This window comes from Actinokineospora sp. NPDC004072 (assembly GCF_053604195.1).
The window spans coordinates 1-55,723 of the sequence record NZ_JBSGHB010000013.1 but is presented as its reverse complement, the minus strand read 5'-3'; the positions used below and the strand labels follow the sequence as shown (position 1 = coordinate 55,723).

Here is a 55,723-nt window from a genome sequence, read left to right as displayed (position 1 = left end):
CTTCCGCAGGAAGCGCACCGACCGCATCGAGGAGATGTCGGGCTCGGAGTTCGCCCCGGTCACCGCGCTGTGCAGCATCTTCACGGCGGAGGCGAGCAGGATCAGGCCGAAGACCAGGAACGCCCAGGTGCCCGCGGCCAGCAGCGCCGCGCCCGCGGCGATGAAGATGCCCCGCAGGACCAGCGCGCCGACGATGCCGTAAAGCAGGACGCGCTGCTGCACCGCGGGCGGCACGGCGAAGGCGGCCAGCAGGAGCATGAACACGAAGAGGTTGTCCACCGACAAGGACTTCTCGACCACGAAGCCGGTCAGGAACTCCACCGCCTGGCTGCTGCCGAAGGCCAGCCAGAGCCAGACGCCGAACACCAGCGGGAGGGCCAGGTAGAACACCGACCAGCCGACGGCCTCGCGCACCGACACCTCGTGCGGGCGGCGGGTCACCACGAAGTCGGCGACCAGCAGCGCCGCCAGAACCACGATGCTGACCAGCCACAGCGCGGGCGAGCCGACGGAATCGGGCATCAGGACCTCCTCAAACGACGAAGCGCTTGAGGTCTCCTTCACCCCGGGGTGCGGGGCGGTCTCCCGAGGACAGGCCGTGGCTGTCCGTACTGACCGGGTAGACCCAGGCGGAAGTACTCCCCTCGCGCCCAGTATCACCCACGCGCCCGGAATCGTAAACTCGGGGTAAAGGGTCAGCGGGTCAGGTGCGCCTGGAAGCCCGCCGCCGAGCGGTCCGGGCCGAAGAACGGTCCGGTGCCCACGTCGGCGCCCGCCTCCTGCCACCACCGCGCCTGCTCGGCGGTGGTGATGCCGTCCACCCCGACCACCACGCCGGTGTCCCGCAGGGCGGGCAGCAGCGCGCCCACGTAGCCCACGTAGTCGGCCTTCGTCCGGCTCCGCAGGTCGGCCAGCCGGGCCGCCACCCGCACGGCGCGCACACCGAGGTCGTGCGCGGCGGCGAGGTCGTCGGGGCCGAGGCCGAAGTCCGACAGCGCCGTCCGCACGCCCATCTCGGCCAGCACGCCCAGGTTCTCGGCCACCTCGGGGGCGCTCACGACGTCGACCGGCATGCCGACGGTCAGCCGGTCCGGCGGCAGGCCCGTGCTCTCCAGGACGCGCACCACGCGGGACACCAGGTCGGCGTCGAACGCCTGGTGGGCGGTCAGGGCGACCGACAGGTCCAGCTCGGGCGTGGTGCGCTGCCACCACTGGACCTGGCCCGCCGCGGTGGCGACCAGCCACTCGCCCAGCGGCAGGATCAGGCCGGTGCGCTCGGCCAGGGCCACGCACCGCTCGTGGGCGACCGGCCCCTCCGCGCGGTCCCAGCGCAGCACCCCGCTCACGCCGACGACGGCGCGGTCGGCCAGCCGCACCACCGGGCGGTAGGCGACGGCGATCTCGCCCTGCTCCCACGCGCCGGGCAGGTCGACGGCCAGCGCGATGCCCGTGCGGTCGGCGCGGTCCTGGTTCGGGTCGAACAGCTCCCACTGCCCGCAGCGGCGCGCCTTGGCCCGCCGCAGCGCCAGGTCGGCGGCGCGCAGCAGGTCGGCGGGGTCGTCGTCGCGCGCGGCGCTGCGCACCACGCCGATGGACGCCGAGACCGCCAGGCCGTGCCCGTCGACGTAGACGGGCTCGGCCAGCGCGCGGTTGATCGCCGCGGCGATCGCCACGATGTTCGGCGTGGTCGCGGTGTTCTCCAGCAGGATGCCGAACTCGTCGCCGTCGAACCGGGCGACCATCGCCTTCTCCCTGGCCAGCACGGACTGGAGCTGGGTGGCGACGTGCACGAGCAGCCGCTCGCCCGCGCGCCAGCCGAGGCTGTCGCACACCAGGCCGAAGGAGTCGAGGTCGAGGTGCAGCAGGGTCAGGCCGTGCACCGGGTCGACCCGGCGCACCGCGCCCTCCAGGTGGCTGCTGAAGAACTGGCGGTTCGGCAGGCCGGTCAGCACGTCGTGCAGCGCTTGCCGGTTCAGCTCGCTCTGCAGCAGCATCAGCTCGGTGCCGTCCTCGACGACCACCACGAAGTGGCTCGGCGCGCCACCGGGGTCGCGCAGCAGCGAGGCGGTCAGCGAGATCCTGGCCACGTCGCCGTCGGCGCGCAGCAGCCGCTGCGACTGGCGCACGCGCTCCGGGCCGCCGTCGACCGCCGCGTCCATCACCTCGCGCAGCATCCCGACCGCCTCGGGGTGGACGAGGTCGAACAGGGACTGCCCCGCCAGCTCGGCAGCGGTGCGGCCGAGGATGTCGGCGAAGGCGGCGTTCGTGCGCACCAGCCGACCGTCCAGGCCGACGATCACCACGCCGCTGGCCGAGGAGGTGATCACCTCGTCGAAGCGGGCCTCGCTCTCCTTGAGGTTCCACTTGGCGTCGCGCACGGCCTTGAGCAGCGACAGCCGCAGCCGCTCCTGCTGCTCGAACACCACCCGCCGGTTGGCGGCGAGGAAGCCGGTGGCCAGCGCGCCGACCGCGAGCGCGATCCGGCTGGCGAACGCGGCCGCGGGCCGGAACTCCGGCAGCGCGGGCAGGCCCTTGGCCAGGACCTCGACGGTCTGGCGCAGGCCGTCCTCGCCGAGGTAGCCCAGCCCGACCACCGCCTCGCCGATCCGCTCCACGGCGGCGGTGTCGAGCGGGTCGGCGGCCACGGCCGCGCACAGGGCCTCGACCTGCTCGTGCAGCTCCCGCTCCAGGTCCGCGGTGGGCAGCGGGATCACCGAGACACCGCTGATCAGGTACGCCCACTTGCGCGCCAGCAGTTCGCGCGCCCGTGCCCCGTCCGGCCGGGAATCCGGCCCCGGATCCGGTTGCGACCTCGTCGACATGTCAGTCCCGCTGCCGTGGAGAGCCCTCGACCCCGGTGCGCCCGTCAGGGCTTCCGGCCGACCCCGCCGTAGATCACCATGTTCATCTCCGCGGTGTCGGACACGTCCCCGCGACCGGCTGGCCGCCACGCCGCGCACCCGACCAGGCCCGGCTCGACCAGCTCGAACTCGCCGAAGAGGTCGAGCACCTGGGCGCGGGGGCGCTCGGTGAGCTGGTCGGCGCTGCGGCTCTCCTTGATCAGGTCGGTCACCTCGGACAGCCGCTCGTCCTGGTGGTCGGCGGTGACGTGGGTGATGGCCAGGTGGCTGCCGGGGGCCAGCGCGCCGCGGTAGCGCGCCATGAGCGCCCACGGGTCCTCGTCGTCGGGCACCCAGTGCAGCATCATCAGCATGAGCAGGCCGATGGGCTGGTCGAAGTCGAGCAGCGCGCGGGTCTGCGGGTGGTCCAGGATCGAGTCCGGGTCGCGCATGTCGGCGTGCACGATGGTGGCGAGGTCGTTGCCCTCCAGCATCAGCTCGCTGTGCGCGACGGCGATCGGGTCCTTGTCGACGTAGACGACCCGGCACTCCGGCGCCGCGGCTTGGGCGACCTCGTGCACGTTGGCCACCGTCGGGATGCCGGAGCCGATGTCGAGGAACTGCCGGATCCCCTGCCCCACCATGAACTGCACGGCCCGGCCGAGGAACGCCCGGCTCACCCGGGCCGCCGAGCGCGCGTCGGGCATGACCTTCTCCACGTGCGCGGCCAGCTCGCGGTCGGTAGCGAAGTTGTGCGCGCCGCCGAGGAGGTAGTCGTAGGTGCGCGCCATGCTCGGCACCGACACGTCGACGCTCTGCGGAACCCATTCCCGGTTCACCACGGGGAACTCTCCCTTTTGCACACCTTTGACCGAAGGCAACATCCTATCCACCTCGGGAAAGGCCGCCGATGGGCCATCAGGGTGGGCCATGATCACCCGATCAGGCACTGTCGGTCTCACCCGATCGGCTTCTAGGGTGGCCCTTCCCCAGAGAGAGGCGAGGAGCGGACATGCCGGTCCCGGTGGCCCCGGGTCGACTCCCCCTGCTCGGGCACACGCTGCCCATGCTGCGCAAACGCCACGAATTCACCGCGGATCTGCGCCGCTACGGCGACATCGTCCGGGTCGACCTCGGCACGCTGCCCGCGTATTTCCTGACGAGTCCTCAACTCGTGCACGAGCTGCTGGTCACCAAAGGCGGGCTGTTCCGCAAAGGCGCGCTGTTCGACAAGTTCCGACCGTTCTTCGGCAACGGCCTGGCCACGTCGAACGGCGCGGAGCACCGCAGGCAGCGGCGCATGGTGCAGCCCGCCTTCCACCGCGAGCGCATCACCCGCTACGCCGAGACCATGGCCCGCGTGGCGGCCGACCACATCGCGCCGTGGCGCGCGGGCGAGGTGCGGGCGGTCGAGGCGGACGCGCAAGCGCTCGCGGTGACGATCGTCGGCGAGGCCCTGTTCTCCACGGAGATGGGCAGGCGCGCCATCGACGAGATCCGCCGCTCGATCTTCCTGGTGCTCAAGTTCGGCATGGTCCGGGCGCTGTCGCCGTCGTTCGTGGAGAAGCTGCCCCTGCCGGTGAACCGCGAGTTCGACGCGGCCATCGCGCGCATGCGCGCCATCGTGCTCGACGTCGTGCGCTCGTGGCGGGAGGACGGCTCCGACCACGGCGACCTGCTGTCGATGCTGCTGCTGGCCCAGGATTCCGACACCGGCGCGGGGATGTCCGACCAGCAGGTCCACGACGAGGTCATGACGCTGCTGGTCGGCGGCATCGAGACGACCGCGCTGGCCATCGCCTGGACCTTCCACGAACTGGCGGCCAACCCGGAGGTCGAGCGCCGCGTGCACGCCGAGGTGGACGACGTGCTCAGCGGCAGGCCGCCCACCCTCGCCGATGTGGAGAAGCTGGTCTACCTCAACCGGGTCGTCAACGAGGTCCTGCGGATGTACCCGGTGTGGTTCCTCATGCGGCGCGCGCTGCGGCCGGTGGAGCTGGGCGGGGTGCCGCTGCCCGAGGGCGCCGAGGTGATCTTCAGCCCGCACGCGCTGCACCACGACCCGGCGTCGTTCCCCGACCCGCACCGCTTCGACCCCGACCGCTGGTCGCCCGAGCGCGGGGCCGCGGTCCCCAAGGGCGCGTTCATCCCGTTCGGCGCGGGCGGCCGCCAGTGCGTCGGCAACGTCTTCGCCCAGACCGAGATCGCCATCGTCGTGGCCACCGTGGCGGTGCGGTGGCGGCTGGTCCCCGTGCCCGGCAGGCCGGTGCGGGTCAAGTTCACCTCAGCCGCATATCCCAGCGGTCTGCTGATGACCGCGGTTCCCCGCACCTGAAAGTGGAGGTCTTGCTGACGTGGGTTGGTTGCGCTATCGCCGGATCGGGGTCGTCGCCCTGCTCGCCGCCGCGGTCTGCCTCACGCCCGGCACCGCGGGCGCTGCCCAGATCACCTGCGAGGACGTGGCCGTGCCGGTGCGGGTCGGGGGGACCATGCAGTCGGTGCACGGCAGGCTGTGCGTCCCCGACGGCGCGACGACCCTGCAGGTGCTGGTGCCCGGCGGCACGTACAACGGCGCCTACTGGGACATCGGCCACGAACCGGAGATCCGCTCGTACCGGCTGGCGATGAACCGGGCCGGGATCGCCACCGTCGCCATCGACCGGCTCGGCAGCGGGCGCAGCTCCAAGCCGCTGAGCGCGCTGCTCACCGTGCGGTCGCAGGCCGTAGCGCTGCACGCGGTCATCCAGAAGCTGCGGCCGCGGTTCGCCACGGTGGTCGCCGTCGGCCACTCGGTCGGCTCGGCGATCGTGACCACCGAGGCCGCCCGGTACCGCGACGTCGACGGCGTGGTGATCACCGGGCTCAGCCACCAGATCAACCTCCCGGGCGCGGTCCCGGTGTTCACCACGCTGATCCCGTCGCTGCTCGACCCGAAGGTGAAGGGGTACGGCCTCGACGCCGGGTACCTGACGACCATCACAGGTTCGCGCTACCAGTCGTTCCACACCCCCGGCCCCGAGGACCCGGGCGCGCTGGCCTTCGACGAGGCGACCAAGGACGTCGTGACGCCGACGGAGACCGTTGGCACGGTGCTCATCAGCGCGCTGGTCCCGCTGTCGCGCCAGATCAAGGTGCCGGTGATGCTGGTGATGGGCGGCGGCGACGCCAACTTCTGCGGCCCCCCGCTGGGCGCGGACTGCTCATCGGACGCGGCCCTGCTCGCCTCGGAAGGCCGGTTCTACTCCCCCGAATCCCGCCTGCGCACGCACGTCGTCCCGGGGTACGGGCACTCCCTCAACTACTCCCCCAACGCCCCGGACTACCACCGGGCCGTCATCGACTGGACCAACGGCGTCGGTGTTTCCAGCTGATTGACACGCGAAAGCGGGTTGCACTACAACCGGTGGTCACCTGATCTGCCGACCAGCGGAGTCGATGCGGATGGATGAGCCGCCCCGGCGGTGGAACACGCTGCAGCGCGCTGCCGCCGTCGTTGCCGTGATCGCGGCCGTGCTCCTGGTCACCACGGTCTCCGCGCTGCTGGTGTCCGATGTGGACTACCCGTGGAGCTGGTCGTCGATCGGCCGGGCGCTGGCCGCGGCCGGGCCGCTGGTCGCCTCCGGCATCGCCATCAACTTCCTGCCGAAGGTGGTGGCCGCGGCGTGGCGCGGGCCGGAGCCGATCAACACCGGGTTGGTCGACGCGGCCGCTCGCCTGCGCACGGCGCTGCGCAAGCCCGCGCGGCTGGTCGGCGTGCTGCTGGCTGTCGTCGCGATCGTCGCGGTGGGCCTGGCGCTCCGCCCGACCCCGACGGGGCTGGAGCGCGGCACGCTCGTGCTGATGGCGGCGTACGGGGACAGCACCAACGACCCGCGCACCATGCTCATCCGGCAGTGGAACCAGCTGCACCCGCAGACGCCGGTGCGCGTCGAGAACGTCTCCGGCGAGCCGGACGCCCAGCACGAGGCGATGGTCGACGACGCGCGCCGGGGCCGGGCCGCCGACGTCTACGCGATCGATCTGCCGTGGATGACCGAGTTCGTCGAGCGCGGCTACATCCAGCCGATCGGGGAGGTGGACACGGCCGACTTCGTGGAGAAGGTCATCGACACCTGCAGGCACGAGGGCACGCTGTGGGGCCTGCCGCTGAACAGCGACGCGGGCCTGCTGTTCTACCGCTCCGACCTGGTGGCGGCCCCGCAGACCTGGGACGACTACTTCGGCCCCGCCGCCAGGGCCGCCGCGGTCGAGGCCGGGGTGGAGGCGGCCAACGCCGCGCAGCTGGCCGACGAGGAGGTCCTCACCATCACCGCCATGGAGGCGATGCTCGCCGCCGACGGCACGTTCGTGGCGGCCAACGGCCAGGTCCCGCTGACCCCCGACCGCAGCCAGGTCGCCTTCAGCCGGGCCGACCTCGCCGCGGTCGAGAAGCTGGCCGCCGCGGCCGACGACAGCCGGACCGTGCTGGTCGACCGCGGCGGGGGCGCGACCGAGCGGGAGGCGGCCGAGGCGTTCCGCGACGGCCGGGCGCTCTACATGCGCAACTGGGCGGTCACCGCCGACCTGCTCGACCGCAACCCGGACCTGGAGTACCAGGTGGTCGCCCCGCCGACGCCCAGCGTGCTCGGCGGGCAGAACCTGGTGATCTCCGCCGCGACGGACATGCCGCGCGCGGCCAAGGCGCTGATCGAGTTCCTGACCAGCGCGTCGAGCCAGATGATCCTGGCCGAGTTCGGCGGCTACGCCCCCACCCGCCACTCCGCCTACGCCAACTCCACCCGCGAGTACAAGCTGGCGCTGCTGGAGTCGGTCCAGCGGGCCCGCCTGCGGCCGCTCACCCCGCACTACACCGAATTCAGCAAGGCGTTCCGCACCGGGATCGCCCGTGCGCTCAACAACGACGGCAAGCTCGAACCCGGGTTCGCGCGGGAGCTGGCGGAGATCCTGCAACGCCCCTAGTTGACAAGTCTCCTAGGGGACATGTCTACTAGCGCGCATGGTCCTCTCGCGCATCATCCTGGGCTTGCTCGCGATCGCACCCATGACCGGCTACGACCTCAAGCGGCACTTCGAGTCCACCGTCGGGCACTTCTGGTCGGCCGACAAGGCGCAGATCTACCGCACGCTCGCCCAACTCGTCGCCGACGGCTACGCCGAGGTGGAGACCGTCGCGGGGTCGGGGGCGCCGGACCGGCAGGAGCACCGGATCACGCCCGCGGGCCGGGCGGCGCTGCGGGAGTGGCTGGGCGGGGAGCCGGAGCGCCAGGTCGAGCGGGATCCGTTCTTGGCGCGGGTGTTCTTCGGCGGCGACCTCGACGACGACGCGCTGCGGGCGCTCATCGAGCAGCGGCGGGCGGCCACCGGGGCGCGGCTGGACCGGTTCGAGCGGATGCGCGACGAGGCCACCGCCACCGACCGCGCCGCCCGGCTGCGACTGTCCACCTTGGACCTCGGCATCGCATACCTGCGCACCGAGCTGACCTGGCTCGACGCGGTGGAGGAGGAGTTCGCGTGAGCACCTTCCCCGAGGTGCACCGGCCCGCGGCAGGCGTCGCGGCCCCGCCCCTGGTGCTGCTGCACGGCGGCAACGTCGCCAACTGGATGTGGGAGCCGCAGCTCGCGGCCTTCACCGATCGCCTGGTGCTCACCCCGGACCTGCCCGGCTACGGCGAGCGGGTCGGCGAGCCCTGGCCGGGCCTGGCGGCCGCCGCCGACGACGTGGTGGCCCGGGTGGCCGAGCACGGCGTCGACGGGCCCTTCGACCTCGTGGGGCTCTCCCTGGGCGCGGTGACGGCGCTGCGGGTGCTGGCCCGCCACCCCGACCGGGTGCGCTCGGCGTTCCTCACCGGCGCGCCGCTGACCCCCGCGGGCGCCGGGATGCGCCTGGTCGCCCGGCTGCAGCTGGCGCTGTGGCGGCGGCCGTGGTTCTGGCACGCCCAGGCCGCGGGGATGGGACTGCCCGCCGACGCCCGCGCCGCCTACGTCGCGCACGCCCTGTCGGTGCGGCGCGAGACCGCCGCGGCGATGAACGCCGAGGTCTGCGCGGGCGGCCTGCCCCCGGGCCTGTCCGGCTACCGCGGTCCCCTGCTGGCGGTCGCGGGGGCGAAGGAGTCCGCGGGCATCCGCGCCTCCCTGCGGCTGATCGGCGACGCCGCACCGCAGGCGCGGCTGCGGCTGGTGCCCGGCATGCACCACATCTGGAACGTCGAGGACGGCGCGCTGTTCAACGCGGTCCTGCGGTCCTGGCTGGACGGAGCCGTCGACCCGCGCCTGACCCCGGCCTGACCCCGAGGGGAAGATCAGGGGTTCCTCCCGATGTGGCCCGGGGCCGGGCTGCCCTAGGTTCGCCCCCGTGCCACTCATCGAGACCACCGCGCTGGGGATGCGCTACGACGGCAAGGTCACCGCGCTGTCCGACCTCACCCTGACCGTAGAGCCGGGTGTCGTCGGCCTGGTCGGGGTCAACGGCGCTGGCAAGACCACGCTGATCAAGCTCGCCCTCGGCCTGCTCACCCCCACCAGCGGGCGGATACGGGTGCTCGGCCTGGACCCGATCGCCGACGGCGAGCAGGTCCGGGCCAAGGTCGGCTACATGCCCGAGCACGACTGCCTGCCGCCGGACATGATCGCCGCGGAGTTCGTCACGCACATGGCGCGGGTCAGCGGCCTGCCCGCGGCGGCGGCCCGCGAGCGCGCCTCGGAGACCCTGCGCCACGTCGGGCTCTACGAGGAGCGCTACCGCCGCATCGGCGGCTACTCCACCGGCATGAAGCAGCGGGTCAAGCTCGCCCAGGCGCTGGTGCACGACCCGGAGCTGCTGCTGCTCGACGAGCCCACCAACGGCCTGGACCCCGCGGGCAGGCGGGCCATGCTGGACCTGGTGCACCGCATCGGCACCGAGTTCGGCATCTCGGTCGTGGTCTGCTCCCACCTGCTCGGCGAGATCGAGCGCATCTGCACCTCGCTGGTCGCCATCGACGCGGGCACGCTGCTGCGCTCGGCCACCCTCTCGGCCATGACCGAGCACAACGACCTGCTCGTCGTCGAGGTGGACGAGGGCGCGGCCGAGCTCGCCGACGCCCTCGCCGCGGGCGGCCTGGACGTGCGCCGCGACGGGCGGGTGCTGACCGTGCGCCTCGGCGCCGACGACGGCCCGGTCTACGACGCGATCCGCGACGCCGTCGCCGACCTCGACCTGCGCCTGCACCGGCTGGAACGCCAGCGGCACCAGGTGGCCGACCTCTTCCGCGACCTCCCGACCCCGGACGTGACCCATGCCTGAGACCGGCGTCATCCACGACATCGGCTACCAACGCTACGACGGGCCCCGCCTCGGCCCCCGGCACAGCGCCCGCGCGCTGTACGTGCACAGCCTGCGCGGGGCCTACGGCCTGGGCCGCAGCCCGTGGGCCAAGGTGCTGCCGATCGGCCTGCTCGCCCTGGCGAGCATCGCCGCGCTGATCCTGGTGGTGGTCAACAGCCAGCTCCCCGTGCGGGTGATCGACCACGTGGGCATCGCGTCCACCTTCACCTTCGCCGCGACGGTGTTCGTGGCCGTCGTCGCGCCCGAGCTGGTGTCGGTGGACCTGCGCACGAAGCTGCTGCAGCTGTACCTGTCGCGGCCGCTGACCCGCAAGGCGTACGCGCTGACCAAGGTCGCCGCGCTGGCCTCCGCCGCGTTCATCCTCTTCGCCGCGCCTATGCTCATCATGTTCATCGGCATGGCCTTCAGCACCGACGAGGGCATCGGCGGGGTGTTCGCCGAGCTGGGCGGGCTGCTGGTCGGCCTCGTGGCCGCCGCCGTGCACGCCGCGCTGCTGGCCGCGCTCGGCCTGCCCATCGCCGCGCTGACCGGCCGCCGGGTCTTCGCCACCGGCATGATCATCGGCGTCTTCCTGCTCACCGCGCCGGTCTCGGCCGTGCTGCGGGCGCTCGCCCCGGGCTCCGTCGGCGACCTCGCCGGGCTGCTCGACCCGACGAGCCTGCTCAACGGCGTGGACACCTGGCTGTTCGGCGGGGACATCGAACTCGGCTCGACCGGGTCCTTCGGCCCGGTCTACGGCATCGTCACCGCCGCGCTGATCGCGCTGGGCACCGCCGCCGCGGTGTGGCGGTACAAGGGGGTCAAGTCATGAGCACCGTCGAACTGGCCGGGGTGTCCCGCTGGTACGGCAACGTGGTCGCGGTCAACGACGTCACCCTGTCGATCGGCCCCGGCCTGACCGGGCTCCTCGGGCCGAACGGCGCGGGCAAGACGACCGTGCTGCACATGATGGCCGGGCTGATGGCGCCGTCGCAGGGCGAGGTCCGCATCGGCGGCAGGCAGGCGTGGCGCAACCCCGACATCTACCGCGACCTCGGCCTGGTGACCGAGCGGGAGAGCGTCCCCGGCTTCCTGACCGCCTGGGAGTTCGTCCTGGCCAGCGCGCAGCTGCACAAGCTGCCCGACCCGGCCGCCGCCGCCCAGGCCGCGCTGGACACCGTGGAGCTGCGCGACGCCCAGGACCGCAGGATCTCCACCTACTCCAAGGGGATGCGCCAGCGCAGCCGGGTCGCCGCCGCCCTGGTGCACGACCCCGCGGTGCTGCTGCTCGACGAGCCGTTCAACGGCATGGACCCGCGCCAGCGCCTGCACATGATGGAGCTGCTGGACCGCATGGCTGGCGAAGGCCGGACCATCGTGTTCAGCTCGCACATCCTGGAGGAGGTCGAGCAGCTCTCCGGCACCGTGCAGGTGATCGTGGCGGGCAGGCTGGCCGCCTCCGGCGACTACCGGCACATCCGGCGGCTGATGACCAACCGCCCGCACGTGTTCACCATCGCGTCGTCGGACGACCGGGCGCTGGCCACCGCGCTGATCGGGCAGCCGTCGGTGTCCGGGGTGAGCATCACCGGCACGGGGCTGCAGGTGCACGCCGACGACTACGGCACCTTCACCCGCGTCCTGGCCAAGCTCGCCAAGGCGGCGGGCATCCGGCTGACCTCGGTCCTGCCGTCCGACGAATCCCTCGAAAAGGTCTTCTCCTACCTGGTGACCACATGAACCCCACGATCATGCGCCTGACGGCGCGCGCCCTGCTCGGCCGCAAGCGGGTCTTGCTGCTGCTGCCCATGCCGATCGTCCTCATCGGCCTGACCCTGCTCGGCGCCGCCAACGAGGGCGGCGCGGTCGAGGCGGCCGAGTGGGGGCCGCTGGTCTTCGACAACCTCGGCATCGCCGTCGTGCTGCCGCTGACGGCCCTCATCGTCGGCAGCAGCGCGCTCGGCCTGGAGATCGACGACGGCACGATCACCCACCTGCTGACCAAGCCGCTGCCCCGCGGGGAGATCATCCGGTCCAAGCTCGCGGTCGCCTGGCTGGTCACCACCGCGGCCGCCGCCGTGCCGCTGGCCGTCGCCGCGCTCATCGCGGGCTCGCCGTCGCTGGCCGTGGGCATGCTGGTCGGCGCGACCCCGGCCGCCCTGGCCTACAGCGCGGTGTTCATCGCCCTGAGCGTGGTGTCCAAGCGGCCGGTGGCCGTCGGCCTGATCTACATCGTGCTGTGGGAGAACCTGCTGGTCTCCTTCGTCGACGGCGCCCGCGTGTTCAGCATCCGCCAGCACGCGACCGCCATCGCCGACGCGATCGGCGACACCCCGCTGATCTCCGCCAGCCTGACCCCGGTCACCGCGGTGATCATGCTGGCCGTGTTCACCGCGGCGGGGACCTTCGCCGCCACCCGCAGGCTCCGCTCATTCGCGCTGACGGGAGAAGCGAACTAGCGTCAACCACGCGGCCGTTGGGGTCGCGGACAACGAACCGCCGCGCGGGACATGGAGCTGACCCGCGCGGCGGGGACGGTCGGGTGCGGTGGCAGGGAGCCCACCGCGGCGAAGCCAGGTGTCCGAACGCGACGCTAGGCGCAGCGCCACACGGCGGCCTCGTAGGAGGCGTCGGGGTTCTGCACCGTGCCCACGATGGTGTCGTCGTCGCCGATGTCGTCGATCCGGCCGACGCCCACCAGCAGACCTTGGACCGCGCCGAACCGGTAGATCCGGTACTCCCCGAGGCGCGGCTCGGCGACGAGGAGCCCGTTGCGGTTGATGTGCTCGGCCTCCGCGTCGCGGGTCAGCAGGTGCGGCTGGCCCGCGCGGTCCCAGTAGGCGGGCCGGTTGGGTTCCGAGCCCACCCGCAGCGTCCCGCTCACCAGGCCGTCGGCGATGGCGTTGGCGGCCCCGTGCTGGACGCCCGCGGGCGCAGGCAACCGGGTCAGCACGCCGCCGCGCAGCAGGTGCGGCCACGGGTACGGGTCGGCCCGCCGCGGCTCGACCAGCAGGGTGCCGTCGTGGTCGACGTCGATCAGCCGCCACTCCTCGGGCAGCTCCGGCACCCGCTCCACCACGCCGGGGCGGTCGGCAGGCCAGCGCACGACCAGCCAGACGTAGTCCCGGATCTCGGGCTTCCACGCGACGGCGGTGCCGAAGCTGTCGCCGTTGTCGGCGATCCCGACGACCCGGGTGTTGTGCTCCGCGCCCGGGTAGGCGGGCAGCAGGTCGCGCTGCCCGGCGCGGATGCGGAAGGAGATCGCCTGCGCGCCCCAGAGCCCGCGCACGGAGATCCCGACGATCGTCCCGGCGCGGTTCTGGGCGATCACGCGGTCGCTGCCGTACCCCGTCGACCCGAGGTCGTGGGCCTGCCCGTTCTTCCACGAGAAGACGTGCCACGTGCGGGTGGACTCGAAGTAGGCGCGGCCCGAGTAACCGCCCGCGTGGTCGGTGGCCTCGGCGTGGGACTGGCTGATGCCCGCGGGCAGGGGGAGCACCTCGGCCTGCCAGGTGCAGCTCGCCTGCGCCGCGTCGGAGGTGCTGCCGGTCATGGCGACGACGAGGGAGGTCGCCAGCGCTGCAACGGCTGTCATGCCACCAGTTGATCATCGTCGCGGGCCGGGCGTCATCTCTGTGGCTGCCGCCACGGGGAAATTCGGATGACCGGCCCCGAATCCGTCGACTACCGTTGTGGACGTGATGCAGCAACTGCTCTTCCTCTGAGGGGACGACGCCTCCACCGGCTCCCGCGACTCCGCGGCGCCGGCCTTTCGTCCACCTCTTCGCGCATCACCTCTCGTTGGAGGCATTCCCATGTCATCCCGTACGGCCCCGCTGCGGGCCGCGCACGTCCGCGTGTCCGATGTCCACCACTCCTTCGGCGGGCGGCCCGTGCTCGCCGGGGTCGACCTCGTCGCCGCCGCGGGCGACCGGGTCGCCGTCGTCGGGGAGAACGGCCGCGGCAAGACCACCCTGCTCCGGCTCCTGGCGGGCGAGCTGCGGCCCGATCGCGGCGAGGTGGTCCGCGCGGGCTCGCTCGGCGTGGCCGACCAGCAGATCCCGCTCGGCCCGGCGGCGACCGTCGGCGCGCTGATCGACCTCGAACTGTCCGCCGTGCGCGCCGCGCTGCACCGGCTGGACGAGGCGGCCGCCGCCCTCGCCGCGCAGCACCCCGGCGCGGACGACGCCTACGCCGCGGCGCTGGCCGAGGTCGACGCGCTCGACGCCTGGGACGCCGACCGGCGCGTCGAGGTCTCCCTGGCCGCGCTGGGCGCCGTCGACGACCGCGACCGGCCGCTCGGCACGCTCTCGGTCGGCCAGCGCCACCGGGTGCGGCTGGCCTGCCTGCTCGGGGCGGGGCACGCCGTGCTCCTGCTGGACGAGCCGACCAACCACCTCGACGCCAGCGGGCTCGACCACCTGACCGAGCGGCTGCGCGGCCATCCCGGCGTGGTCGTCCTGGTCAGCCACGACCGGGCGCTGCTGGCCGACGTGGCGACCACGGTGGTCGACCTCGACCCGTCCAGCGACGGCAGGCCGCGGGTGCACGGCGGGGGCTACGCCGCCTACCTCGACGCCCGCCGCGCCGAGCGCGCCCGGTGGGAGGCCCTGCACGCCGAGCAGGTCGCCGAGCGGCAGCGGCTGGCCGACGACCTGTCCGCGGCGCGCAACCGGCTGCGCGACAACTGGCGGCCGGAGAAGGGCCACGGCAGGCACACCCGGGCCACCCGCGCGCCGGGCCTGGTGCGGGCCGTGCACCGGCGGCAGGAGGAGCTGGCCGCCCACGTCGTGGCGGTGCCGAAGCCGCCGTCCCGCTTCGCCATGCCCGAGCTGCCCGAGCACCAGGGCGCGGCGGTGCTGCGGGCCGACGGCGTGGGCGTGGCGGGCAGGCTCAAGCCGGTCGACCTGGCGGTGGACTCCGGCGACCGGCTGGTCGTCACCGGCCCCAACGGGGCGGGCAAGTCGACGCTGCTGGCGGTGCTGGCGGGTGTCTGCGCGCCGACCACGGGCGCGGTGACCCGGGCGCGGTCGGCGCGGATCGGCCTGCTGGGCCAGGAGTCCGACCCACCGGGGCGGCGCACCGCGGCCGAGCTGTACGGCGAGCAGCTCGCCCGGTCGGGGGTCTCGGGGCCGGGGCTGGGCGAGCTGGGCCTGCTCAGCGGGCACGACGCCCACCGGCCGGTGGCCGAGCTGTCGGTCGGCGCCCGGCGTCGGCTGGACCTGGCCATCGTGCTGGCGGCGCGCCCGCACGTGCTGCTGCTGGACGAGCCGACCAACCACCTGTCGGCCGCTTTGGTCGACGAGCTGACCGCGGCACTCGGCTCGACCCCGGCCGCGGTGGTGATCGCCACGCACGACCGCCAACTGCTGCGCGACACCGCCTCTTGGCCGCGGCTGGCGCTGTGACCGGGTCTGCACGGCCCGGCCTGCCGACGGGTACTGCCGGTTGGCGGCGGCGCTAGCTTGGGTGCGCGGCTTGCTTTTGTGGGTCCGATGGGGTGAACTCGCATTCGCGGGGACCCCTAAGCGAAGCGCCGCTTGGGCGTGAAGAGCGGTGGAGCGGGCGAGGCCCGTTCACGCCTTGGCCAGTTTAGCGGCGCTTCGCTCCCCGCGAATGCAAGTCCACCCCATCGGACACTTTGGTTGGGCGCGTTCCGTTGAGTGGGTGGGCGCGTTCCCTTGAGTGTGTGGGCGCGGTGCTGTGTGGGTGGTTGCCCAGACGCGCTAACCCACTCCGCAGCGCTGCGCGCTCCCCGCCGTCCTGCATGCCTCCCCGGCCGCGACCTCCCCATGTCCGGTGGTCGCGGCCGGGGGAGGTTTGTGGTTGGGGGTGGGGGGTTAGTCCCCCTCGACCGTAGGGAGGAATGATGACGGGTGGGTTTGGGGACGGGCGGGGGTTTGATGAGTTCCTCGCGCAGTTCTTCGGGGGTGGGCGGGGGTCCTACTCGGTGGACTTCACGCGGTTGATGAGTGAGCAGGCTCGGGAGTTGGTGTCGGAGGCGGCGGCGCAGACGGCTGGGTGGGGGCGGGTGGATCTGGATACCGAGCAGTTGCTGTGGGCGGCCACCCAGCAGCCGACGACGCGGGCGCTGCTGGAGCGGGCGGGGGCTGATCCGGATGAGCTCGCCGGGCGGATCGAGGAGCGGTCTCGGGTTGGGGAGGGGCGGCAGGGGCCGGTGCGGTTGACGCCTGCGGCCAAGCGGGCGCTGCTGGACGCCCATCAGCTCTCGCGGGGGTTGGGGGCCTCCTACATCGGGCCGGAGCACCTGCTGCTCGCCCTGGCCATGAACCCCGACTCGGCCGCGGGCAAGGCGCTGACCGACCTGCGGGTCACCCCGGAGACGCTGGCCGGGCGGGGGCAGCCGCCGGGGAAGCCGGAGCAGACGACCACGCTGGAGCAGTTCGGGCGGGATCTGACCGAGATGGCCAAGGAGGGCGAGCTGGACCCGGTCATCGGGCGCGACGAGGAGATCGAGCAGACCGTCGAGGTGCTGTCGCGGCGGACGAAGAACAACCCGGTGCTCATCGGGGAGGCGGGGGTCGGCAAGACGGCGGTGGTGGAGGGGTTGGCGCAGCGGATCGCCGAGGGGGATGTGCCGGACACGCTGGCGCGGCGGCGGGTCGTGCAGCTCGACCTAGCCGCGATGGTGGCCGGGACGCGGTACCGCGGTGACTTCGAGGAGCGGATGACGAACCTGCTGGCCGAGATCCGCGCCAAGCGCGACGAGCTGATCGTCTTCATCGATGAGCTGCACACGATGGTCGGCGCGGGCGCGGCCGAAGGGGCCATGGGCGCGGGGAACATGCTCAAGCCCGCGCTGGCCCGCGGCGAGCTGCACATCGTCGGCGCGACGACGCTGGACGAGTACCGCCGCGACATCGAGGCCGACCCGGCGCTGGAGCGGCGCTTCCAGCCCATCCTGGTGCCCGAGCCCAGCGTCGAGGACACCGTGGCGATCCTGCACGGCCTGCGCGACCGGTACGAGGCCCACCACCAGGTCCGGTTCACCGACCAGGCGCTCGACGCCGCGGCGACCCTCTCCGACCGCTACGTCACCGACCGGTTCCTGCCCGACAAGGCCATCGACCTGCTCGACCAGGCGGGCGCGCGCGTGCGGCTGCGCGCCGGGCGCGGGTCGACGAAGGTGCGCGACCTGCAAGCCCAGCTCGACCAGGTCACGCGCGACCGCGACCAGGCCGTCAGCGAGGAGGACTACGAGCGCGCCGCGCGCCTGCGCGACACCATCGCCGGGCTGCGCCGCGACATCGAGGCCACCCGCTCCGACGGCCACCCGACCGACGTGCCCGAGGTGGTCACCGAGGACATCGCCCAGGTCGTCTCCCGGCTCACCGGCATCCCGGTCAGCCAGCTCACCCAGGAGGAGCGCGACCGCCTGCTGCGGCTGGAGGAGCACCTGCACGGGCGGGTCGTCGGCCAGGACGACGCGGTGCAGGCCGTGGCCGAGGCGGTGCGCCGCTCGCGGGCCGGGCTGGCCGAGCCGAACCGGCCCGCGGGCAGCTTCCTGTTCCTCGGCCCGACCGGCGTCGGCAAGACGGAGCTGGCCCGGGCGCTGGCCGAGGCCCTCTTCGGCGACGAGAGCCACATGATCCGCCTCGACATGAGCGAGTACGGCGAGCGGCACACCGTCAGCAGGCTCGTCGGCGCGCCGCCGGGGTACGTCGGCTACGAGGAGGCGGGCCAGCTCACCGAGGCCGTGCGCCGCCGCCCGTACTCGGTGGTGCTGCTGGACGAGATCGAGAAGGCCCACCCGGAGGTGTTCAACGTCCTGCTGCAGGTCCTCGACGACGGCAGGCTCACCGACGGCCGGGGCCGCACGGTCAACTTCACCAACACCGTGCTGATCATGACCAGCAACCTCGGCTCCGAGCTGATCACCGCGAGCACGCAGGGCGCGCTGGGCTTCGCCCCGGCGTCCGAGCAGGACACCGACCGCCCGCTGCGGGAGCGGATCATGCGGCGGCTGCGGGAGAGCTTCCGCCCGGAGTTCCTCAACCGCATCGACGAGATCATCGTCTTCCGCAGGCTGGACGAGGACCAGCTGCACCGCATCACCGAGCTGATGCTGGAGCAGACCAAGCGCCGCGCGCACGCCCAGGACATCCAGATCGAGTTCACCCCGGAGGCGGTGGCGTGGCTGGCCGAGGCGGGCCACCAGCCCGACTTCGGCGCCCGCCCGCTGCGGCGGACGATCCAGCGGGAGGTGGACAACCGGCTGTCCCGGATGCTGCTCGACGGCAGCCTCACCCCCGGCAGCCACGTGCGGGTGGACGCCGCGGACGGCCAGCTCGCCGTGACCAGCCTGCACCCGGCCTGATCAGCGCGCGGTGAGGCTGATTGGCTGCGGTCCGGCCGGGGCGCAGCAGCCGCTGGGGGCCGCGGCGGCGTCGAAGAGGCCGCTGCCGCCGCACACGCCGGTCTCCGGGAGCACCAGCTCGACGCGCTCGGCGGCGGCGTGGTCGCCCGCGATGGCGGCCGCGATGGAGCGGACCTGCTCGTAGCCTGTGAGGGCGAGGAAGGTCGGCGCACGGCCGTAGCTCTTCATGCCTGCCAGGTAGAAACCCGGTTCCGGGTGCGCCAGCTCCTTGACCCCGTGCGGGTAGACGGTGCCGCAGGAGTGGGAGTTCGGGTCGATCAGCGGGGCGAGGGCGACCGGGGCCTGCAGGGTCGCGTCCAGCGCCAGCCGCACCTCCGACAGCCACGACAGGTCGGGCCGGAAGCCGGTGAGCGCGATGATCTCGTCCACGCCCTCGATCCGCGCGCCCGCGTCGGAGACCAGCGTGCCGTCCGGCTCGACGGCATGGGTGCGGAAGCCGGTCACCACGGTCACCGTGCCCGCCTCGACGGCGGCCTTGGCGCGCTGGCCGAGGGCGCCGCGGGCCGGGAGCTGGTCGGCGTCGCCGCCGCCGAACACCGCGCCGACCGCGCCCCGGCGCAGCAGCCAGGTGATCCGGGTGCCGGGCAGGGCGGTGAGGGCGACCAGCGCGGTCAGCGCGGAGTGCCCGCTGCCCGCGACGACGACGTGCCTGCCGGTGTAGCGCGCGGCCTCGGCGGCGAGGTCGGGGACGCGGTAGGCGATGCGGTCGGCGGCGGCCTCGCCGATGGCGGGCAGCCCGTCGCCGCCGAGCGGGTTCGGCGTGCCCCAGGTGCCGGAGGCGTCGATGACGGCCCGCGCGGTGATGCGCTCCTCCCCCGCCGCGGTGCGCACGTGCACGGTCAGCGGCTCGCTGTCGCGGCCCGCGTCGACCACGCGGTCGCGGCCGCGCCGGGCGACGCCGACGACCTCGGCCCCGAAGCGCACCCGGTCGCCGAGCGCGGCGGCCAGCGGGCGCAGGTAGTCCGCCGCCCACTGCGCGCCCGTCGGGTAGGCCGCCGGGTCGGGCTCGGTCCACCCGGTCGCCGCCAGCAGCGGGCGCGCGGCAGGCGCGACCAGCTCCGACCAGCGGGAGAACAGCCGCACGTGGTGCCACTGGGCCACCGCGGCCCCGGCCTGGCCGCCGCGCTCCAGCACCAGCGGGGTCAGCCCGCGGCCGACCAGCTCGGCGGCGGCGGCCAGCCCCGTCGGCCCGGCTCCCACGACCACGACAGGCACGTCCATGTCCACACCTTTCATCGACCAACTTCGATCGAGGTGAACCATATCGACGGCGATCGATGAATGCAACCATCGGTCTCGGTCGATATAGTGGCCGCATGCCGATCGAGTTGCCGCAGGCGGGCGTGCTGCCCCAGGACGAGGCGTCGACCTACGCGGAGTGGTTCGCCTGCCTGGCCGAGCCGGTGCGGGTGCGCCTGCTGCACGCGGTGGCCACCAGCCCGCGCGGGATCACCGTCGGGGCGCTGACCCAGGTGCTGGGCACCAGCCAGTCCACGACCTCCCACCACGTGCGCAAGCTGGCCGAGGTCGGGTTCGTGCGGGTGCGCAAGGAGGGCACGGCGACGGTCGTCACCGTCAACGAGGCGTGCTGCGCCGGGCTCCCGCACGCCGCCGACGCGGTGATGGGCCTGCTCGCCCCGCGCCCGTGCTGCCCCGACGACCTGCCGCCGGGGGTGACCGTGCGGGCGCTCGCCGACGGGGACTGGGCCGCCGTGCGGCGCATCTACGCCGAGGGCATCGCCACCGGCCTGGCCACCTTCGAGACCGCGGTGCCCAGCCGGGCCAGCCTCGACGCGCGGTGGCTGCCCGGGCACCGCTGGGTCGCCGAGGTCGACGGCGAGGTCGCGGGCTGGACGGCGGCCACCCCGGTCTCGGCGCGCGAGTGCTACGCGGGCGTCGCCGAGACCTCGATCTACGTGGCCGAGGGCCACCGCGGCAGGGGCGTGGGCCGGGCACTGCTGCACAAGCAGGTCACCGCCGCCGACGCCGACGGCCTGTGGACGCTGCAAACCGCCATCTTCACCGAGAACCGCCCCAGCATCGCCCTGCACCACGCCGCGGGCTACCGCACTGTCGGCATCCGCGAACGCATCGCCAGCCGCGAAGGCGTCTGGCACGACACCGTCCTGCTGGAACGCCGCTCAGCGGTCAACTAGCTCGGCGAGCAACCCCCGCACGCGCCGGTCGATCTCGTCGCGGATGCCCCGCACCTGCTCCAGCGGCAGCCCCGCCGGGTCGGGCACCGGCCAGTCGAGGTACCGCTTGCCGGGGACGACCGGGCAGGTGTCGCCGCAGCCCATGCTGACCACCACGTCGGCGGCGTCGACGTCCGCTGTGGACAGCTTGACCGGGACCGCGTCGGCGATGTCCAGACCGAACTCGGCCAGGGCCGCCGCGGCGGCCGGGTTCACCGCGGCGGCGGGAGCCGACCCGGCCGAGCGGACGCGGACCCGGCCGAGGGCGTGGTGGCGCAGCAGCGCCGCAGCCATCTGGGAACGCCCCGCGTTGTGCACGCAGAGGAACAGGACTTCCGGCATCGTGGCTCCTCACCGGGCGGGGTCGCGCTGCCGGAGCCCACGGCGCACGGCGGGGGCGAGGCGGTGGACTCGGGTGGTCAGGTCGGTGATGGTGGTGTCGAAGGCGGCGGGGGTGGGGGCTGGGGCGGGGATGGACCAGTGGAGGCGGTCTTGCGGGGGCAGGTGCTCGTGCGCGCTGTCGCAGACCGCGACGACCAGGTCGTGCGGGGTCAGCACGTCGTTGATGTGGCGGGGGCGGGTTTGGGCGAGGGATAGGCCGTGGCGTTCGGCGGCGGCGATGGCCAGGGGGTGGATGCGGTCGGCGGGGTGGGTGCCCGCCGAGGTCGCGGGGATGGTGCTGGCGCGGGTCCACAGGGCCGCAGCCAGGTGCGAGCGGGCGGAGTTGCGGGTGCAGACGAACACGACCCGGTCCGCCTGGCGGGCGGCGGCGGGCACGAGGTGGGACAGGGCGTGCGGGCGCAGGCGCAGGTAGGTGCGGCGCTGGTCCCCCGCCGACCGCGACCGCTCGACCAGACCGGCCTGCTCCAGCAGCTTGACGTGGTGGGCGAGCAGGTTGCTGGCCAGGCCCAGCGCGCGGCCGACCTCGCCGGGCGAGGCGTCGCCGAGCAGCAGCCGCTCGACGATCGCCAGCCGGGCGGGCTCGCCGAGGGCGGCGTGCACCCGCGCGCGTTCCTCAAGGTTCATTGAGTCAATCCTCATTGAGATTCGTGCCCGTCGTCAAGGTTGTTACAAGGGCGCGGGGACCGGCGACTCTGTGGACGTGGATATCAAGATCGGCACCTTCAACGTCCTGAACCTGGCCCGGCCCGGCGAGGTGTACTACCCGAACGAGCCGGTCTACGGCGAGGCGGAGTTCGCGGCGAAGACGGCGTGGATCGGCGAGCAGCTGCGGCGGATGGACGCCGACGTGGTGGGGTTCCAGGAGGTGTTCCACGTCGACGCGCTGCGGGCCGCGTGCGCCGGGCGGTACGCCACCGTCGCCGCGCCCGGGGCGGACGGGGCCAGCGGCCCGCGGGTCGCGCTGGCCAGCAGGCTGCCGCTGGCCGGGCCGGTGGAGTCGATCACCGACTTCCCGCCGGGGATGGACGTGCCGGTGGAGGGCATCGCGCTGCCGGTGGGCACGTTCAGCCGCCCGGTGCTGCGCGCCCGCGTCGTGCTCGACGCGACCACCACGGTGGCGGTGTACGTGGTGCACCTGAAGTCCAAGCGCCCGATCCGCGACGAGACCGCCCCCGCGGGCGACCCGCGCGAGGAGGCCGCAGGCAAGGCCCGCGCGCTGATCCGCCGCGCCGCCGAGGCCACCGCGCTGCGCTTCCTGGTCCTCGACGACCTCGTCGCCACCGCCCAGCCGGTGATCGTCCTCGGCGACCTCAACGACGGCCCGCGCGCGGTCACCACGGACATCATCATGGGCGACGCCCCCTCGCGCTTCTGGCCGGGCGACCGCGACGAGCGCGAGGCGCTGTGGGACCGGGTGCTGTACTCCACGCACGAGATCAACGCCCGCAACGCCGGCCGCGACGTCAGCTACTCCCACATCTACAACGGCCACTACGAGAACCTCGACCACATCCTGGTGAGCGAGGAGTTCTACGACCGCAACCCCGACCGCATCGGCGAGGTGACCCTGCTGCGGCACTTCAACGACCACCTCGCCGACAGCCAGCTGACCGACGACCGGGCGGGCCGCACGACCTCCGACCACGCCCAGCTGGTGGCCGAGATCAGGATGCGGTGACCGCACCCGGCGCCCGGGCGCGCCGACCGGACCGGTTCAATGATCGAAAACGTCCCCCACCGGAGGTCCCCCCATGCCCGGAGCACCCCGCGACGTCGAGCGCCTGTACTCGACCGCCGACGTCGTCGCCAAGCTGCGGCGGCTCGCCGACGCGCTGGAGTCCGAGACCCCGTTCCGCATCCAGATCGCAGGCGAGCGCATCCGGGTGCCCGCCAGGGCCCAGTTCTCCATCGAGCACGAGCGCGGGGAGGACGAGGAGGAGATCGAGTTCCAGCTCAAGTGGTCCCTCGCCGACGACGGCGCAGATGAGGACGCTGACGAGGACCTGGCCGAGGTCGGCTGACCCGCGTGTCGGCAGGCGGCCGCCCCCGGCCGCCTGCCTGCGGCTCAGCCCGCCAGGAACTCCTCGACCATCGGGACGAGCCAGTCGGCCCGCTGGGTCATGCCGACGTGGGTGGTGCCGGGCAGGACGGCCAGCCGGGCGGCGGGCAGCCCGGCGACATCGCCGAAGACCCCGCCGCCGAAGACCCGGAACAGCTCCACCGCGTGCTCGGGCCGCACGAGGTCGGAGTCGCCGATGACGAGGAAGACCGGCGCGGTGATCGCGGCGACCTGCTCCGCCGTCCAGCCGTCCCAGCTCATGTCGAACTGCTTGACCTTCTCGACCAGGGCCGGGAACGCCTGCGGGTCCGGGGCCAGGCGCAGGTACTCCTCCTCGAACGGGCTGCCGACCAGCATGTCCGGGGTCAGCTCGGCCATGCCCGCGAACAGCTCGGGGTGGCAGCCCGCGACCGTCAGGCTGACCGAGGCCAGCACCAGCTTGCGCACCGCCTCGGGGTGGCGCAGCGCCAGCTCCAGGGCGATGCCCGAGCCCATGCTGTAGCCGAACACGTCCGCCCGCTCGACGCCGAGGTGGCGCAGCAGGGCGGCCACGTCGTCGGCGACCTGCTGGTAGCTCAGGGGGCGGTCGACGTCGGCGGTGCGGCCGTGGCCCTGGACCTCCACGGCGATCACCCGGCGGGTCTTGGCCAGCAGCGGCAGCACCGCGCCGAAGGAGGTCTCGATGCCCGACAGCGCGCCGTGCAGCAGGACCACGGGGTCGCCGCTGCCGTGGATCTCGTAGTACATCTGCAGGCCGTTGACGGGGGCGTAGCCGTTCATCTCGGGTGTCCTCTCTCGTGGTCGGAACACCTCGAAGGGTGCGCGGGTGCGCTTAAGGTCGGCTTACCGCGCGCTTGTGGTCGGTAAGTTGTCCGCTATGCGATTCGGCGTGCTGGGTCCGCTGGCGGTGTGGACCAGCGCAGGGGAACCCGTGGCGATCCCCGGCGTGAAGGTCCGGGCGGTGCTGGCCGACCTGATCGTCCACGACGGCCGTCCGGTGTCGACCGACCGCCTGGTGGAGGACCTCTGGGGCGCCGATATCCCCGCTAACCCCGCTGGCGCACTGCAAGTGCGGGTGTCCCAACTGCGCAAGGCCCTGGCCGACGCCGAGCCCGGCGGCCGGGACCTGGTCGTCTCCCGGCCGCCCGGCTACCTGCTGGCCGCCGAGCCCGACGCCGTGGACGCCTGGCGCTTCGCCGCGCTGGCCGCCCGCGCGGAGCAGGCCCCGGACGCGCGCACCCGGGCCGGGCTGCTGGCCGACGCGCTGGCGCTGTGGCGCGGCGACGCGCTGGCCGACTTCGCCGACGAGGAGTTCGCCAGGGCGGCGATCGCGCGGCTGGAGGAGCAGCGGCTGGCCGTGGTCGAGCTGCACGCCGAGGCCCGGCTGGAGCTGGGCGAGCACAGCTTGCTGGCGGGCGAGCTGGGCGACCTGGTGGCCCGCCACCCGCTGCGCGAGCGGCTGCGCGCGGTGCACATGCGCGCCCTCTACCAGGCGGGCAGGCAGAGCGAGGCGCTGGACAGCTTCGCCGACCTGCGCCGCAGGCTGGACGAGGAGATGGGCCTGGAGCCCGGGCCCGAGCTGGTCGCCCTCCAACAAGCCATCCTGGAGCAGGACGCGGCCCTGGCCGTCGAGCGCCCGGCCCGGCGCCCGCGCACCAACCTGCCGCCCCAGCTCACCGAGCTGATCGGGCGCGAGTCCGCCGTCGCCGAGCTGCGGGCGCTGCTGGCCGACGCCCGGCTGGTCACCCTCACCGGCCCGGGCGGGGTGGGCAAGACCCGGCTGGCGCTGGAGACCGCCGCCCAGCTCGACTTCGCCGACGGCGTGTGGCTGGTCGAGCTGGCCGCGGCCGACACCGTGGCCGACGAGGTGCTGGCCGCGCTGGAGATCCGCGACAGCGACCCCGCGCCCGCCGAGGAGAAGCTCGCCGCCGCGCTCTCCCCCCGCCACGCCCTGCTCGTGCTGGACAACTGCGAGCACCTGGTCGAGCCGGTCGCCGCGCTGGCGGCGCGGCTGCTGCGGGCCGCGCCGGGCGTGCGGGTCCTGGCCACCAGCCGGGAGCCGCTGCACGTGCCCGGCGAGGTGGTCTGGGACGTGCCGCCGCTGGCCGTGCCCGGCCCCGACGACGACCCGGCCGCCTGCGGCGCGGTCCAGCTGTTCGTGGCCAGGGCGGCCGCGGTCGCGCGCGGGTTCGCCCTGGACGCGGGCAACCGCGACGCGGTGGCGCAGCTGTGCGCGCGGCTCGACGGCATCCCGCTGGCCCTGGAGCTGGCTGCGACCCGGGTCCGCGCGTTGGGCGTGCACGGGGTGGTCGAGCGGCTGGACGACCGGTTCCGGCTGCTCACCGCGGGCAGCCGGGGCGCGCCTGCGCGGCAGCGGACGCTGGCCGCGGTGATCGACTGGAGCTGGGCGCTGCTGTCCGCGCCCGAGCAGGCCGTGCTGCGCAGGCTCGCCGTGCACAGCGGCGGCTGCGCGCTCGACGCCGCCGAGGCGACCTGCTCCGGGCCGGACGTGCCCGCCGTCGAGGTGGTCGACCTGCTGGCCCGGCTGGTGGACCGGTCGCTGGTGGTGCTGGCCGACCACCCCGACGGGCCGCGGTTCCGCCTGCTGGAGACCGTCGCCGCCTACTGCGTCGACCGGCTGCGCGAGGCGGGCGAGCTGGACGAGGCCCGCACCCGCCACGCCGCCTTCTACACCGACCTGGCCGAGCGCGCGGAGCCGTTCCTGCGCGGCCCCGAGCAGCCCCGGTGGCTGCGCAGGCTGGACGCGGAATCAGCCAACCTGCACGACGCGCTGGCTGGCGAGCACGCCCTGCGCCTGGCCAACGCGCTGACCTGGTACTGGTTCCTGCGCGGCAGGCTGACCCAGGCCCGCCGCGCACTGGCCGCGGCCTGCGACCGGCCCGGCCCGGACGACCAGCGCGCCCGCGCCGTGGTCTGGCGCATGGCCATCGAGCTGCTGCAGGGCGAGTCGGCGGGCTGGGCGGCCCGCAGGCAGATCGCCGTCGACGCGATCGACGGCATCACCGACCCGGTCGCGGCGACCAGGGCGCGCTGGTTCCTGGCCTTCGCCGAGAACGGCCTGGGCGAGCAGGCGGGCACCGAGGCGCTGCTGGCGCGGGCGCTGGCCGACGCCGAGCGGCTGGGCGACCGCTGGGGCGCGGCGGCCGCGCTGAGCACCCGGGCCGCGCTCGCGCACGCCCGCTCCGACACCGCGGCGCTGGGCGCCGACGCCGCGCGCAGCGCCGAGCTGTTCCAGGCCCTCGGCGACCGCTGGGGCGTGCTCCAGGCCACCGAGTGGGTCGCCGGGCTGGCCGAGATGACCGGCGACCACGAGCAGGCCACCCGGCTGCACCGCGACGGGCTGCGGCTGGCCGAGGAGCTGGAGCTGTGGCCGGACGTGGCCGGGCGGCTGAGCTGGCTGGGCTGGCTGGCGCTGCAGCTGGGCGACCACACCCAGGCCCGGGAGCTGTGCGAGCAGGCGATGCGGCTGGCCGCCGAGCAGAACTCGCACACCAACCTGGTGTTCGCCGAGCTGGGCCTGGGCTTCGCCGCCCGCAGGGCGGGCAAGCTCGACCTGGCCGAGACCCACCTGCGCAACCTGGTCGCCACCGCCAAGCGGCAGGACGACGGGGTCTACCCGCCGTACCTGTCGATGGTGCTGGTCGACCTCGGGTACGTCGCGGTCGCCCGCGGCGACGCCGCCGCGGCCGTCGAGCTGCACCTGGAGGCGCTGGACGTCGCCCTGGCGATGGGCGACACCCGCGGCGACGCCTACGCCGCCGAGGCCCTGGCGGGCGCGCTGGTGCTCGACGGCCGGGCGGGCCTGGCCGCGCGGCTGCTGGGCGCGGCCGAGGCCCGCCGCAGCGCCCTGGGCCTGCCGCTGCCCGCCGAGGAGCGCGCCGAGATCGACCGGGTGGTCGCGGCCGCCCGCGCCGCGCTCGGCGACGACCGGTTCGCCGCCGAGCACCGGCGCGGCGGCGGGACCGGGCTCGCCGAGCTGCGGGCCGAGCTGGCGGCCACGCCCTAGCCCTGCTCCGGCCGGTAGCACAGGACCATCACGCCCGAGCCGAACCGGTGCACGTCGGCGGGCTTGAGCGGCACCTTGCTGCCGTCGCGGTAGAGCAGGCTCTCCTGGCCGCTGTGGCCGCTGAGGATCGGGTGCAGCCACACCCGCACCTCGTCGAGCAGGCCGTTGCGCAGCAGCTCGTGGGCGAGCTGCCCGTAGCCGTACATCAGGATGTCCTGGCCGGGCTGCTCCTTGAGCTTGGCGACCTCGGCGAGCACGTCGCCGGAGATGACCGTGGTGTCGCCCCAATCCGCCTTCTCCAGGGTGGACGAGACGACGTAGTGCGGCAGGGTGTTCATCCGCACCCCGAAGTCGCCGGTCTGCTCCTCCATGTTGGGCCACGCCGCGGCGAAGCCCTCGTAGGTGCGGCGGCCCATCAGCAGGGCGTCCGCGGCGAACAGCTGCTCGCGGGCGAAGGCGGCGGAGTCGGCGTCGAAGTACTGGAAGTGCCACTCCTCCATGTGGTCGACAACGCCGTCGAGCGTCATGTTGAACGAAGCGATGATCTTCCTCATCGGACCGACCTTCCGGGTGTCTCGTGGTGTTGAAACCACAGTGCCCCGCCCAACTTACGATCCGCTTCAGGTCGGCTTACGCCCGCCGTCAGTCGAAGAAGCGGGCCAGGTGCTCCCGGCTCGGCGCGGGCGCGTCGGCGTCCACTTTGCGCAGGTCGGCGAAGATGCTCGCGCCGTCGCACCCGGCGTGCAGCGGGTACCAGCGGCGGTCGGACCCGGGCCGCTCGCAGATGCCCTTCATCGTCTGCACGTCGAGCAGGCGGACGTGCGTGGGGTCGGCGACGGCGTTGACGAACCGCCACCACGGCGACAGCACGTGCAGCACCCCGCCCGGCCGCAGCACCCGGTGGCACTCGTCGACCAGCGGCAGGAAGTCGATCAGGTGCTCCAGGATGTGCACGGCGAAGACCCGGTCGGCGCTGCCGTCGGGGAACGGCAGGCCCTCCCGCAGGTCGGCCACGACATCCACGCCCGCCGCGGGCCGCAGGTCGACGCCGATGTTCTCCGGGTACTGCTTGGTCGCCCCGCAGCCGACGTCGATGATCACCGGCTCGCGGCCCGCCACCCGCACCCGGTCCCACACGGCGAACACGCCGCCCAGCCTGCCGATCAGCTCCCGGGCCAGCATCAGCTGCTCGGGCTCGTCGACGGCCCCGGTGAGGTGCGCGACGCCGCCGCGGAACCCGACGGCGATGTCGAGGTCGCGCAGGCGCTCGTCGTGCTTGAACAGCTCGGCCGCGGCGGTGTCCAGGTAGGCGTCGAGGTGCCGGGCGCGGGTCTCGGTCAGCGGTGCGAGGTGCACGGAGCGGTCCTTTCGGTCGGTCGTGACCCCCGCGGGTACCCCGCAGGTCGGCGGGCGAACGTCGAAGAGCGGTCGCCTAGGGTGCGGGGGTGACTAGCATCCAGGAACGGCTCTACCCCGACCTGCCCTGCTTCGGCTGCGGCCACGGCAATCCGAAGGGGCTGCGGCTGCGCAGCCACCTGGGCGACGACGGGGTGGTGACGGCCGAATTCACGCCGTGGCCCGAGCACGACAACGGGCTCGGGTTCCTGAACGGCGGCATCATCTGCACGATCCTCGACTGCCACAGCGCGGCCGCGGTGATGGTCGAGGCGGAGCGGCGGGGGTGGGAGGCGCTGGGCGGGGCGGCGCTGCCGTATGTGACCGCCGGGCTGGAGGTGCGGTACCTGCGGCCTTCGCCGTTGCGGGAGACCGTGGAGTTGCGGGCTGAGGTGCGGGAGGCTTCGGAGAAGGAGATCTCGGTGGATGTGGGGTTGTGGTGGGGTGGGAAGGTTCGGGCTGAGGGCTCGGCGGTGTGGAAGCGCTGGCGGCCTCGGTAGGTACGCGGATGCAATGGCGGATGCATTCTGCGAATGCATCCTGCGCTGGCGAATGCTCCCTCTGGCTTGAGAGTTTAACCCTGGGAGGGCGGAGTCAAGGGCGCCTGCGGCGTCGCTGCGCGACCGGCTGCGCCGGCCCTTGACACCGCCCTCCCAGGGCTAACTGCTGCCAGGACGAGGGAGCAGGGGGAAGGGCGGTCGATGTCGACATGAGATTTGGGTCGACGTGGCCGCTTGTCTGGCTTTGTGGGTGGGTTAGTCGATTGCTAGTTCGCCCATTTTGGACCAGCCGGTGGCGCCTTCGATTGTGGTGCTGACGATGTCGGGGGTGCGGGATACCAAATCGCGCATGGTGGTTAGGGCGTCGGTGAAGTGTTGGGAGGTGACGTGGGCTTCGCCTGCGTCGTCTTGGAAGGCTTCTACGAGGATGAAGGTGTTGGGGTCTTCGGCGCTGCGGGACCACTCGAACCAGAGGTTGCCGGGTTCGGCGCGGGTGGCTTCGGTGAAGGGGCGGACCTTCTCCAGCCAGGTGTCGGCGTGCTCGGGTTTGACCGGGAACTTGACGACAATGAAGATCATGTTCGTATCCTAGCCGTCGATGCTGGTGAGGAGTTCGGTCAGCGCTTGGCCGAGGGGGCGGTCCACGCGGACGGTGGCGTGGGCGTCGCCGCGGGTGGGGCCGAGGTTGATGATCAGGACCGGTTTGCCCGCGCGGGCGGCGTGGCGGACGAAGCGGAGGCCGGACATGACCGTCAGGGAGGAGCCGAGGACCAGCAGCGCGCTGGACTCCTCGACCATCCGGTAGCACCGCTCGACGCGGGGCGGGGGGACGTTCTCGCCGAAGAACACCACGTCGGGCTTGAGGACGCCTGCGCAGTCGGCGCAGTCGACCACCCGGAAGCCGCGCACCGCGGCGGCGGGCAGGTCCACGTCGCCGTCGGGGTTGACCTGGTCGGTGGTGGCGCTGAAGGTGGGGTTCGCCGCCCGCAGGCGGGTGTCGAGGTGCTCGCGCGGGGTGCGGCTGCGGCAGTCGAGGCAGACCACCCGGTCGAGGCTGCCGTGCAGCTCCACCACGTCGACCGCGCCCGCGGCCTGGTGCAGGCCGTCGACGTTCTGGGTGATGACCCCCGACAGGAAGCCCCGGGCCTGCAACGCGGCCACCGCGCGGTGCCCGGGGTTGGGGCGGGCGCGGGCGATGGTGCGCCAGCCGACGTGGCTGCGCGCCCAGTACCGCTGCCTGCCCTCGTGGCTGGCGACGAACTCCTGGTAGGTCATCGGGGTGTGGTTCCGCAGGCTCCCCGCCGCGCCGCGGTAGTCCGGGATGCCCGACTCGGTGGACAGGCCCGCCCCGCTGAGCACCAGCACGTCGCGCTCGGCCAGCACCCGCGCGACCTCGTCCAGGCTCGTCGTCCGCGGCAGCGGCGCACCGGTCGCGGTCCAGGTCAGGGTGGGCCGTGTGCGCATGGCGACCAGTTTACGGACGCCGCCGCGGTTGGCCGGGCGCGTGCGCGGGTAGCCCGGCCGCACCAGGGGTTCGACGTGAGGAGTCGACGTGCGTAGTCGCGTGCGGGCCGCAGGCCACGCTGTGCATCCGATGCTGATGGTGTTCCCGCTGGGCCTGCTGGTGACCGCGGCCGTGTTCGACCTCCTGCACGTGATCACCGACGGCCGCGACTGGGCGATCGCCGCCGCGTACAGCATGGCCGCGGGCCTCGTCGGCGGCGTGCTCGCCGGTCTGGCCGGGTGGGCGGACTGGGCGCTGAGCGTGCCCAAGGGGACCCGCGCGCGGCGGGTCGGGCTGGTGCACGGCGCGATGAACACGCTGGTGCTGGCCCTGTTCGCGTTGAGCTGGGTGCTGCGCCTGGGCACGACCGACTGGACCCCGGGCTGGGGCGCGGTCGTCATCTCCTGGCTCGGCGCGCTGCTGCTGGGCGTCGGCGGCTGGCTGGGCGGTGAGCTGGTCGAGCGGCTGTCCATCAGCGTCGACGAGGTGGCCCAGCCGGACGCCACGAGCTCGCTGAGCCACCAGCCGCGTCTGCGGGCGGCCCGCGTCTAGCGCTACGCGCACCCGCCTCGGCGGCGGTGGTCCAGTCCCGCCGCCGAGGCAGGCCGTGCGCCCGGGCGGTGGACGCCGCCCTTCCCCGACGACGTTCGACCCGAGCGGCACCAGCCTAGCACGACCTCGAACGCACGTTCGACAACCCCCAAGAGCGCACGATCGCGGATGACCGGACCGGCCACGCCGACCAGGCTAGGCCGGAACCGGACAGGAGAGATCGATGACCACGCTCGACGGCGGACCGGGCCGTCCCGGCGACGCCGTGTTCGCCGACGCCGTCCGCACCGCCAACCCGGCGGCTCCGGCTGATCCGGCCGCGGCGGTGACCGTCCGGTCGACCCGCGAGGTCGAAGACGCGGTGCGGATGGCCAAGGCGAACGGCATGGCCGTGCGCGTGCACACCACCGGCCACGGCGCGGCCACCCAGCGCCCGATGCCCGACGCCCTGCTCGTGCGCACCGAGCTGGCCGAGCCGGTGACCGTCGACGCCGAGCAGCGGGTGGCCCGCGTCCCGGCAGGCGCGGTGTGGCGCGATGTGGTCACCCTGGCCGCCCGGCACGGCCTGGCCGCCGTGCACCCGACGGCCCCGTCGGTCGGCGTCGTGGGCTACCTGACCCGCGGCGGGGTCGGCATCCACGGCCGCTCGCGGGGCCTGGCCGCCAACTCCGTGCTGGCGTTCGAGCTGGTCGGCGCCGACGGCCGCACCCAGCGCGTGGACGCGGGCACCGACCGGGAGCTGTTCGACGCGCTGCGCGGCGGCGGGGGCGGGTTCGGCGTCGTGACCGCCGTCGAGCTGGCCCTGTTCCCGCTGACCGCGCTGGTCACCGGCGCGGCGTACTGGCCGCTGGAGCACGCCGACCGGCTGGTCCCGTTATGGCGGGACTGGACGGTGGACGCGCCCCGGGAGGCGAGCACCAGCCTGCGGGTGCTGTCCGGCCCACCGGTGGCCTGGGCGTCCGGGCCGGTGGTGTGCGTGGCCGGGGCGGTCATCGGCGAGCGGGCGGCGGCCGACGCCGAAGACCTGCTCGGTCCGTTGCGCGCCGTCGCCCCGCCGGTGCGCGACACCTGGCGGCCCGACGGGCCCGCAGCGGCGCTGTTCGCCCACGAGCACCCCGCGGGCCCGAACCGCACGGTCGGCGACCACCTGCTGCTGGATGAGATCGGCCTAGACGGGGTGACGGAGTTCCTGCGCGTCGCGGGTGAGGGCAGCGGGTCGCCGCTGCTGGCCGCCGAGCTGCGGCACCTGGGCGGGGCGCTGGCCGAGCCGGACCCGGCTGGCGGGCTGCTCACCCACGTCGAGGCCCGCTTCGCCTACCTGGGCACGGGGTCGGCGGTCGACCCGGCGACCACGGCCGCGGCGGTCGAGCACAGCGCGGTGGTGCGGGCGGCGCTGTCGCCCTGGGATGTCGGGAGCACCGTCCCCAGCATGGTGGCCTCGCGGACCCAGCCGCAGGGCCACCTCAGCCGTTCGGACGCCCTGCGGGCCGCGGCCGTGCGCGCCCGCGTCGACCCCGACGGGCTGTTCGCCGGGGATGTGCTGCCTGGCCCCCCTGGGTGACCGGTCGGGCCGACCCAGGGGGAGCACGTCAGTCCAAGCCGCGAACGATGGTGGGTTCGTAGTCGTCGTCCTCCGGGGTGCGGGGACGTGGCCAGGTGGGCGCCCGGCCGCCGATGACCCAGTCTTCGGGGGTCTCGCTGCTGCCGGGCACCGATTCGGTGGTGGTCATGGTGCCCTCCGTGCCGATTACGGTGCGTTGACCCCACTGAGGGGACCACACCGCGGCCCGCGGAGCGAGCGCGATTCCACGATCCGGCACCCCTGGCCACCGATTTGGGCGGAAGTGCCTCACCCGGTAACAGGTTGTGGCCGCTCGACGATGAAATCTTTTCGACCCCACACAGCCAGGATGACCTGCGGGATGTCGACGAAGGCCGGATCGGCGAGCCGGGCGCGGAACTCGGCGAGGTCGGCCGCGGTGACCAGACCGCGGTCCAGCAGGGCGGGCGCGGCCTGCTCGACCAGCGGCCGCCAGCGGTCCCGGTCGAGGTTGCCCAGGCAGGCGGGGCGGGCGGCGAAGCCGATGTCGACCAGCCCGGCAGCGCCCATCCGGGAGGGCGTCGACCGCACCCAGGTCAGGTCGGACCCGGCTTGCAGCTCCCGGTAGGCGGCCATGATGCGGGCGACCACCGGGTGCGCCGCGGTCTCCTCGGGCAGGTGGAAGGGGTCGGTGACCACCAGCCAGCCGCCCGGCCGCAGCCAGCCCGCCGCCCTGGCCAGCACATCGTCACGCTCCGTGATGTGGCAGAGCACGAACCGCGCATGCACCAGGTCGAACGTGCCGGGCTGGAAGCCGGGGTCGCGGATGTCGGCCTCGACCACCTCGGCGGGCGACCCGCCCAGGTGGCTGGTGTCGACGTCCACCGCGACCACCCGCCCCCGGGGGAAGCGCTCCACCAGCCCAGCGGCGATGGAGCCCGCGCCTGCGCCGAGGTCCACGCAGTGCGCGTCGTCGGGCAGCCCGAGCGCGTCGAGCACGCCGAAGCTGAACTCGTCGGTGCTCGCCTGGATCGCCCCGAGCCGGACCGCGGGGTTGACCGCCGTCATCGCACCGCCTCGCGGGCGCCTGCGCCCGTCAGCTCGGACTCGCGGAGTCGGGCCAGGGTGCGCAGGAAGGCGATCTCGCCTGCCCAGTCGGCGTCGTCGGGACGGTCGGCGCGGCTGGAGGCCGGCGGGTCGGCCGGGCGGTTGCCCGCGCCGCGGGCGGCGATGGCCGCGGAGAGCCAGTAGGCCACGGCCAGCGCCTCGCGCTCGGCGGGGTCGGCGGCGTCGCGGGCGCGGTCCTGGGCGGCGGCGATCTCCGCCGGGTCCACGTGGTCGCGCAGGACCATCAGCGCGTCGCGGATCTCGATGACGCGGCGGTACAGGCGGAAGTCCAGGGATCGGCGCGGGACGGCCGAGTCGGGCAGGCGCACGTGCGGGACGGCCGCGGTGGTTTCGGCCCACAGCGGTTCCAGCGCGCGCAGGTCACGGGCCTCCCTGGCCGCGCGCAGGCCGCGGGCGACCACGGGCACGAGCACGCCCGCGACCATCAACCAGGTGGTGATGCCGATGTTGAGCGGGAAGAACGCGGCCAGCCAGGCGTTGTGGCTGACCAGGTAGCCGATGATCACGAACGACCAGAAGAAGGTCGACGAGGCGAAGCCCGCGGCCAGCAGCCCGAGGCCGATGCGCAGCGGCCGGGTCTCGGCCAGCCGGGCGTAGCGGGCGCACAGGACCGCGCAGGGCAGCACGGCGACGACGTGCGCCGCGGACAGCAGCCACCAGAACGGGCTGTACCAGGGCACCGAGATCGAGGTGACGCAGCCCGCCGCGCCCGCGCCGGTGTCGAGCAGCACCAGCGCCACGCTGACGGCCACCGCGCCCACGTACACCGGCACCGGGCGCCGCTTGGCCAGCGCGGCGAGGACGAAGTCGAGGATGAACGCCGAGGCGATGACGCCCCAGATGTTCATCACGATCCCGCAGCTGTGGCCCAGGATGGTGTTGCGGTTGAGCAGGGCGGTGATCGGGTTGAGGTAGGCGGTCACCGACCCGGCGAGGCCGACGACGGCGATCAGCAGCCTGCGCTGCGGCTGGGAGTGCCGGGCCCCGGGCAGCCGCACGAGCAGGGCCAGCCAGAGCGCGACGCAGCCGGAGGTGACGACCGCGGTGCCGACCTGGCGCAGGCCGTCGGCGCTCACCGGGGGCCCCGGCCGAGGCCGAGGGCGGCGGCGAGGGTGCCGAGCACGCCGGGTTCGGGGCGGGGCGCCCTGGTCTCCGCGGCGATCCGGATGAGGCTGGCCACCAGTTCGGCCTCCTGTTCCTCGTCGTTGGTGTAGGCGGTGCGGTTGAGCATGCGCCGGACCAGGTCCGGGGAGAGGTCGGGCAGCAGGCGGGTGAGGTCGCCGAAGGCGTCGCCGCCGCGGTGGTCGCAGAGCAGGTGGCCGAGTTCGTGCAGGATGATGTGGTCGCGGTGGAAGGCCGAGGTGTTCTCCTCGACCAGGATCACGTCCCGGTCGACCAGCTGGAACCACACCCCGCAGGTCTGGGCGCTGGCCCCGCCGGGCAGGGTGCCGATGTCGATGGGCCTGCCCCGGCGCGCGGCGATGGCGGCGACGAGGTCGGGGACGCGGAACGGGTCGGGCAGCGGCAGGTCCGCCACCAGCTCCCGGCACCTGCGGTACGCGCGTCGAGTGACCATGCCGCGGCTTGACCTCCCGGGTGCACCTGCCAGGCCGGAGGAACCATCGTAGCGCCAGCCGGGGGGCCGCACCACCGCCGATCTCGTCCGCTGTGGACAGTCCCAGCCCGACGATCGGACGCGGCTGGGCCGAACGGACGCGACTGCCGTTCGCGTTCCATTACCAGCACTTGACGGGAGTGTTAACCACGCCGCGGGCACTACCCTGCGGGCATGACGATCGGCGAGCTGGCGGCCCGGTTCGGCCTGGCCACCCACGTGCTGCGCCACTGGGAGGCGATGGGCCTGCTCACCCCGGCCCGCCGGGCCAACGGCAGGCGCGTCTACGACGACTCCCACCTCACGACCGTCGCGGTCATCCGGCTCGGCAAGGAGAGCGGGCTGTCGCTGGAGCAGATCCGCACGCTGCTGGCCCAGCCGTCCGCGCGCCGCGCGGTGCTCGACGAGCAGCGCGCGGCCCTGCGCGCCCGGATCGCGGCCCTGCAAGCCTCCCTCGACCTGCTCGACCACGCGGCCGAGTGCCCGGCGGAGGACTTCCGCACCTGCCCGGACTTCACCGCGAAGGTCGCGGCCTACCTCAGCGCGCCGCCAGCCGGGCGAACGCCCACCGAACCGGCGTTCGGCTGACGTCGCCGAACTCCGCCCGCATCGCGGCGACCGCGGCGTGCATGCGGACGAACCGGAAGTCGTAGGCCAGCAGCCGCCCGCCCGGGCGCAGCACGCGGCGGGCCTCCGCGGCGGCCGCGGCGTGGTCGGTCCAGTGGTGCAGCGACAGCGACGACACCAGCAGGTCGACCGAGCCGTCGGCGAACGGCAGGGCCTCCGCGGCGCCCTCGGCGAAGGCCAGGTCGGCCAGCCCGGCGGCGTCGGCGGCCCGGCGGGCGATGCCGACCATGTCCGGCGAGGGGTCGACGCCGTGCAGGACGGCGCCCCGCCCGGCGAGGCGGTGCAGCAGCAGGCCCGGGCCGGTGCCGACGTCGACCACCACCGCCCCGGGCCGGACCGGGATGTCGGCTGCGACCAGCCGGTACACCCCGCCCAGCAGCCCGGTGGCGCGGCGGTGGTAGGTCTCGCTGGCGGTCTTGCCCCAGACGGTCATGGCGGTCTCCTCTCGTCGGATGACCACCACGGTGCGAGTTCAGGTCGACCTGAAGTCAAGCGTCATCGTCACGCCCGCGAGGCTGACCCCGTCGGGCAGCGGCACGTCCGTGCGCTCGACCTCGGTGAACCCGTACGCCCGGTACAGCGGCACGCCCGGCAGGGTGGCCATGAGCACCAGCGACCGGAACCCGGCGGCCCGCGCGGCGTCGACGCAGGCGTCGAGGATGGCCCGCGCCAGGCCGCGGCGGGTCCAGTCGCCGTGCACGAACATCGCCCGCACGCGGGCGGGCTCGGTGGCCGGGTCGAGCAGCCGGTCGTCGCCGGGGCGCGGGCCCGACCCGGTGTAGACCTTGCCGCGCCTGCTCCAGCCGCCGCAGGCGACGATCCGCTCCCCCACCTCGTGGACGTAGTAGGTGCCGTCCTCGATGAGCGCGGTGTCGGGCTCGGTCAGGTAGACCGCGGCGCTGGCCGTCTCGCGCTCGTCGTGGAAGTGCGGGAACAGCTCCCGCACCGACCACCGCATCAGCTCGGCGATCCGCGGGACGTCGTCGGGGCGCGCCTTGCGCAGTTCAGGGACCACGCGCCGACGATATCCGCGATCACCCGCGCCCGAGGAGCCCCCACGGCGGGGTCGGCGACGGCATGGTGTCGTCGTCGGCCAGCGGGCGGGCGCCGCCTGCGAACTCCGGGATGTGGTCCCCGGCCAGGCAGCGGGCCGGGAACGGCGCGGCGGCGGCCCGGGCGGCCACGCCGGGCACCGGCAGCGGCGCCGCCGACGCGGCGAAGGCCAGGTTGCCGTAGCGGCGCCCGCGCAGCACGCCGGGCTCGGCCAGCAGCAGCACGTGCGCGAAGACCGCCGCCAGGGTGGCCGCCACCCGGCGGCCGAAGGCCAGGCCGGGCCCGTCGGAGACGTTGAGCAGGTACACCCCGGAGCCGGTCAGCACCCGGGCCACCGCGCGGGTGAACTCCACGGTGGCCAGGCCGCCGGGCACCGACGCCCGCTCGAAGGCGTCCAGCACGACCAGGTCGGCGATCCCGTCGGCCAGGCCCTCGACGTACCGGCGCCCGTCGCCCACGGTGATCCGCACGCCCGGGATGTCCAGGCCCAGGTGGGCGCGCACGAACTCGACCAGCTCGCCGTCGGCGTCGACCACCCGCTGGGCGGAGCCGGGGCGGGTGGCGGCCAGGTAGCGCGGCAGGGTGCACGCCCCGCCGCCGACGTGCACCGCGGCCAGCGGGGCCGACGGCGGCGCGGCCAGGTCGATGACGTCGCCGAGCCTGCGCACGTAGTCGAACTCCAGGTGGCGCGGGTCGGTGAGGTCCACATAGGACTGGGCAACGCCGTCGACGCTGAGCAGCCAGCCGCCGGGGTGGTCGGCGTCGGCCAGCAGCTCGGCGGAGCCGAAGCGCACCGCAGCCCGTCCCGGCCGTGCCTCGCCCATGCCCGTCCCCCGTCGTCCGCCGCCGACGGAGGGTAGCCCAGGGCTACCCGCCCCCGCGCAGCGACCGCAGCCGGAGCACGGCCTCGGCGGCGAAGCGGAAGTCCGGGTCGGCCAGCCGCTCGCCGAAGACGTCATCGAGCTGGCGCAGCCGGTAGCGGGCGGTCTGCGGGTGGATGCCCAGCTCGGCGGCGATCTCCGGGGCGGAGCGCCCCCAGGAGGTCAGCAGGGCCCGGAAGGTCTCGGCCAGCCGGGCGGCCTTGCCCGCGCCGAGGTCGGCGAGGCGGTCGACGCCGCGCCTGGCCAGCAGCCTGCCCACCGGCTCGCCCGCCAGCAGGAACAGGTCGAGCAGGTGGTCGTCGGCGACGATGACCCGCGGCGAGCGGGGCAGGGTGCGCAGGGCGAGCCGGGCGCAGTGGCGCGACAGCCAGGTCTCCGCGGGCGGCAGCGCGGGCCCGATGGCTGCGCGGGCGCCCGCCACCGCCGCGGTCGCCGCGGCGGTCCCGGCTTCGGCGACGATGGCGGTCAGCTCGCCGGTGCGCTCCAGCAGCAGCACGTCGTCGGCGAAGCGGAACCGGCCGGTCGCGGGGTCGTCGACGACCAGGCACGCCACCCGCTCCGGCAGCGGCCAGCCTGCCCGGGCGGCCAGCTCCCCGGTGGTCGGGCCGGTCTCCGGCGGGTCGCGGCGGACCAGGCGCTCGGCCAGCGCGCGCCTGCGCCGGGCCGGGTCGTCGGCGCCGCGGGCCTTGGCCTCGGCGTAGCCCTTGGCCGACTCGTTGGCCAGGTTGTCGATGTGCACCAGGACGGCGTCGCTGAGGGTGATCACGGTGGTCATCGGCAGCGCGGCGGCCTGGGCGATCTGGGCGTAGCGGCGGCAGGCGACCCGCGCGCCGACCCGGTAGGCGGCCTGCAGGTCGTCCAGCTCGCGGCCGTTGCGGTACTCCGTGCGGCCGAGCCTGCGGAAGAACTCCACGTCCTCCGGCGACGGGCCCGCGGGGTTCTCGATGAGGGCGACGAACTGCGCGATCGCCCGGCGCACCGCGGCGAAGACGTCCCGGCCGACGTCGGTGTTGGGCGCGGCCCGGTAGCCGCCGACCTCCAGCCGGATCGCCTCCACCATCTCCGCGGCGATGGCGTCGATCCGGGGCCGCAGCGCGCGGGCCGCGGCGGCCGGGAGGTTGCGCCACGGCCCGTAGTCCGCGCGCGTCCGCGCCGCTGCGGCCACGGCGATCACCCCCGCGAGATCAAGACAGAGCGCACTGATCTCTGGAAGTTACGGAAGAGTCAACTAGGCGTCAACGATCCTTGAGACCGCAAGCAAAGTTGTGCTCCCCGGCTGCGGAAATGCTCACGGCAGGCGCTAGACCATCTCGGCGGCGCGCGCCACCTCGTGGTCCGGGCGGGGTTTGCGCACGCGGTTCATCCACACGGCGACGCCGAGCGCGAGCATGGCCAGGATCACGTACGAGTCGCCGATGATGTGCTGGTACCAGGTCCACGTCAGCTCGGTGTCGCTGCCGCGGGTCAGGTGCAGGTGGGGTCCGATGAGGAACACCACGAGGAACACCAGCCCGAGAACCAGCGCGGTGCGGTGGCGCATGGCGTGGTAGGCGAACACGACCAGCGCGGGCACGATGAACACCCAGTGGTGCGACCACGCCGTCGGCGCGATCAGCAGGGCCAGCGCGCCGTTGGCCACCAGCGCGGTCGGCGCGTCGACCCGGGCCATCAGCAGGACCACGACGAACACCGTGACCCCGACCAGGCCGATCCACAGCCCCGTCTGCACGTTCTCCGGGATGACCAGCCGCTTGATGGCGGCCAGGATCGTCTGGTTGGTGCCGAACGGGGTGCCGTTGACGCCGTCGGTCGGGCCCGCGCCGGAGAGCCAGTAGTTGACCGAGTCCTTCCAGGCGAAGATGAACCCGATCGCCACGAACGCCGCCCCGCTGAGCACCGTCGTCACCGCGGCCCGGAAGTCGCGGCGCAGCAGGAAGAACAGCAGGAACGCCGCCGGGGTCAGCTTGAGCGCGAACGCCAGGCCGACCAGCATGCCCCGCGGCCAGCGCGGGCGGCGGGCCAGGCAGTCGACGGTGACCAGCGCCAGCAGCCAGAGGTTGATCTGGCCGAAGGTGAGCGTCTCGCGGACCGGCTCCAGGCGCAGCGCGACCGGCAGCACCAGCGCCGTGACGCCGACCACCTCCCACGCGGTCGCCCGCGGCCAGCAGCGGCTGATCACCACGTACAGCGTCGCCGCGAGCGCCAGCACCGACAGGCCGGTCATGAGCACCTTGGCCACGCCCAGCGACACCAGCGCCAGCGGGGCGATCACCAGCAGCGACGGCGGCGGGTACAGGTAGGGCAGGGCCGCGCCGACCGAGGTCTTGGGCATGGGTCCGTACGGGTCGCCGCCGGAGCGCCATGCGTCCACGCCGAAGCGGTAGACCTGCAGGTCGATGAGGTCGTGCCCGGCCAGGACCCGCCACAGCACCAAGCCGGAGATGCAGGCCAGCACCGCGAGGACCACCAGCCGCACGGCGACCGAGGCGTTCGCCCACCAGTCCCGCGTCGTCCGGGCGCCTGTGCGCACCAGCGTCGTAACCGCCACCGGGAAGACCCATCCTGTCGGGTGGCCCGAGGGCCACGTCGCCAACGGGCGATCGATCGGGCAAATGCTACTAGTCGACCGGCACTGACCTGGGCAGGGGCATGACCAGCGAGCACACCTGCGACAGCTGCGTCGGGAACTGGGCGGTGACGGCCTTCCACGCCGCCCGCAGCGACACGTCCTCGGCCAGCACGATCAGCGGACCGCGGCCCCAGTGCGTGGCCACGACGGTGCCGACCCGGTCGGCCTCGCCCGGGGCGGGCGCGCCACCGGGGAGGAACTCGATGGTCAGCGAGGCGTTCGTGCCGGTGACGTCGTCGGCGACGCCGACCATCGCCGCGTGGTAGGCGCGCTGGGAGTTGCGCACGGTCACGTCCAACGGCAGGGCGCACTCCGGGTAGGCCGAGTTGTAGGCGGCGACGGTGGCGAACCGTCGCGGCAGGTCGTCAATGGCCATGTCTGCTCCCGTGGTGCGTTCGAACACCGCCGAACGATACCGGCAGGCCAGAGCGGAGTTCGCAGGCTCGGCCCAAGGTGGGCCGGATGCGCGTGCCCGGTCGGCTCAACGGGTGAGGACCGGCAGGGCGTCCACCCCGTAGACGATCGACTTCTGGCGGAACGGCAGGGCCGCGAAGTCGCCCGCCAGCCGCAGGTCCGGGAACCGCCGGACCAGGGCCGGGTAGGCCGCGCGCAGCTCCATGCGGGCCAGCTCGGCGCCGATGCAGCGGTGCGCGCCGTGCCCGAAGGACAGGTGCGAGGTGGGCTGGCGGGTGCGGTCGAAGCCGGGGTCGGCCACCAGGGCGGGGTCGCGGTTGGCGGCGTTGAGGCTGACCACCACCACATCGCCCTTGCCGATCGCGGTGTCGGCGACCACGACGTCCTCGCGGGCGAAGCGCGGGAAGGCGACCTGCACGACCGCCAGGTACCGCAGCAGCTCGTCGACGAACGGCGAGACCGCGGCGTCGTCGTCGCGGATCATGGCGAAGGACTCGGGGTCGCGCAGCAGGACGATCGCGCCGAGGGCGAGCATGCTGGCCGTGGTCTCGAAGCCGCCGGTGAGCACGCCGTCGGCGATGCCCGCCAGCTCGTCGTCGGTCAGGTCGTCGCCGTGCTCGCGGATGAGCGAGCCGAGCAGGCCGTCACCGGGCTCGCGGCGCTGCCTGCGCACGACCTCGGTCAGGTACTCCAGCGACTCCGAGATCGCGCCCAGCGACGCGGTGGCCCCGCTGAACAGGTCGAACCGGGCCACGCTGAGCCGCTGGAAGTCGCCGCGGTCGGCGTAGGGGACGCCGAGCAGCTCGCAGATCGTCAGCGACGGGATCGGCAGGGCGAACTCGGTCACCAGGTCGACCGGGCCGTCCACGCGGGCCATGTTGTCCAGGCACTCGGTGACGATCTCGTCGATGCGCGGGGTGAGCCGGGCCAGCCGCCGCATCGTGAACTCCGGCGTGAGCAGCTTGCGCAGCCGGGTGTGGTCCGGCGGGTCGGCGAAGCCGAGGCCGCCGGGGTTGGTCGTCTCCAGGTCGCCGAGGGCGCCCGCGAGGTGGACGAAGTCGTTGCTGAACGCGCGGGTGTCGGCGAGCACCTGCTTGGCGGCCTCGTACTCGGTGACCAGCCACAGGTTCACCCCGAACGGGATGGGCAGCTTGGTCACCGGCGCGGCCGCGCGCAGCGCCTCGGCCTCGGCGACCGGCTCCAGGCCGTCGCGGGCCAGCGGCACCATCGCCGAGTCCGGGAGCAGCCGGGACAGGTCCAGACCCTTGCCCTTGCGGGTCACCCTGGCCAGGTAGCGGCGGATCAGCCACCCCTTGAGCCGCGCGGCGAGGCCGCGGGCCTGCGTGGTCGTCTGGGCTCCGGCCTTGCGCACTGCCGTGTTCATCGCGACCCCCCGGGCCGAACCCCCGCCCGTCGTGCCCGCGGCAGGTGCGGGGCGTCCCGTCGCGGCTGGGTTTCACAGATTGCCCGGCAAGCCTAGGCGACATCATCACGCGGGTGCACGGGGGTGGACCCTACTCACACCAGGAGTTTTCCGGACGCCGGTCCGGTCCGGACACACCGGTGACGGGGTGGTCACCGCGCGTCCGGCCCGGCGTCGCTAGCGTTGCCGCGTGTGAGCGCCCTGACGATGATCGACCTGTTCGCCGGGTGCGGCGGGATGACGGCGGGGTTCGCGGCCGCCGGGTTCGAGCCGGTGCTCGCCGTCGAGCACGACCGGGCCGCCGCGGCGACCTACGCGGCCAACTTCGGCGGCGCGCACGTGCGCCCGGTCGACATCGCCGCGCTGCGCGCCGCCGAGATCCCGCGCGCGGACGTCATCATCGGCGGGCCGCCCTGCCAGGGCTTCTCCAACCTCGGCGCGCGGGACGCTGGCGACCCGCGCAACCAGCTGTGGCGGGAGTACCTGCGGGTCGTCGAGCACGCGCGGCCCGCGGTGTTCGTCATCGAGAACGTGGACCGCTTCCTGGCGGCCCCGGAGCTGGCGCTGCTGCGCGAGCACACCAGCGGCTACGCGCTGACCGCAGGCCACCTGCTGGCCGCCGACTTCGGGGTGCCGCAGCGGCGCAAGCGGGCCTTCGTGATCGGCTCGCGGGTCGGGCCGATCCCGCTGCCGCGGCCGACCCACGACCGCGCCGCGTGGCACGGCACCCGCAGCGTCCTCGCCGGACTGCCCGAGCACCCGACGACCACGCGGCTGCCCGACTCCCGCATCGACTTCCACGGCGCCGCGGTGCCCGGTGTGTTCAAGAGCACGGACCTGCACCTCGCGCGCACGCCGACCGCGCTGTCGCTGGAGCGCTACCGGCACATCCCGCCGGGCGGCGGCCGGTTCGACCTGCCCGACCACCTGCTCCCCCGCTGCTGGCGGGAGAAGCGCACCGGCACCACCGACGTGATGGGCCGGATGCGCTGGGACCAGCCGTCGCTGACGATCCGCACCGAGTTCTACAAGCCGGAGAAGGGCCAGTACCTCCACCCCGAGCAGCACCGCCCGATCACCCACCGGGAGGCCGCGCGGCTGCAGAGCTTCCCGGACGACTTCGGCTGGTGCGGCACCAAGGTCGAGATCGCCCGGCAGATCGGCAACGCCGTGCCCCCGGTCCTGGCCGCGGCCGTGGCCACCCACCTGCGGCCCCACCTCACCGGCGAGCAGGCGACCCCGCCGACCTGCCCGCTCTGCTGACCGGCGGCGCCGCTCAGCCCACCGGGCGGTTCACCGGCATCCCGGTCACCGGCTGGCCGGTGCCCAGCGACCACGCCGAGGCCAGCGCCGCGGCCGCGGGCGGGTAGGCCAGCTCGCCGAGACCGCCGACCGGGGCGCCGGAATCCACCGCCAGCACCTCGATGTCGGGAGCCTGGTCGATGCGGGCCCAGGCGTAGTCGCGGAACGAGGATTCGACCACCGCGCCGCCGCGGACGGTGATCTGCGCGCCGAAGACGGTCGACACCGCGTCGAGCACGCAGCCCTCCACCTGCGCGCGCAGGCCGGATGGGTGCAGGGTCGCACCGACGTCGACCGCGGCCACCACCCGGGTCGGGTTCCCGGTGCGGTCGGCCTCCACGACGATCGCGCACGCCGAGCCGTAGTCCACCGCGCAGGCGGCGGACCTGACCCGGTCGCGGCGGGGCCGCAGGCGCTGGGCGGCGGCGGCCAGGACCGGGCGGGCGCGGGAGTCCGGGGCCAGCAGCCGGGTGCGGAAGGCCACCGGGTCGGCGCCCGCGCGCTGGGCCAGGGCGCCGAGGAAGCACTCGTCGGCGTAGGTGAACTGGCCGGTGTAGACCGAGCGCCAGAAGCCGGTGCGCAGCGGGGCGGGGCGCAGGGCGACGCGGACCTCGCCCGCCACCGCGTACGGGAACTGGTCGCCCATCTGCCGGACCATGTCCGGGGACATGAACGGGATGACGTTCAGCGGCCAGGTCGCCAAGTCGTGCGCGCGCCAGGTGGGCAGGCCGCGGTCGTCGACCACCGCGGCGAGGCGGTGCACCGACAGCGGCCGGTAGGAGTCGTGGCGGGTGTCGTCGTCGCGGGTCCACACCACCTGCACCGGCTTGCCGACCGCGCGCGAGCAGATCACGGCCTCCAGCACGAAGTCCGGCTCCACGCGCCGCCCGAACGCCCCGCCCGCGAGCGTGGGTTCGACGTGGACGGCGGCGCGGTCCAGGCCGAGGAAGCGGGCCACCTGGTCGCGGTGGCCGCCCGGGTCCTGGGTGGGCAGCCACAGGGTCGCCCCGTCCGGGCGCACGTGCGCGGTGGCGTTCATCGGCTCCATCGGCGCGTGCGCGACCATCGGCAGCCGGTAGGTCGCGGTGTGGGCGATCGGGCCGGGAGCCTCGACGGGCGCGGGGATGCTCGCGGCGAGTTCGTCCAGCCACACGCGGCTGTCCGCCTCGGGCGTCCCACCGGTCCACGTGGCCCGCAGTGCCGCGCGCCCGCGCAGCGCAGCGGCGGTGCTCCTGGCGATCACGGCGACGCCACCCTGCACCCCGGTCGCCGGATCGAGCCGGACGACCGCGGTGACGTCGGTGACCGCGCTGTCGTCCACCTCGGCCAGCCGCGCCCCGATCCACGGCGGGCGCAGCACGGCGGCGACGTGCCGGTCGGGCACGCGCACATCGATGCCGTAGCGGGCGCGGCCGGTGACGATGTCGCCCGCGTCGATGCGCCCGCCCCGGCCGCCGAGCACCCGCCAGCGCGGGCGCGGGGTCAGGGTCACCTCGACCGTCGCGGGATCGATGGCGGCGGCGTCGTCCACGAGGGCGGCGTAGCGCAGGCGTCGGCCGCGGTGGTGCACGGCCCCGTCGCGCGCCCGGCACTCCGCCACCGGCACGCCCCAGCGCCGCGCCGCCGCGGCGACGAGCAGGCAGCGCGCGGTGGCCGCCGCGGTGCGCACCGGTTCGGTCATGGCGCGCACCGACATCGATCCGGCGACCATCTGCGGGCCGTAGCGGCGGTTGTCGCCGGGGGCCTGGACGAACCGCAGGTCGGCCACGGCCACGGCCAGCTCCTCGGCGGCCAGCATCGCCGCGACCGTGCGCACGCCCTGGCCGGTGTCCGGGCGCGGCAGCGTCATGGTGATGCCGCCCGCGGAATCCAGGCGCAGCAACACGTTCGGCGACCACTCGGCGGTGGCGAGGGCGGGCAGCGGCACGCTCACCGCCAGCACGCCGACGCCCGCGCCGACGAGGAACCCGCGCCGCCCGATCATGCGCGACCGCCCCGGGCCGCGCGCCGGATCGCGGCGCGGATGCGCGAGTACGTGCCGCAGCGGCACACGTTGTCGCGCATCGCCGCGTCGATCTCGTCGTCGCTGGGATCGGGGTTCTGCGCCAGCAGCGCCACCGCGGTCATGATCTGCCCGGGCTGGCAGTAGCCGCACTGGGCCACGTCGAGTTCGAGCCAGGCGCGCTGGACCGGGTGGTCGCCGCCGAGCCCTTCGATGGTCGTGATGTCCGCGCCCGCGGACTCGGCCACCGTGCGCACGCACGGCCGAGCGGCCCGACCGTCCACAAGGGACGTGCAGGCGCCGCAGGCCCCGACGCCGCAACCGTATTTCGGCCCGGTGATGCCCAGATCGTCGCGCAGCGCCCAGAGCAGGGGCGTGTCGCCGGGAACATCGACCGCGCTGTCCTCGCCGTTGACCCGCAACCGGTACATGCATTCCCCCGTCGCCGTCGAAGACCTCCATCTTGCCCACGACGGCGCGCGAAAAGCTAGGTCTCGTCGAACGCCGATCGCCCGTACCAGGTCAGCGCCGCGCGCAATTCGGCGATTTCGCGCTTGCGGCGCGCGGTCCGCTTCTCGTGCGCGATCGGGTAGACGCGGTAGCCGCCGTGGTGGTCGGGCTTGCCGGGCAGCGCGGCGGGGTCGCGCGGCCAGACCACCAGCCACGGCTGGTTCTTGTCCGCCACGATCCGCACGCGGGCGATCTTGGGCCACTTCAGCGCCGTCACCGTCGCCCCCCGCCGCCACGACAGCCCGCCCGCGGTCACCTCGACCCGCCGCTGCGGCCCCAGCGCCTGGCCCGCCCGGCGCGCGGCGACGAGCCCGACGAGCGCCGCGACGGCGAACACCAGCAGCCCCAGCGCCGGGTGCTCGGTGCGCCCGGCCTCGGCGGCCGCGGCGGCCAGCAGCCCGGCCGCGGCGAACCCGACGACGGCGGCGGTGGCGGGCGGGCGGCGGGTGGTGGTGAACACCGCCTGCCCCGGCCGCCCGTCGATGGCTTCGCGCGCCTGCTCGACCAGCTTGCCGACCCGCTCGGCGAACTTGGGCTCGGCAGGCGCCTTGGCCCACCGGCGCAGCAGCCCCTTGGCGGGCGCGGGCCGCTCCTGCTCCTGCACGCCCACCCCGGCGACCGGCGCGGGCGCAACCGGCGCGGGCGCGACCACCGCGGCGGGCGGCGGGACCGGCGCCTCACCTGCCTTCGCCAGCAGCCGCCGCAGCAGCCCCGGCCCCTCGGCGCTCGGCGGGACGCCGCCGGGCGGGACGGGGTGCTCGCCGCGTTCGAGCCACCAGCGGGCGCGCGGGCTCAGATGGTCCGGCGGCAAGACCCTGGTCGCCGGCCGGGCGGCGACGACCTGCGTGCGGCGCTCCTCCACCAGGGTCCGCACGGCCGTCGGCAGCCAGTCCCCCGCCGCCGTCCCGCCCAGCGCGGCGACCAGCTCCGCCGCGGTCGGGCGGGACCGCGGCGCGCGCTCCAGGCACCGGGCGACCAGCTCGCGCAGGTCTGGCGGCACGTCGCGCAGGTCGGGGCGGGTGTGCACGGCCCGGTACATCAAGGCGGCGGTGTCGCCCTCGCCGAAGGGGTTGCGCCCGGACGCGGCGAAGGCGAGCACCGCGCCGAAGGCGAACACGTCGGATGCGGGCCCGACCTCGCGGCCCTCGATCTGCTCCGGCGACAGGTAGCCGGGCGTGCCGACGACCATCCCGGTGCGGGTCAGCTCCGAGCCCGCCAGCGCCTTGGAGATGCCGAAGTCGATGACCCGGGGCCCGTCGGCGGCCAGCAGCACGTTCGACGGCTTGAGGTCGCGGTGCACCAGCCCGGCGGCGTGGATGGCGGCCAGCGCCTCGGCCAGCCCGGCGGCCAGGCCGCGCACCGCCTCCGGCGGCAGCGCCCCGGTCGAGCGCACGGCCTCGTGCAGGTCCAGGCCGGGCACGTACTCGGTGGCCAGCCAGGGCTGCGGCGCGTCCGGGTCGGCGTCGACCACCGCGGCGGTCCAGAACCCGCCGACCGCCCTGGCCATCGCGATCTCGCGGCGGAACCGCTCGCGGAAGCCGGGGTCCTCGGCCAGCTCCGCGCGCACGACCTTGACCGCGACCAGCCTGCCGCCCGGCGAGCGCGCGAGGTGCACCGTGCCCATCGCGCCGCCGCCGAGCCGACCGACGATCTCGTACGCGCCTACCCTGAGTTCCGCCATCCCCCACGAGGTTACCGAGCCCGCCCCCGCCTGCGCTGCAGCCATGCCTCCACGGCCAGCAGCGGCACCACCCAGCCCAGCCAGTTCGAGATCCCGGCGACCGAGTACAGCAGGGCGATCTCGCTGCCGCCGAACATGGTGTCCAGGTGCGGGGTGAGCACGGCGGCGGCCAGCGGCGCCCAGATCCGGTTGGTGATGGTGGACAGCGTCAGCGTGTAGCTGCGGATCATCCACACGCGGTGCTCGGCGAAGGAGCGCCTGCGGGCCTTGACGTAGCCGGTGATCGTCGAGCCGAACCAGATGGCCGAAAGCAGGACCAAGCTCACCCGGCCAACCGGACCGAAGGGCGACATCGCGCCGACGACCAGCGCCGCCGCGGCCGAGGGCAGCACGCCCGCGAACACGTAGATTCGGCCGAGCACCCGGTGCGCCGCCCGGTGGCGGCTGCGGAACCACGGCCAGACCTGGAAGAACCCGGAGAGCATGGCGATCGCGCCGAACCCGATGTGGGCCAGCAGCGCCGGGTAGTAGACCGAGCTGCCCGCGGGCACCGGCACCCGCGACGCCGCCGGGTCGAGCCCGGCGTACGGCGGGATCGAGAACACCAGGAAGGCCGCGACCACCGCGCCCAGCGGCACGATCCACGGCCTGCGCCACCACGGTCGCCGCGGCTTCACCGGTGGTTGCACGCGCGGCTCGGCGACTGTCGTCACTTCATCCCCCTCGGAAACGATCTCGGCTCTCCCGCGCCCAAGCTAGGCAGCGGGAGAGCCGGGATCGATCCGGCGGGCACCCCGGTCCGGGGTGGGGCCAGCCCTACACCACGGCGCCGTCGGTGCGGTCACCGGCGCGCGGGCGCTCCTTCACGGGCTGCTTGACGGGCGTCGGCCACCGCCGCTCCAGCACGATCGCGGCCGGGCCCGCGGTGATCACCGTGGACGCGGTGCCCGCGATCAGGCCCAGCAGCAGCGCCAGCGCGAAGTCGGCCAGCGACCCGTCGCCCAGGACCAGCAGCGCGCCGAGGACGAACAGCACACCCATACCGGTGTTGACCGTCCGAGGCAGCGTTTGCAGCACCGCGCGGCCGACGACCTCGGCGAAGGGCGTCTTGCGGTTCTGCCCGCGCAGCTCGCGCACCCGGTCGAACACCACCACCGAGTCGTTGACCGAGTAGCCGATGACGGTCAGCAGCGCGGCCAGGAACACCCCGTCGAACGGCTTGCCGAGCCAGGCGAAGACGCCCACGACGATCAGCACGTCCTGGGCCAGGGCGACCACGGTGGCCAGGCCGAGCCGCCAGTTGAACCGGATCGCCAGGTAGGCCAGCTGGGCCAGCACGGCAAGGCCCAGGGCGATGACCGCCTTGGTGCGCAGCTCGTCGCCGAGGCTGGGCCCGATCTGCTCGTCGCGCAGCTGCTCGGCCCCGCCCGCGACCTCGGCGACGGCCGCCTTGACCCGGTCGGCCCCCGACTGGTCGATGGGCTCGGTGCGCACCGAGACGGCGTTGTCCCCGGACTCCTGCACCACCGCGCGCGGGAACCCGGCCTCGGCGATCTCGGCGCGCACGCGGTCGACGTCCACCGGCCCGGGCGTGCTGTACTCCAGCACCCGGCCGCCGGTGAACTCCAGGCCGAGGGTCGGGCCGATCGCCACCAGCCCGACCAGCGCGATCAGCACCGCGGCGCCCGCGCCCAGCAGCCAGCGCACCGGCTTGCCGAGGAACCCGGGGTCGCGGCGGTCGACCCACTCGCGGACCCGGCCGCGGTGGGCGAGCCCGGTCAGCTTCCCCATCCGCTCGCGCAGGCCGAACATGAACAGCACGCGGGCCAGGATCAGCGTGGAGAACAGCGCGGCGAGCACACCGATGGTCAGCGTGACGCCGAAGCCGCGGACCGGGCCGGAGGCCAGGAAGAACAGCAGCACGGCGGCCAGCAGCGTGGTGACGTTGGAGTCGATGATCGCCGACCACGCCCCGGAGAACCCGCGTTCGACGGCCCGCTGCGGTGTGGCCCCGCGTTCCTCGCGCGCTCTCTCGAAGACCAGCACCGTGGCGTCGACGGCCATGCCGATGGCCAGCACGAAACCGGCGAGGCCGGGCAGGGTGAGGGTGGCCCCGACGGCGATCAGCGCGCCGTAGGCGGCCACGGCGTAGCCGACCAGGGCGATGACGGCCAGCAGGCCGGCGAGCCGGTAGACGGCGATGAGGAACAGCGCGGTCAGCGCCAGGCCGATGACGGCGGCCTTGGCGCTGGCGTCGATGGCGTCGGCGCCGAGGGTGGGGCCGACGGTCCGCTGCTCGATGATCTCCACCGGCACCGGCAGCGCGCCGCCGTTGATCAGCAGGGAGAGGTCCTTGGCCTGCTCGGCGCTGAACTGCCCGGTGATGCGGGTGTTGTTGCCGATCATGCCGATGTCGCACTGCACGCTCGGGTCGACCTGCGGGGAGGAGATGACCTTGTTGTCCAGGACGATGGCCACGCGCCTGCCCGGGTCGCCCGGCGGCGAGCAGGCCGCCTTGCCGGTCAGCTCCTCCCACTGGCGCCCCGCCGCGCCGGAGAAGTCGATGTTCACCTGGTAGCCGACGCCCTGCGGGTCGGCGCTGGACGAGGCCTTCTCCACGCCCTCGCCGGTGAACGCGGCCGGGCCCAGCGGGATCGGGTTGCCGTCCTCGTCCGGGGTCGGGGTGCCGTCGGGGGTGATGGGGTGGAAGGTGAGCTGCGCGGTGCGGCCGATGACGTCCACGGCCTCCCGCGGGTCCTGCACGCCGGGCAGCTCGATGATGATCCGGTTCTCCCCCGACCGGGCGATCAGCGGCTCGGCGACGCCGAGCGCGTCGACCCGGCGCCGCAGCACCTCCAGCGCCCGGTCGGTGGCCGCGGCGTCGGCCACGGTGGTCGGGGAGTCCTTGGTCTCCAGGGTGATCTGGGTGCCGCCGCGCAGGTCGAGGCCGAGCCGCGGGGCGGTGGTGATGAGCAGGTAGACGGAGGCGGCGAGGACGACGAGGGACACCAGGGTCCGCCCGACAAGCCCGCGCCGCGCAGGGTTGCGCGCCACTACTTTCCTCTCCGGGAGTTGCCCGCCGCGCGGGCGTCAGGGGTGCTGGGGAGGGGAGAGCAGCGGCGGCCCGCGCTGGGCGGGCGGGTCGGCGGGGAGGGACGCGGCCCCGGGCAGCTCCGGGACGGGCGCGGCCACGGCCACGAGATCAGCCCGCCGCGGCGGCCCGCTGTCGACGATCGCGGGCGGTGGATCAATCCGCTCGTGCTGCGGCGAGAGCACGACCGCCTGCCGCACCGGGGTGACCCGGGTCGGCGCCACCGCGTCGACGTCGTGGTTCTGCACCAGCGCCGCGGTCCCGTCGGCCCGCCCGGCGCCAGCCCCCACGACGATGGCGAGCGCGCCGAAGAACGGCAGCAGCCCGGCGAGCAAGCCCGCCGCCCACCGCCGCGGCCCCGCCGCCGCCCATGCCATGGCCGCCACTGTACCGACGCGCTCGGTCACGCCCTACAGCCACAGCCCCCACCGCCGCGCCCAGCCGCCCGGCCTGCACCGTCGCGGCCGCCCGGCCGCCTCATCCGGAGAACTCGCCCACCGCACCGCACAGCCGATCCCGGCCACTGGGCGGTGCGACCGGCGGCGGCTATGCGGGCTCGGTGCGGGCGAGCCTGCCCTGCTTGGGCAGCCACGGCCTGCCTGCCAGCTCGACCCGGTCGCGGCCGGCCCACTTGGCCGCGCGCAGCGCCTGGTCGGCCACGTCCTGCAGGTCCTCCAGCGTGCCGCCGTGGTCCGGGGAGACGGCGACGCCGATGGAGATCGTGCAGGGCGGCAGGCCGCCGCGGCCGAGGCGGACCGGTTTGCCGCCCGCGGGGGTGCTGATCTCGGTGTCCAGCTCGCGGACGGCGACGCGGATGCGTTCGGCGATGTCGCGGGCCTCGCGGGCGGTCGTCCCGGGGAGGACGACGGCCAGCTCCTCGCCGCCCCAGCGGGAGACGATGTCGCCGCGGCGGACGCAGCCGCGGAGGCGCTCGGCGACCGCGCGCAGGACCTGGTCGCCGCCGAAGTGGCCCAGGCGGGTGTTCCAGTCCTTGAAGTGGTCGATGTCGAGCATGAGCACCGCCGTCGGGTGGCCGCCGGAGCGGTCGACCTCCAGGGCGGTGCCCGCGACCAGCTCGAACCCGCGGCGGTTGGGCAGGGTCGTCAGGGAGTCGGTGAGGGCGTCGACGGCCAGCTGCTCGCGCTCGGCCTCCAGCGCGGCGATCTTCCCGACGTTGAGCGTCTCGCGGACGGCGACGGCCAGCACCCCGACCAGGCAGGCGGGGGCGACGACGGCGATCACCGCCGCGGCGGCCGCCAGCAGCAGCGTGTGCACGATCAGCCAGTTGTCGCCCGGCGTGCCGAGCAGGGTCACCAGCCGCCAGTCGCGGAAGCGGACGCCGCGGTAGACGGCGATCGGGATGGCCTGGGCGAGGAAGTAGGCCGCGATGGCCAGCGCCAGCACCGCGGCCGTCCGGATGCCGCTGGCGGCCTCGACGTGCAGCAGCGGCCGCACCAGCCCCACCCCGTGCACCGACAGCAGCACCGTCGCCGAGGTGGCGATCCACAGCGCGGGCGGGCGGCGGGCGATGCGGTAGCGGGCGGCGCGCACGACCACGACCAGCGGCACGACCAGGGTGACCGGCAGCACCAGCGCCGCGCCGCAGAACCAGATGCTCGACTGGTCGACGAACTCGACCGCGCCGCGCTGCAGCCGCCTGCCGCGGCGGCGCTCCTCGGCCAACCGGGTCAACGCGACGTGGACCAGGGCGCAGCCGGTGAACAGGGCCAGCAGCGCCCAATCGCGTCGGGACGGCGCAGGCGAGAGCAACGATCCGGCAACGGTGGCCGCGACCGCGGCCAGGTCGATGGCCAGGATCGACAGCACGGCGGGCAGGCCGTAGCCCCACAGCGCCCAGGAGCGCGGCGCGGCGGCCGATTTCGCGGAACTGATCATCCGTGCCACGCTGGCCGTGGTCGAATCGGAGCCGCGCCCGGCGGGGCGCCTTCGGCGGGAAGGGAGGAACTGCCATGTGCGGCGACCGCGACTTGTGATCCGGTCGGTCATGCCGACACCCCCAGCCGGCCCCCGACGCGGTCGGGCCGAAGCCGGTTCCAGGCCGCCGCGCCGAGGAGCGCGGCGGCCGTCCCCGCCGCGCCCACCGCGCCGATGGCCCCCGACGGGGTGAGCAGGTCGGCCAGCCCGCCGCCGACGAGCACCCCGATCCCCTGACCGGCGCGCAGCCCGGTGCGCATCCAGCCGACCGTGCGCCCGCCCGCGGCGTCGGGCACCAGGTCGAGCACCGTCGCCCGCACTGCCGGGATGTGCGCGGCCCCGACGCCGGAGAGCACCAGCAGCGCCGCGGCCGCCCACGGCCCGGGGTCCAGGGCGAACAGGGCCAGCGGCAGCACGCTGAGCACCACCAGCGGCCCGATCATGGCCCGCCGGGCGGCGTCGTCGCGGCGGTCGAGCAGCACCGAGGCCAGCAGGAAGCCCACGACGTCGGCGGCCAGCAGCGGGCCGATCACCCAGTCCGGCGCGCCCATCGCCACCACCAGCGGCACCATCACCGCGTCGGGCAGGATCGCCAGCGTGCCGACGAGGATGAGGGCGTTGAGCACCCGCAGCCGCCGGTCGGCCCACAGCAGCCGCAGCCCCGTGCCGCGCACCGGCTCGGGGGGCGCGGTGGGCGCGGGCAGGGCGGGCACGTAGGCCAGCACGAGGAGCGCGACCGCGACGAAGGACGCGGCGTTGAGCAGGAAGGCGGTGTGCGCGCCGACCAGGCCGACGATGGCCGCGGCGATGCCGAGCCCGACGAGCTGGCCCGCCTCGCGCACCATCGACAGCCGGGCCTGGCCGCGGCCGTGCCACGACGGCGGCAGCACCGCCCGCACGGTCACCGCCTGCGCCGCGCGGAACGGCGCGCCCGCCGCGGCGATGCCCGCGACGGCCGCGACGATCACCGCGACCGGCGCGGAGGGGATGGCGAGGACTGCCGACAGCGCGGCCTGCACCAGCGCGGTGACCACCATGACCCGGCGGCGGGGGTGGCGGTCGACCAGCGGGACCAGCAGCGGGCCGGCGACCAGGTCGGGCAGCAGGGTGGCGGCGTAGGTCAGCGCGGCGGCAGCCGCCGATCCGGTGGCGCCGTAGACCAGCATGGCCACCGCGACCCTGGCGAGCTGGTCGCCGAGGGTGGACGCCGCCTCGCCGACGGCCAACGCCCGGAAGACCGCACCCGACGTGTGCCCCACCTCCCCCACGAGATGCCCCCAGTCGTCCGCCGTGACGCTACCGATTAACTGATATGGCGGCTATCTTCCAGGGTGAGGCTATGACAGTTTGGCGGCACGGTCCGGGTGACGGTGGGGTTCCACCCGATCAGCTCAAGGCCGACACCGAGGGTGAACGAGAGAGTGGACCGAGCGTGACAGAGACCGGGGGCGGGCCGACGCTGGCGGCGAAGCTGAACACGCTGTTCGCCTCGATCCGCCCGGACTCCGAGCGCCAGTACACGAACAAGGAGGTCGCCTGCGCGGTCGGCTGCACCCCGGTGATGATCGGCTACCTGCGGTCGGGGCAGCGCGACAACCCGAGCATCAACCTGCTGCGCAGCCTGGAGGCCTTCTTCGGCGTGCCCCACGGCTACCTCTACCTCGACGACCCGAACCTGACCCGCCGCGTCGACGACCAGCTGGCCATCCTGGACCGGATGACGGCCACCGGCGTGCTGCGCATCGCCCAGCGCGCCTCGATGGTCTCGGCCGAGGGCCTGGCCGCCCTGACGAAGATGCTGGACGCCGTCATCGAACTCGAACGCGCCCGCGGGCAGCGCGATGCCTGACCGCCCGGTCTCCCTGCGCCGCGCCCGCCGCCGCGTCTCCGACGCCGTGGACGCCGTGATCGCGGGCATCCCCGCCGAACCGGGGTCCCCCTTCGACATCGCGGACTTCTGCGCCCGCCTGGCCGACCTGCGCGGGCGCCCCATCGAGCTGCTGGCCATGGGCCCCCTCCTTGGCGGCCGCCCGGTCCCCATGACGGGCCTGCTGGTCGCCCTCCCCACCGCGGACTACCTGTTCTACGACGACAACACCTCGCCGTCCTTCCGCGAGAACGCGATCATGCACGAACTGGGCCACCTGGTCCTCGGCCACAGCGCCGCAGGCACCCCCGCCGCCGACGACGTGGACCTCCTCTCCACCCTGCTCCCCGACCTCGACCCCACCATGGTCCGCCGAATGCTCTCCACCGCCCTCGGCCGCCGCGGCTACACCGACCACCAGGAGGTGGAAGCAGAAATGTTCGCCTCCCTCCTCTGGCGCCGCCGAGCCGTAGCAACCCACACCCTGATCCGCCCCACAATCCACCTCCCCCCCAAAGACAAACGAGTAGTGGACCGCCTAGCCCAAGCCCTAGGCCCAACAACCCCACCCACCCCAACCGACCAACAAGGACACTGAGAAGGGAAGGGCAGGCCCCACCACCCACCACAGGAACGCACCCCCAGACCCACGAGGATGTGAACAGACCTGCCACGCACCCAACAGGAACGCGCCCAAGACCAACAAGGACACTGATGTGAGCAGACCAGCCACCCACCAACAGCAACCGCCCCACCCCAAGTGTCCGATGGGGTGGACTTGCATTCGCGGGGAGCGAAACGCCGCTAAACTCGCGAGGGCGTGAACGGGCTCCGCCCGCCTTCACCGCCT

General features: G+C 74.2%; 53 protein-coding genes (1 of these 53 cut by a window edge). 22 read left to right on the top strand and 31 right to left on the bottom strand.

The window, feature by feature from the left end; all coding sequences use genetic code 11:
- The 3 genes from ACWEPX_RS20975 to ACWEPX_RS20965 form a co-directional block, all read right to left on the bottom strand.
- Positions 1–522 carry the 5' portion of a TerC/Alx family metal homeostasis membrane protein gene (locus tag ACWEPX_RS20975; protein WP_451898884.1) on the bottom strand. Its footprint begins 453 nt before the window's first position, so the window shows 522 of its 975 coding nt (coding positions 1–522); its start codon is at positions 520–522; the stop codon falls past the left edge of the window.
- A 173-nt stretch (positions 523–695) separates the two neighbouring features.
- Positions 696–2,822, bottom strand: a complete 2,127-nt coding sequence (locus tag ACWEPX_RS20970; RefSeq protein ID WP_451898883.1) for a putative bifunctional diguanylate cyclase/phosphodiesterase — start codon at positions 2,820–2,822, stop codon at positions 696–698.
- A 44-nt stretch (positions 2,823–2,866) separates the two neighbouring features.
- The gene (locus tag ACWEPX_RS20965) at positions 2,867–3,724 is read right to left on the bottom strand and encodes an SAM-dependent methyltransferase (protein ID WP_451898882.1); all 858 of its coding nucleotides are present in this window, start codon (positions 3,722–3,724) and stop codon (positions 2,867–2,869) included.
- A 128-nt stretch (positions 3,725–3,852) separates the two neighbouring features.
- On the opposite strand from ACWEPX_RS20965, the gene ACWEPX_RS20960 reads away from it, so the two are divergent.
- The 9 genes from ACWEPX_RS20960 to ACWEPX_RS20920 all read left to right on the top strand — a co-directional run bounded on the left by ACWEPX_RS20960 (position 3,853) and on the right by ACWEPX_RS20920 (position 12,602).
- Entirely contained in the window at positions 3,853–5,175 is a 1,323-nt protein-coding gene (locus tag ACWEPX_RS20960) for a cytochrome P450 (protein WP_451898881.1), read from the top strand.
- Between the two features lie 19 nt (positions 5,176–5,194).
- Positions 5,195–6,211, top strand: a complete 1,017-nt coding sequence (locus tag ACWEPX_RS20955; RefSeq protein WP_451898880.1) for an alpha/beta hydrolase — start codon at positions 5,195–5,197, stop codon at positions 6,209–6,211.
- Between the two features lie 70 nt (positions 6,212–6,281).
- On the top strand, positions 6,282–7,799 hold the full coding sequence (locus ACWEPX_RS20950) for an extracellular solute-binding protein (RefSeq protein WP_451898879.1): 1,518 nt from the start codon (positions 6,282–6,284) through the stop codon (positions 7,797–7,799).
- 64 nt (positions 7,800–7,863) lie between these two features.
- Positions 7,864–8,355: a PadR family transcriptional regulator gene (locus ACWEPX_RS20945; RefSeq protein ID WP_451898878.1), complete on the top strand. Its 492-nt coding sequence runs from the start codon at positions 7,864–7,866 to the stop codon at positions 8,353–8,355.
- Complete coding sequence (locus ACWEPX_RS20940; protein WP_451898877.1) at positions 8,352–9,125, top strand: alpha/beta fold hydrolase; 774 nt, start codon at positions 8,352–8,354, stop codon at positions 9,123–9,125. Before ACWEPX_RS20945 ends, ACWEPX_RS20940 begins: the two co-directional genes overlap by 4 nt.
- 67 nt (positions 9,126–9,192) lie before the next feature.
- Entirely contained in the window at positions 9,193–10,122 is a 930-nt protein-coding gene (locus ACWEPX_RS20935; protein WP_451898876.1) for an ABC transporter ATP-binding protein, read from the top strand.
- Positions 10,115–10,975 carry a hypothetical protein gene (locus ACWEPX_RS20930; protein ID WP_451898875.1) on the top strand — a complete coding sequence of 287 codons (861 nt, stop codon included), beginning with the start codon at positions 10,115–10,117 and terminating at the stop codon, positions 10,973–10,975. The genes ACWEPX_RS20935 and ACWEPX_RS20930 overlap by 8 nt, the downstream gene beginning before the upstream one ends.
- The gene (locus ACWEPX_RS20925; RefSeq protein WP_451898874.1) at positions 10,972–11,883 is read left to right on the top strand and encodes an ABC transporter ATP-binding protein; all 912 of its coding nucleotides are present in this window, start codon (positions 10,972–10,974) and stop codon (positions 11,881–11,883) included. Before ACWEPX_RS20930 ends, ACWEPX_RS20925 begins: the two co-directional genes overlap by 4 nt.
- The gene (locus ACWEPX_RS20920) at positions 11,880–12,602 is read left to right on the top strand and encodes an ABC transporter permease (RefSeq protein WP_451898873.1); all 723 of its coding nucleotides are present in this window, start codon (positions 11,880–11,882) and stop codon (positions 12,600–12,602) included. The genes ACWEPX_RS20925 and ACWEPX_RS20920 overlap by 4 nt, the downstream gene beginning before the upstream one ends.
- Positions 12,603–12,736: 134 nt before the next feature.
- Here ACWEPX_RS20920 and ACWEPX_RS20915 read toward each other — a convergent pair whose 3' ends face one another.
- Entirely contained in the window at positions 12,737–13,738 is a 1,002-nt protein-coding gene (locus ACWEPX_RS20915) for a hypothetical protein (protein WP_451898872.1), read from the bottom strand.
- A 220-nt stretch (positions 13,739–13,958) separates the two neighbouring features.
- Between ACWEPX_RS20915 and ACWEPX_RS20910 the strand changes: the two genes are divergently transcribed.
- Entirely contained in the window at positions 13,959–15,551 is a 1,593-nt protein-coding gene (locus tag ACWEPX_RS20910; protein ID WP_451898871.1) for an ABC-F family ATP-binding cassette domain-containing protein, read from the top strand.
- 461 nt (positions 15,552–16,012) lie between these two features.
- The gene (locus ACWEPX_RS20905; protein ID WP_451898870.1) at positions 16,013–18,481 is read left to right on the top strand and encodes an ATP-dependent Clp protease ATP-binding subunit; all 2,469 of its coding nucleotides are present in this window, start codon (positions 16,013–16,015) and stop codon (positions 18,479–18,481) included.
- Here the strand turns inward: ACWEPX_RS20905 and ACWEPX_RS20900 are convergent, their stop codons facing one another.
- On the bottom strand, positions 18,482–19,762 hold the full coding sequence (locus ACWEPX_RS20900) for an NAD(P)-binding domain-containing protein (protein WP_451898869.1): 1,281 nt from the start codon (positions 19,760–19,762) through the stop codon (positions 18,482–18,484).
- Positions 19,763–19,857: 95 nt separating this feature from the next.
- On the opposite strand from ACWEPX_RS20900, the gene ACWEPX_RS20895 reads away from it, so the two are divergent.
- Complete coding sequence (locus ACWEPX_RS20895) at positions 19,858–20,697, top strand: helix-turn-helix domain-containing GNAT family N-acetyltransferase (protein ID WP_451898868.1); 840 nt, start codon at positions 19,858–19,860, stop codon at positions 20,695–20,697.
- On the opposite strand, the gene ACWEPX_RS20890 is transcribed toward ACWEPX_RS20895, so the two are convergent.
- Both ACWEPX_RS20890 and ACWEPX_RS20885 read right to left on the bottom strand, forming a co-directional pair.
- Positions 20,683–21,078 (bottom strand): arsenate reductase/protein-tyrosine-phosphatase family protein, encoded by a 396-nt coding sequence (locus ACWEPX_RS20890; RefSeq protein ID WP_451898867.1) that lies wholly within the window; start codon positions 21,076–21,078, stop codon positions 20,683–20,685. The genes ACWEPX_RS20895 and ACWEPX_RS20890 overlap by 15 nt on opposite strands.
- Before the next feature lie 9 nt (positions 21,079–21,087).
- Positions 21,088–21,762, bottom strand: coding sequence for an arsenate reductase/protein-tyrosine-phosphatase family protein (locus tag ACWEPX_RS20885; RefSeq protein ID WP_451898866.1), 675 nt, complete (start codon positions 21,760–21,762; stop codon positions 21,088–21,090).
- Between the two features lie 76 nt (positions 21,763–21,838).
- Between ACWEPX_RS20885 and ACWEPX_RS20880 the strand changes: the two genes are divergently transcribed.
- Both ACWEPX_RS20880 and ACWEPX_RS20875 read left to right on the top strand, forming a co-directional pair.
- Positions 21,839–22,816 carry an endonuclease/exonuclease/phosphatase family protein gene (locus ACWEPX_RS20880; RefSeq protein WP_451898865.1) on the top strand — a complete coding sequence of 326 codons (978 nt, stop codon included), beginning with the start codon at positions 21,839–21,841 and terminating at the stop codon, positions 22,814–22,816.
- A 73-nt stretch (positions 22,817–22,889) separates the two neighbouring features.
- Positions 22,890–23,159, top strand: a complete 270-nt coding sequence (locus ACWEPX_RS20875) for an amphi-Trp domain-containing protein (protein ID WP_451898864.1) — start codon at positions 22,890–22,892, stop codon at positions 23,157–23,159.
- A gap of 44 nt (positions 23,160–23,203) precedes the next feature.
- Here the strand turns inward: ACWEPX_RS20875 and ACWEPX_RS20870 are convergent, their stop codons facing one another.
- Positions 23,204–23,977 carry an alpha/beta fold hydrolase gene (locus ACWEPX_RS20870; RefSeq protein ID WP_451898863.1) on the bottom strand — a complete coding sequence of 258 codons (774 nt, stop codon included), beginning with the start codon at positions 23,975–23,977 and terminating at the stop codon, positions 23,204–23,206.
- Between the two features lie 97 nt (positions 23,978–24,074).
- On the opposite strand from ACWEPX_RS20870, the gene ACWEPX_RS20865 reads away from it, so the two are divergent.
- Positions 24,075–27,224 (top strand): BTAD domain-containing putative transcriptional regulator, encoded by a 3,150-nt coding sequence (locus ACWEPX_RS20865; protein ID WP_451898862.1) that lies wholly within the window; start codon positions 24,075–24,077, stop codon positions 27,222–27,224.
- Here ACWEPX_RS20865 and ACWEPX_RS20860 read toward each other — a convergent pair.
- Together ACWEPX_RS20860 and ACWEPX_RS20855 are read right to left on the bottom strand one after the other, a co-directional pair.
- Positions 27,221–27,778, bottom strand: a complete 558-nt coding sequence (locus ACWEPX_RS20860) for a dihydrofolate reductase family protein (protein ID WP_451898861.1) — start codon at positions 27,776–27,778, stop codon at positions 27,221–27,223. The two genes, ACWEPX_RS20865 and ACWEPX_RS20860, sit on opposite strands and share 4 nt — an antisense overlap.
- Before the next feature lie 88 nt (positions 27,779–27,866).
- Positions 27,867–28,580, bottom strand: coding sequence for a methyltransferase domain-containing protein (locus ACWEPX_RS20855; RefSeq protein WP_451898860.1), 714 nt, complete (start codon positions 28,578–28,580; stop codon positions 27,867–27,869).
- 89 nt (positions 28,581–28,669) lie between these two features.
- On the opposite strand from ACWEPX_RS20855, the gene ACWEPX_RS20850 reads away from it, so the two are divergent.
- Positions 28,670–29,119, top strand: coding sequence for a PaaI family thioesterase (locus tag ACWEPX_RS20850; RefSeq protein WP_451898859.1), 450 nt, complete (start codon positions 28,670–28,672; stop codon positions 29,117–29,119).
- A gap of 255 nt (positions 29,120–29,374) precedes the next feature.
- On the opposite strand, the gene ACWEPX_RS20845 is transcribed toward ACWEPX_RS20850, so the two are convergent.
- Both ACWEPX_RS20845 and ACWEPX_RS20840 read right to left on the bottom strand, forming a co-directional pair.
- Positions 29,375–29,698 carry a putative quinol monooxygenase gene (locus ACWEPX_RS20845; protein ID WP_451898858.1) on the bottom strand — a complete coding sequence of 108 codons (324 nt, stop codon included), beginning with the start codon at positions 29,696–29,698 and terminating at the stop codon, positions 29,375–29,377.
- A 9-nt stretch (positions 29,699–29,707) separates the two neighbouring features.
- Complete coding sequence (locus tag ACWEPX_RS20840) at positions 29,708–30,583, bottom strand: NAD-dependent protein deacetylase (RefSeq protein ID WP_451898857.1); 876 nt, start codon at positions 30,581–30,583, stop codon at positions 29,708–29,710.
- Positions 30,584–30,671: 88 nt separating this feature from the next.
- Between ACWEPX_RS20840 and ACWEPX_RS20835 the strand changes: the two genes are divergently transcribed.
- Together ACWEPX_RS20835 and ACWEPX_RS20830 are read left to right on the top strand one after the other, a co-directional pair.
- Positions 30,672–31,175 (top strand): DUF2231 domain-containing protein, encoded by a 504-nt coding sequence (locus tag ACWEPX_RS20835; protein ID WP_451898856.1) that lies wholly within the window; start codon positions 30,672–30,674, stop codon positions 31,173–31,175.
- 223 nt (positions 31,176–31,398) lie between these two features.
- Complete coding sequence (locus ACWEPX_RS20830; protein ID WP_451898855.1) at positions 31,399–32,736, top strand: FAD-binding oxidoreductase; 1,338 nt, start codon at positions 31,399–31,401, stop codon at positions 32,734–32,736.
- A gap of 28 nt (positions 32,737–32,764) precedes the next feature.
- Here ACWEPX_RS20830 and ACWEPX_RS20825 read toward each other — a convergent pair whose 3' ends face one another.
- The 4 genes from ACWEPX_RS20825 to ACWEPX_RS20810 form a co-directional block, all read right to left on the bottom strand.
- Positions 32,765–32,905 carry a hypothetical protein gene (locus tag ACWEPX_RS20825; protein WP_451898854.1) on the bottom strand — a complete coding sequence of 47 codons (141 nt, stop codon included), beginning with the start codon at positions 32,903–32,905 and terminating at the stop codon, positions 32,765–32,767.
- Between the two features lie 119 nt (positions 32,906–33,024).
- Positions 33,025–33,783, bottom strand: coding sequence for a class I SAM-dependent methyltransferase (locus tag ACWEPX_RS20820; protein WP_451898853.1), 759 nt, complete (start codon positions 33,781–33,783; stop codon positions 33,025–33,027).
- Positions 33,780–34,919, bottom strand: coding sequence for an MAB_1171c family putative transporter (locus tag ACWEPX_RS20815; RefSeq protein WP_451898852.1), 1,140 nt, complete (start codon positions 34,917–34,919; stop codon positions 33,780–33,782). The genes ACWEPX_RS20820 and ACWEPX_RS20815 overlap by 4 nt, the downstream gene beginning before the upstream one ends.
- On the bottom strand, positions 34,916–35,419 hold the full coding sequence (locus ACWEPX_RS20810) for a hypothetical protein (protein ID WP_451898851.1): 504 nt from the start codon (positions 35,417–35,419) through the stop codon (positions 34,916–34,918). Before ACWEPX_RS20810 ends, ACWEPX_RS20815 begins: the two co-directional genes overlap by 4 nt.
- Before the next feature lie 213 nt (positions 35,420–35,632).
- Between ACWEPX_RS20810 and ACWEPX_RS20805 the strand changes: the two genes are divergently transcribed.
- Complete coding sequence (locus tag ACWEPX_RS20805; RefSeq protein WP_451898850.1) at positions 35,633–36,046, top strand: MerR family transcriptional regulator; 414 nt, start codon at positions 35,633–35,635, stop codon at positions 36,044–36,046.
- Here ACWEPX_RS20805 and ACWEPX_RS20800 read toward each other — a convergent pair.
- The 7 genes from ACWEPX_RS20800 to ACWEPX_RS20770 all read right to left on the bottom strand — a co-directional run bounded on the left by ACWEPX_RS20800 (position 35,997) and on the right by ACWEPX_RS20770 (position 42,446).
- On the bottom strand, positions 35,997–36,518 hold the full coding sequence (locus ACWEPX_RS20800) for a class I SAM-dependent methyltransferase (protein ID WP_451898849.1): 522 nt from the start codon (positions 36,516–36,518) through the stop codon (positions 35,997–35,999). The two genes, ACWEPX_RS20805 and ACWEPX_RS20800, sit on opposite strands and share 50 nt — an antisense overlap.
- Before the next feature lie 39 nt (positions 36,519–36,557).
- Positions 36,558–37,100: a GNAT family N-acetyltransferase gene (locus ACWEPX_RS20795; RefSeq protein WP_451898848.1), complete on the bottom strand. Its 543-nt coding sequence runs from the start codon at positions 37,098–37,100 to the stop codon at positions 36,558–36,560.
- A 19-nt stretch (positions 37,101–37,119) separates the two neighbouring features.
- Entirely contained in the window at positions 37,120–37,962 is an 843-nt protein-coding gene (locus ACWEPX_RS20790) for a spermidine synthase (protein WP_451898847.1), read from the bottom strand.
- Positions 37,963–38,005: 43 nt separating this feature from the next.
- Positions 38,006–39,184, bottom strand: a complete 1,179-nt coding sequence (locus ACWEPX_RS20785; protein ID WP_451898846.1) for a PucR family transcriptional regulator — start codon at positions 39,182–39,184, stop codon at positions 38,006–38,008.
- A gap of 135 nt (positions 39,185–39,319) precedes the next feature.
- The gene (locus ACWEPX_RS20780) at positions 39,320–40,549 is read right to left on the bottom strand and encodes a glycosyltransferase family 87 protein (protein ID WP_451898845.1); all 1,230 of its coding nucleotides are present in this window, start codon (positions 40,547–40,549) and stop codon (positions 39,320–39,322) included.
- Between the two features lie 88 nt (positions 40,550–40,637).
- Positions 40,638–41,024 carry a hypothetical protein gene (locus ACWEPX_RS20775; protein WP_451898844.1) on the bottom strand — a complete coding sequence of 129 codons (387 nt, stop codon included), beginning with the start codon at positions 41,022–41,024 and terminating at the stop codon, positions 40,638–40,640.
- A 105-nt stretch (positions 41,025–41,129) separates the two neighbouring features.
- The gene (locus tag ACWEPX_RS20770) at positions 41,130–42,446 is read right to left on the bottom strand and encodes a cytochrome P450 (protein WP_451898843.1); all 1,317 of its coding nucleotides are present in this window, start codon (positions 42,444–42,446) and stop codon (positions 41,130–41,132) included.
- A 231-nt stretch (positions 42,447–42,677) separates the two neighbouring features.
- Here ACWEPX_RS20770 and ACWEPX_RS20765 point away from each other — a divergent pair, with 231 nt between their 5' ends.
- Positions 42,678–43,748 (top strand): DNA cytosine methyltransferase, encoded by a 1,071-nt coding sequence (locus ACWEPX_RS20765; protein WP_451898842.1) that lies wholly within the window; start codon positions 42,678–42,680, stop codon positions 43,746–43,748.
- A gap of 13 nt (positions 43,749–43,761) precedes the next feature.
- On the opposite strand, the gene ACWEPX_RS20760 is transcribed toward ACWEPX_RS20765, so the two are convergent.
- From ACWEPX_RS20760 to ACWEPX_RS20725, 8 genes are all read right to left on the bottom strand, one after another.
- Positions 43,762–45,771, bottom strand: coding sequence for a molybdopterin cofactor-binding domain-containing protein (locus ACWEPX_RS20760; RefSeq protein ID WP_451898841.1), 2,010 nt, complete (start codon positions 45,769–45,771; stop codon positions 43,762–43,764).
- Positions 45,768–46,220 carry a (2Fe-2S)-binding protein gene (locus tag ACWEPX_RS20755; protein ID WP_451898840.1) on the bottom strand — a complete coding sequence of 151 codons (453 nt, stop codon included), beginning with the start codon at positions 46,218–46,220 and terminating at the stop codon, positions 45,768–45,770. Before ACWEPX_RS20755 ends, ACWEPX_RS20760 begins: the two co-directional genes overlap by 4 nt.
- Before the next feature lie 56 nt (positions 46,221–46,276).
- Entirely contained in the window at positions 46,277–47,980 is a 1,704-nt protein-coding gene (locus ACWEPX_RS20750) for a serine/threonine-protein kinase (RefSeq protein ID WP_451898839.1), read from the bottom strand.
- An 11-nt stretch (positions 47,981–47,991) separates the two neighbouring features.
- A complete protein-coding gene (locus tag ACWEPX_RS20745; protein WP_451898838.1) occupies positions 47,992–48,693 on the bottom strand; it encodes a DUF2306 domain-containing protein in 702 nt (233 codons plus the stop codon).
- A gap of 103 nt (positions 48,694–48,796) precedes the next feature.
- Positions 48,797–51,034, bottom strand: a complete 2,238-nt coding sequence (secD, locus tag ACWEPX_RS20740) for a protein translocase subunit SecD (RefSeq protein WP_451898837.1) — start codon at positions 51,032–51,034, stop codon at positions 48,797–48,799.
- A gap of 36 nt (positions 51,035–51,070) precedes the next feature.
- The gene (locus ACWEPX_RS20735) at positions 51,071–51,448 is read right to left on the bottom strand and encodes a hypothetical protein (RefSeq protein WP_451898836.1); all 378 of its coding nucleotides are present in this window, start codon (positions 51,446–51,448) and stop codon (positions 51,071–51,073) included.
- Between the two features lie 169 nt (positions 51,449–51,617).
- Positions 51,618–52,967: a GGDEF domain-containing protein gene (locus tag ACWEPX_RS20730; protein WP_451898835.1), complete on the bottom strand. Its 1,350-nt coding sequence runs from the start codon at positions 52,965–52,967 to the stop codon at positions 51,618–51,620.
- 107 nt (positions 52,968–53,074) lie between these two features.
- Positions 53,075–54,265, bottom strand: a complete 1,191-nt coding sequence (locus ACWEPX_RS20725; RefSeq protein WP_451898834.1) for an MFS transporter — start codon at positions 54,263–54,265, stop codon at positions 53,075–53,077.
- A 173-nt stretch (positions 54,266–54,438) separates the two neighbouring features.
- Here ACWEPX_RS20725 and ACWEPX_RS20720 point away from each other — a divergent pair, with 173 nt between their 5' ends.
- Both ACWEPX_RS20720 and ACWEPX_RS20715 read left to right on the top strand, forming a co-directional pair.
- On the top strand, positions 54,439–54,855 hold the full coding sequence (locus ACWEPX_RS20720) for a helix-turn-helix domain-containing protein (RefSeq protein ID WP_451898833.1): 417 nt from the start codon (positions 54,439–54,441) through the stop codon (positions 54,853–54,855).
- Positions 54,848–55,471, top strand: a complete 624-nt coding sequence (locus tag ACWEPX_RS20715) for a hypothetical protein (RefSeq protein WP_451898832.1) — start codon at positions 54,848–54,850, stop codon at positions 55,469–55,471. Before ACWEPX_RS20720 ends, ACWEPX_RS20715 begins: the two co-directional genes overlap by 8 nt.
- Positions 55,472–55,723 lie beyond the last annotated feature (252 nt).

What these genes read in the sequence shown, in the direction of transcription:
- ACWEPX_RS20970 (WP_451898883.1), bottom strand. Translation starts at nt 2,822, where the DNA reads ATGTCGACGAGGTCGCAACCGGATCCGGGGCCGGATTCCCGGCCGGAC.
- ACWEPX_RS20965 (WP_451898882.1), bottom strand. Translation starts at nt 3,724, where the DNA reads ATGTTGCCTTCGGTCAAAGGTGTGCAAAAGGGAGAGTTCCCCGTGGTG.
- ACWEPX_RS20960 (WP_451898881.1), top strand. Translation starts at nt 3,853, where the DNA reads ATGCCGGTCCCGGTGGCCCCGGGTCGACTCCCCCTGCTCGGGCACACG.
- ACWEPX_RS20950 (WP_451898879.1), top strand. Translation starts at nt 6,282, where the DNA reads ATGGATGAGCCGCCCCGGCGGTGGAACACGCTGCAGCGCGCTGCCGCC.
- ACWEPX_RS20930 (WP_451898875.1), top strand. Translation starts at nt 10,115, where the DNA reads ATGCCTGAGACCGGCGTCATCCACGACATCGGCTACCAACGCTACGAC.
- ACWEPX_RS20925 (WP_451898874.1), top strand. Translation starts at nt 10,972, where the DNA reads ATGAGCACCGTCGAACTGGCCGGGGTGTCCCGCTGGTACGGCAACGTG.
- ACWEPX_RS20920 (WP_451898873.1), top strand. Translation starts at nt 11,880, where the DNA reads ATGAACCCCACGATCATGCGCCTGACGGCGCGCGCCCTGCTCGGCCGC.
- ACWEPX_RS20915 (WP_451898872.1), bottom strand. Translation starts at nt 13,738, where the DNA reads ATGACAGCCGTTGCAGCGCTGGCGACCTCCCTCGTCGTCGCCATGACC.
- ACWEPX_RS20910 (WP_451898871.1), top strand. Translation starts at nt 13,959, where the DNA reads ATGTCATCCCGTACGGCCCCGCTGCGGGCCGCGCACGTCCGCGTGTCC.
- ACWEPX_RS20905 (WP_451898870.1), top strand. Translation starts at nt 16,013, where the DNA reads ATGACGGGTGGGTTTGGGGACGGGCGGGGGTTTGATGAGTTCCTCGCG.
- ACWEPX_RS20900 (WP_451898869.1), bottom strand. Translation starts at nt 19,762, where the DNA reads ATGGACGTGCCTGTCGTGGTCGTGGGAGCCGGGCCGACGGGGCTGGCC.
- ACWEPX_RS20895 (WP_451898868.1), top strand. Translation starts at nt 19,858, where the DNA reads ATGCCGATCGAGTTGCCGCAGGCGGGCGTGCTGCCCCAGGACGAGGCG.
- ACWEPX_RS20890 (WP_451898867.1), bottom strand. Translation starts at nt 21,078, where the DNA reads ATGCCGGAAGTCCTGTTCCTCTGCGTGCACAACGCGGGGCGTTCCCAG.
- ACWEPX_RS20885 (WP_451898866.1), bottom strand. Translation starts at nt 21,762, where the DNA reads ATGAACCTTGAGGAACGCGCGCGGGTGCACGCCGCCCTCGGCGAGCCC.
- ACWEPX_RS20875 (WP_451898864.1), top strand. Translation starts at nt 22,890, where the DNA reads ATGCCCGGAGCACCCCGCGACGTCGAGCGCCTGTACTCGACCGCCGAC.
- ACWEPX_RS20870 (WP_451898863.1), bottom strand. Translation starts at nt 23,977, where the DNA reads ATGAACGGCTACGCCCCCGTCAACGGCCTGCAGATGTACTACGAGATC.
- ACWEPX_RS20865 (WP_451898862.1), top strand. Translation starts at nt 24,075, where the DNA reads ATGCGATTCGGCGTGCTGGGTCCGCTGGCGGTGTGGACCAGCGCAGGG.
- ACWEPX_RS20860 (WP_451898861.1), bottom strand. Translation starts at nt 27,778, where the DNA reads ATGAGGAAGATCATCGCTTCGTTCAACATGACGCTCGACGGCGTTGTC.
- ACWEPX_RS20845 (WP_451898858.1), bottom strand. Translation starts at nt 29,698, where the DNA reads ATGATCTTCATTGTCGTCAAGTTCCCGGTCAAACCCGAGCACGCCGAC.
- ACWEPX_RS20840 (WP_451898857.1), bottom strand. Translation starts at nt 30,583, where the DNA reads ATGCGCACACGGCCCACCCTGACCTGGACCGCGACCGGTGCGCCGCTG.
- ACWEPX_RS20830 (WP_451898855.1), top strand. Translation starts at nt 31,399, where the DNA reads ATGACCACGCTCGACGGCGGACCGGGCCGTCCCGGCGACGCCGTGTTC.
- ACWEPX_RS20825 (WP_451898854.1), bottom strand. Translation starts at nt 32,905, where the DNA reads ATGACCACCACCGAATCGGTGCCCGGCAGCAGCGAGACCCCCGAAGAC.
- ACWEPX_RS20820 (WP_451898853.1), bottom strand. Translation starts at nt 33,783, where the DNA reads ATGACGGCGGTCAACCCCGCGGTCCGGCTCGGGGCGATCCAGGCGAGC.
- ACWEPX_RS20810 (WP_451898851.1), bottom strand. Translation starts at nt 35,419, where the DNA reads ATGGTCACTCGACGCGCGTACCGCAGGTGCCGGGAGCTGGTGGCGGAC.
- ACWEPX_RS20805 (WP_451898850.1), top strand. Translation starts at nt 35,633, where the DNA reads ATGACGATCGGCGAGCTGGCGGCCCGGTTCGGCCTGGCCACCCACGTG.
- ACWEPX_RS20800 (WP_451898849.1), bottom strand. Translation starts at nt 36,518, where the DNA reads ATGACCGTCTGGGGCAAGACCGCCAGCGAGACCTACCACCGCCGCGCC.
- ACWEPX_RS20790 (WP_451898847.1), bottom strand. Translation starts at nt 37,962, where the DNA reads ATGGGCGAGGCACGGCCGGGACGGGCTGCGGTGCGCTTCGGCTCCGCC.
- ACWEPX_RS20775 (WP_451898844.1), bottom strand. Translation starts at nt 41,024, where the DNA reads ATGGCCATTGACGACCTGCCGCGACGGTTCGCCACCGTCGCCGCCTAC.
- ACWEPX_RS20770 (WP_451898843.1), bottom strand. Translation starts at nt 42,446, where the DNA reads ATGAACACGGCAGTGCGCAAGGCCGGAGCCCAGACGACCACGCAGGCC.
- ACWEPX_RS20760 (WP_451898841.1), bottom strand. Translation starts at nt 45,771, where the DNA reads ATGATCGGGCGGCGCGGGTTCCTCGTCGGCGCGGGCGTCGGCGTGCTG.
- ACWEPX_RS20755 (WP_451898840.1), bottom strand. Translation starts at nt 46,220, where the DNA reads ATGTACCGGTTGCGGGTCAACGGCGAGGACAGCGCGGTCGATGTTCCC.
- ACWEPX_RS20750 (WP_451898839.1), bottom strand. Translation starts at nt 47,980, where the DNA reads ATGGCGGAACTCAGGGTAGGCGCGTACGAGATCGTCGGTCGGCTCGGC.
- ACWEPX_RS20735 (WP_451898836.1), bottom strand. Translation starts at nt 51,448, where the DNA reads ATGGCATGGGCGGCGGCGGGGCCGCGGCGGTGGGCGGCGGGCTTGCTC.
- ACWEPX_RS20730 (WP_451898835.1), bottom strand. Translation starts at nt 52,967, where the DNA reads ATGATCAGTTCCGCGAAATCGGCCGCCGCGCCGCGCTCCTGGGCGCTG.
- ACWEPX_RS20715 (WP_451898832.1), top strand. Translation starts at nt 54,848, where the DNA reads ATGCCTGACCGCCCGGTCTCCCTGCGCCGCGCCCGCCGCCGCGTCTCC.